General features: G+C 68.2%; 62 protein-coding genes and 3 tRNA genes (1 of these 65 running past the window's edge). 29 read left to right on the forward strand and 36 right to left on the reverse strand.

Annotated features, from left to right (window positions below; translation table 11 throughout):
- Positions 1–139 precede the first annotated feature (139 nt).
- The 7 genes from LQZ85_RS14965 to LQZ85_RS14995 all read right to left on the reverse strand — a co-directional run bounded on the left by LQZ85_RS14965 (position 140) and on the right by LQZ85_RS14995 (position 7532).
- Entirely contained in the window at positions 140–856 is a 717-nt protein-coding gene (locus tag LQZ85_RS14965) for a GntR family transcriptional regulator (protein ID WP_053098309.1), read from the reverse strand.
- A gap of 5 nt (positions 857–861) precedes the next feature.
- On the reverse strand, positions 862–1875 hold the full coding sequence (locus LQZ85_RS14970) for an aldo/keto reductase (protein ID WP_230101112.1): 1014 nt from the start codon (positions 1873–1875) through the stop codon (positions 862–864).
- On the reverse strand, positions 1872–3020 hold the full coding sequence (locus LQZ85_RS14975; RefSeq protein WP_082586465.1) for a mandelate racemase/muconate lactonizing enzyme family protein: 1149 nt from the start codon (positions 3018–3020) through the stop codon (positions 1872–1874). The genes LQZ85_RS14970 and LQZ85_RS14975 overlap by 4 nt, the downstream gene beginning before the upstream one ends.
- Complete coding sequence (locus LQZ85_RS14980) at positions 3020–3883, reverse strand: carbohydrate ABC transporter permease (RefSeq protein ID WP_056275831.1); 864 nt, start codon at positions 3881–3883, stop codon at positions 3020–3022. The genes LQZ85_RS14975 and LQZ85_RS14980 overlap by 1 nt, the downstream gene beginning before the upstream one ends.
- Entirely contained in the window at positions 3876–4838 is a 963-nt protein-coding gene (locus LQZ85_RS14985) for a sugar ABC transporter permease (RefSeq protein ID WP_230101113.1), read from the reverse strand. The genes LQZ85_RS14980 and LQZ85_RS14985 overlap by 8 nt, the downstream gene beginning before the upstream one ends.
- 13 nt (positions 4839–4851) lie before the next feature.
- Complete coding sequence (locus LQZ85_RS14990; protein ID WP_230101114.1) at positions 4852–6108, reverse strand: sugar ABC transporter substrate-binding protein; 1257 nt, start codon at positions 6106–6108, stop codon at positions 4852–4854.
- 80 nt (positions 6109–6188) lie between these two features.
- Positions 6189–7532, reverse strand: coding sequence for an alpha-L-fucosidase (locus LQZ85_RS14995; RefSeq protein ID WP_230101115.1), 1344 nt, complete (start codon positions 7530–7532; stop codon positions 6189–6191).
- An 86-nt stretch (positions 7533–7618) separates the two neighbouring features.
- On the opposite strand from LQZ85_RS14995, the gene LQZ85_RS15000 reads away from it, so the two are divergent.
- From LQZ85_RS15000 to LQZ85_RS15010, 3 genes are read left to right on the forward strand one after another with little or no spacing between them, the layout of a single operon-like run.
- Positions 7619–8947, forward strand: a complete 1329-nt coding sequence (locus LQZ85_RS15000; protein ID WP_230101116.1) for an alpha-L-fucosidase — start codon at positions 7619–7621, stop codon at positions 8945–8947.
- A 15-nt stretch (positions 8948–8962) separates the two neighbouring features.
- A complete protein-coding gene (locus LQZ85_RS15005; RefSeq protein ID WP_053098302.1) occupies positions 8963–9289 on the forward strand; it encodes an L-rhamnose mutarotase in 327 nt (108 codons plus the stop codon).
- 47 nt (positions 9290–9336) lie between these two features.
- Positions 9337–10836: a hypothetical protein gene (locus LQZ85_RS15010; RefSeq protein WP_230101117.1), complete on the forward strand. Its 1500-nt coding sequence runs from the start codon at positions 9337–9339 to the stop codon at positions 10834–10836.
- Positions 10837–10856: 20 nt separating this feature from the next.
- On the opposite strand, the gene LQZ85_RS15015 is transcribed toward LQZ85_RS15010, so the two are convergent.
- The gene (locus tag LQZ85_RS15015; protein ID WP_230101118.1) at positions 10857–11918 is read right to left on the reverse strand and encodes a LacI family DNA-binding transcriptional regulator; all 1062 of its coding nucleotides are present in this window, start codon (positions 11916–11918) and stop codon (positions 10857–10859) included.
- A gap of 59 nt (positions 11919–11977) precedes the next feature.
- Here LQZ85_RS15015 and LQZ85_RS15020 point away from each other — a divergent pair, with 59 nt between their 5' ends.
- Positions 11978–13228: an MFS transporter gene (locus LQZ85_RS15020; RefSeq protein WP_230101119.1), complete on the forward strand. Its 1251-nt coding sequence runs from the start codon at positions 11978–11980 to the stop codon at positions 13226–13228.
- Between the two features lies 1 nt (position 13229).
- Here LQZ85_RS15020 and LQZ85_RS15025 read toward each other — a convergent pair whose 3' ends face one another.
- A complete protein-coding gene (locus LQZ85_RS15025) occupies positions 13230–13490 on the reverse strand; it encodes a response regulator (RefSeq protein WP_230101120.1) in 261 nt (86 codons plus the stop codon).
- A 147-nt stretch (positions 13491–13637) separates the two neighbouring features.
- On the opposite strand from LQZ85_RS15025, the gene nucS reads away from it, so the two are divergent.
- Both nucS and LQZ85_RS15035 read left to right on the forward strand, forming a co-directional pair.
- On the forward strand, positions 13638–14333 hold the full coding sequence (gene nucS, locus LQZ85_RS15030; RefSeq protein WP_056275812.1) for an endonuclease NucS: 696 nt from the start codon (positions 13638–13640) through the stop codon (positions 14331–14333).
- A 63-nt stretch (positions 14334–14396) separates the two neighbouring features.
- Positions 14397–15062, forward strand: coding sequence for an HAD hydrolase-like protein (locus LQZ85_RS15035; protein ID WP_072590425.1), 666 nt, complete (start codon positions 14397–14399; stop codon positions 15060–15062).
- Between the two features lie 116 nt (positions 15063–15178).
- On the opposite strand, the gene LQZ85_RS15040 is transcribed toward LQZ85_RS15035, so the two are convergent.
- Positions 15179–15385 carry a cold-shock protein gene (locus tag LQZ85_RS15040; protein ID WP_042540947.1) on the reverse strand — a complete coding sequence of 69 codons (207 nt, stop codon included), beginning with the start codon at positions 15383–15385 and terminating at the stop codon, positions 15179–15181.
- 542 nt (positions 15386–15927) lie between these two features.
- Here LQZ85_RS15040 and LQZ85_RS15045 point away from each other — a divergent pair.
- Positions 15928–16746 carry a shikimate 5-dehydrogenase gene (locus LQZ85_RS15045; RefSeq protein ID WP_285363590.1) on the forward strand — a complete coding sequence of 273 codons (819 nt, stop codon included), beginning with the start codon at positions 15928–15930 and terminating at the stop codon, positions 16744–16746.
- 30 nt (positions 16747–16776) lie between these two features.
- Here the strand turns inward: LQZ85_RS15045 and LQZ85_RS15050 are convergent, their stop codons facing one another.
- Together LQZ85_RS15050 and LQZ85_RS15055 are read right to left on the reverse strand one after the other, a co-directional pair.
- Positions 16777–17610: an aldo/keto reductase gene (locus LQZ85_RS15050; protein ID WP_230101121.1), complete on the reverse strand. Its 834-nt coding sequence runs from the start codon at positions 17608–17610 to the stop codon at positions 16777–16779.
- A gap of 35 nt (positions 17611–17645) precedes the next feature.
- Positions 17646–18833: an MFS transporter gene (locus LQZ85_RS15055; RefSeq protein ID WP_230101122.1), complete on the reverse strand. Its 1188-nt coding sequence runs from the start codon at positions 18831–18833 to the stop codon at positions 17646–17648.
- 114 nt (positions 18834–18947) lie between these two features.
- Here LQZ85_RS15055 and LQZ85_RS15060 point away from each other — a divergent pair, with 114 nt between their 5' ends.
- Positions 18948–19397 (forward strand): MarR family transcriptional regulator, encoded by a 450-nt coding sequence (locus LQZ85_RS15060; RefSeq protein ID WP_230101123.1) that lies wholly within the window; start codon positions 18948–18950, stop codon positions 19395–19397.
- Positions 19398–19412: 15 nt separating this feature from the next.
- On the opposite strand, the gene LQZ85_RS15065 is transcribed toward LQZ85_RS15060, so the two are convergent.
- The 4 genes from LQZ85_RS15065 to LQZ85_RS15080 form a co-directional block, all read right to left on the reverse strand.
- On the reverse strand, positions 19413–21758 hold the full coding sequence (locus LQZ85_RS15065; protein WP_230101124.1) for an FdhF/YdeP family oxidoreductase: 2346 nt from the start codon (positions 21756–21758) through the stop codon (positions 19413–19415).
- On the reverse strand, positions 21748–22632 hold the full coding sequence (gene fdhD / locus LQZ85_RS15070) for a formate dehydrogenase accessory sulfurtransferase FdhD (protein WP_230101125.1): 885 nt from the start codon (positions 22630–22632) through the stop codon (positions 21748–21750). Before fdhD ends, LQZ85_RS15065 begins: the two co-directional genes overlap by 11 nt.
- Positions 22633–22698: 66 nt before the next feature.
- Complete coding sequence (locus LQZ85_RS15075; protein WP_230101126.1) at positions 22699–23379, reverse strand: ABC transporter ATP-binding protein; 681 nt, start codon at positions 23377–23379, stop codon at positions 22699–22701.
- Complete coding sequence (locus tag LQZ85_RS15080) at positions 23376–24446, reverse strand: ABC transporter permease (RefSeq protein ID WP_230101127.1); 1071 nt, start codon at positions 24444–24446, stop codon at positions 23376–23378. Before LQZ85_RS15080 ends, LQZ85_RS15075 begins: the two co-directional genes overlap by 4 nt.
- A gap of 163 nt (positions 24447–24609) precedes the next feature.
- Between LQZ85_RS15080 and LQZ85_RS15085 the strand changes: the two genes are divergently transcribed.
- On the forward strand, positions 24610–25794 hold the full coding sequence (locus LQZ85_RS15085; RefSeq protein ID WP_230101128.1) for a sensor histidine kinase: 1185 nt from the start codon (positions 24610–24612) through the stop codon (positions 25792–25794).
- A complete protein-coding gene (locus tag LQZ85_RS15090) occupies positions 25791–26417 on the forward strand; it encodes a response regulator transcription factor (protein WP_230101129.1) in 627 nt (208 codons plus the stop codon). Before LQZ85_RS15085 ends, LQZ85_RS15090 begins: the two co-directional genes overlap by 4 nt.
- Positions 26418–26472: 55 nt before the next feature.
- Here LQZ85_RS15090 and LQZ85_RS15095 read toward each other — a convergent pair whose 3' ends face one another.
- The gene (locus tag LQZ85_RS15095; protein ID WP_230101160.1) at positions 26473–26853 is read right to left on the reverse strand and encodes a substrate-binding domain-containing protein; all 381 of its coding nucleotides are present in this window, start codon (positions 26851–26853) and stop codon (positions 26473–26475) included.
- On the opposite strand from LQZ85_RS15095, the gene LQZ85_RS15100 reads away from it, so the two are divergent.
- Genes LQZ85_RS15100 through LQZ85_RS15110 form a run of 3 tightly spaced genes read left to right on the forward strand, consistent with a single transcriptional unit; the run spans position 26852 to position 28882 of the window.
- Positions 26852–27124: a hypothetical protein gene (locus tag LQZ85_RS15100; RefSeq protein ID WP_230101161.1), complete on the forward strand. Its 273-nt coding sequence runs from the start codon at positions 26852–26854 to the stop codon at positions 27122–27124. The genes LQZ85_RS15095 and LQZ85_RS15100 overlap by 2 nt on opposite strands.
- Entirely contained in the window at positions 27121–28080 is a 960-nt protein-coding gene (locus LQZ85_RS15105; RefSeq protein WP_290368298.1) for a sugar kinase, read from the forward strand. The genes LQZ85_RS15100 and LQZ85_RS15105 overlap by 4 nt, the downstream gene beginning before the upstream one ends.
- A 40-nt stretch (positions 28081–28120) precedes the next feature.
- On the forward strand, positions 28121–28882 hold the full coding sequence (locus LQZ85_RS15110) for a Pr6Pr family membrane protein (RefSeq protein ID WP_230101131.1): 762 nt from the start codon (positions 28121–28123) through the stop codon (positions 28880–28882).
- 18 nt (positions 28883–28900) lie between these two features.
- Here LQZ85_RS15110 and arr read toward each other — a convergent pair whose 3' ends face one another.
- The 3 genes from arr to LQZ85_RS15125 all read right to left on the reverse strand — a co-directional run bounded on the left by arr (position 28901) and on the right by LQZ85_RS15125 (position 29927).
- Positions 28901–29311: an NAD(+)--rifampin ADP-ribosyltransferase gene (gene arr / locus LQZ85_RS15115; protein WP_056277587.1), complete on the reverse strand. Its 411-nt coding sequence runs from the start codon at positions 29309–29311 to the stop codon at positions 28901–28903.
- A 128-nt stretch (positions 29312–29439) separates the two neighbouring features.
- Positions 29440–29694 carry a hypothetical protein gene (locus tag LQZ85_RS15120; protein ID WP_053098281.1) on the reverse strand — a complete coding sequence of 85 codons (255 nt, stop codon included), beginning with the start codon at positions 29692–29694 and terminating at the stop codon, positions 29440–29442.
- Positions 29691–29927 carry a hypothetical protein gene (locus tag LQZ85_RS15125; RefSeq protein ID WP_053098280.1) on the reverse strand — a complete coding sequence of 79 codons (237 nt, stop codon included), beginning with the start codon at positions 29925–29927 and terminating at the stop codon, positions 29691–29693. Before LQZ85_RS15125 ends, LQZ85_RS15120 begins: the two co-directional genes overlap by 4 nt.
- Positions 29928–30115: 188 nt before the next feature.
- On the opposite strand from LQZ85_RS15125, the gene LQZ85_RS15130 reads away from it, so the two are divergent.
- Complete coding sequence (locus LQZ85_RS15130) at positions 30116–30529, forward strand: hypothetical protein (protein WP_056275740.1); 414 nt, start codon at positions 30116–30118, stop codon at positions 30527–30529.
- A gap of 69 nt (positions 30530–30598) precedes the next feature.
- Complete coding sequence (locus LQZ85_RS15135; protein WP_056275737.1) at positions 30599–31588, forward strand: aldo/keto reductase; 990 nt, start codon at positions 30599–30601, stop codon at positions 31586–31588.
- Between the two features lie 14 nt (positions 31589–31602).
- Here LQZ85_RS15135 and LQZ85_RS15140 read toward each other — a convergent pair whose 3' ends face one another.
- The 4 genes from LQZ85_RS15140 to LQZ85_RS15155 form a co-directional block, all read right to left on the reverse strand.
- Positions 31603–32400 carry a siderophore-interacting protein gene (locus LQZ85_RS15140; RefSeq protein ID WP_230101132.1) on the reverse strand — a complete coding sequence of 266 codons (798 nt, stop codon included), beginning with the start codon at positions 32398–32400 and terminating at the stop codon, positions 31603–31605.
- A gap of 127 nt (positions 32401–32527) precedes the next feature.
- A complete protein-coding gene (locus LQZ85_RS15145; RefSeq protein WP_162253841.1) occupies positions 32528–33952 on the reverse strand; it encodes an LCP family protein in 1425 nt (474 codons plus the stop codon).
- Positions 33953–34034: 82 nt separating this feature from the next.
- Complete coding sequence (locus LQZ85_RS15150; protein ID WP_056275731.1) at positions 34035–34376, reverse strand: hypothetical protein; 342 nt, start codon at positions 34374–34376, stop codon at positions 34035–34037.
- Between the two features lies 1 nt (position 34377).
- Entirely contained in the window at positions 34378–34671 is a 294-nt protein-coding gene (locus tag LQZ85_RS15155; protein WP_056275729.1) for a hypothetical protein, read from the reverse strand.
- Positions 34672–34831: 160 nt separating this feature from the next.
- Between LQZ85_RS15155 and LQZ85_RS15160 the strand changes: the two genes are divergently transcribed.
- Positions 34832–35245, forward strand: coding sequence for a hypothetical protein (locus LQZ85_RS15160; protein ID WP_056275727.1), 414 nt, complete (start codon positions 34832–34834; stop codon positions 35243–35245).
- Positions 35246–35331: 86 nt separating this feature from the next.
- Here LQZ85_RS15160 and LQZ85_RS15165 read toward each other — a convergent pair.
- A tRNA-Leu gene (locus LQZ85_RS15165) sits at positions 35332–35414 on the reverse strand.
- Between the two features lie 271 nt (positions 35415–35685).
- On the opposite strand from LQZ85_RS15165, the gene LQZ85_RS15170 reads away from it, so the two are divergent.
- From LQZ85_RS15170 to pknB, 7 genes are read left to right on the forward strand one after another with little or no spacing between them, the layout of a single operon-like run.
- Entirely contained in the window at positions 35686–36414 is a 729-nt protein-coding gene (locus LQZ85_RS15170; protein WP_053098273.1) for a DUF3662 and FHA domain-containing protein, read from the forward strand.
- Complete coding sequence (locus tag LQZ85_RS15175; protein WP_230101133.1) at positions 36411–36941, forward strand: FHA domain-containing protein; 531 nt, start codon at positions 36411–36413, stop codon at positions 36939–36941. The genes LQZ85_RS15170 and LQZ85_RS15175 overlap by 4 nt, the downstream gene beginning before the upstream one ends.
- 7 nt (positions 36942–36948) lie before the next feature.
- On the forward strand, positions 36949–38244 hold the full coding sequence (locus tag LQZ85_RS15180) for a PP2C family serine/threonine-protein phosphatase (protein ID WP_053098271.1): 1296 nt from the start codon (positions 36949–36951) through the stop codon (positions 38242–38244).
- Positions 38241–39626, forward strand: a complete 1386-nt coding sequence (locus LQZ85_RS15185; RefSeq protein WP_053098270.1) for an FtsW/RodA/SpoVE family cell cycle protein — start codon at positions 38241–38243, stop codon at positions 39624–39626. Before LQZ85_RS15180 ends, LQZ85_RS15185 begins: the two co-directional genes overlap by 4 nt.
- Position 39627: 1 nt before the next feature.
- Entirely contained in the window at positions 39628–41082 is a 1455-nt protein-coding gene (locus LQZ85_RS15190; RefSeq protein WP_056275724.1) for a penicillin-binding transpeptidase domain-containing protein, read from the forward strand.
- Positions 41079–42830 (forward strand): protein kinase, encoded by a 1752-nt coding sequence (locus LQZ85_RS15195; protein WP_082586459.1) that lies wholly within the window; start codon positions 41079–41081, stop codon positions 42828–42830. The genes LQZ85_RS15190 and LQZ85_RS15195 overlap by 4 nt, the downstream gene beginning before the upstream one ends.
- 54 nt (positions 42831–42884) lie before the next feature.
- Positions 42885–44579, forward strand: coding sequence for a Stk1 family PASTA domain-containing Ser/Thr kinase (gene pknB, locus LQZ85_RS15200; RefSeq protein ID WP_053098267.1), 1695 nt, complete (start codon positions 42885–42887; stop codon positions 44577–44579).
- On the opposite strand, the gene LQZ85_RS15205 is transcribed toward pknB, so the two are convergent.
- From LQZ85_RS15205 to LQZ85_RS15215, 3 genes are read right to left on the reverse strand one after another with little or no spacing between them, the layout of a single operon-like run.
- A complete protein-coding gene (locus LQZ85_RS15205) occupies positions 44558–45226 on the reverse strand; it encodes a gamma-glutamyl-gamma-aminobutyrate hydrolase family protein (RefSeq protein WP_230101134.1) in 669 nt (222 codons plus the stop codon). The two genes, pknB and LQZ85_RS15205, sit on opposite strands and share 22 nt — an antisense overlap.
- The gene (locus LQZ85_RS15210) at positions 45223–45378 is read right to left on the reverse strand and encodes a hypothetical protein (RefSeq protein WP_167947501.1); all 156 of its coding nucleotides are present in this window, start codon (positions 45376–45378) and stop codon (positions 45223–45225) included. Before LQZ85_RS15210 ends, LQZ85_RS15205 begins: the two co-directional genes overlap by 4 nt.
- 21 nt (positions 45379–45399) lie before the next feature.
- Positions 45400–46194, reverse strand: a complete 795-nt coding sequence (locus LQZ85_RS15215) for a class E sortase (RefSeq protein ID WP_072590401.1) — start codon at positions 46192–46194, stop codon at positions 45400–45402.
- Positions 46195–46280: 86 nt separating this feature from the next.
- Here LQZ85_RS15215 and LQZ85_RS15220 point away from each other — a divergent pair, with 86 nt between their 5' ends.
- Positions 46281–46520 (forward strand): cell division protein CrgA, encoded by a 240-nt coding sequence (locus tag LQZ85_RS15220; RefSeq protein ID WP_042541028.1) that lies wholly within the window; start codon positions 46281–46283, stop codon positions 46518–46520.
- A 145-nt stretch (positions 46521–46665) separates the two neighbouring features.
- Here the strand turns inward: LQZ85_RS15220 and LQZ85_RS15225 are convergent, their stop codons facing one another.
- Complete coding sequence (locus tag LQZ85_RS15225; RefSeq protein ID WP_230101135.1) at positions 46666–47568, reverse strand: rhomboid family intramembrane serine protease; 903 nt, start codon at positions 47566–47568, stop codon at positions 46666–46668.
- 21 nt (positions 47569–47589) lie between these two features.
- Positions 47590–48147 carry a peptidylprolyl isomerase gene (locus LQZ85_RS15230; RefSeq protein WP_053098262.1) on the reverse strand — a complete coding sequence of 186 codons (558 nt, stop codon included), beginning with the start codon at positions 48145–48147 and terminating at the stop codon, positions 47590–47592.
- 145 nt (positions 48148–48292) lie between these two features.
- On the opposite strand from LQZ85_RS15230, the gene LQZ85_RS15235 reads away from it, so the two are divergent.
- A complete protein-coding gene (locus LQZ85_RS15235; protein ID WP_053098260.1) occupies positions 48293–48793 on the forward strand; it encodes a hypothetical protein in 501 nt (166 codons plus the stop codon).
- A 50-nt stretch (positions 48794–48843) separates the two neighbouring features.
- Positions 48844–49305 (forward strand): YbaK/EbsC family protein, encoded by a 462-nt coding sequence (locus LQZ85_RS15240; protein WP_230101136.1) that lies wholly within the window; start codon positions 48844–48846, stop codon positions 49303–49305.
- Position 49306: 1 nt separating this feature from the next.
- Here the strand turns inward: LQZ85_RS15240 and LQZ85_RS15245 are convergent, their stop codons facing one another.
- The gene (locus LQZ85_RS15245; protein ID WP_230101137.1) at positions 49307–49729 is read right to left on the reverse strand and encodes an NUDIX hydrolase; all 423 of its coding nucleotides are present in this window, start codon (positions 49727–49729) and stop codon (positions 49307–49309) included.
- 189 nt (positions 49730–49918) lie between these two features.
- Here LQZ85_RS15245 and LQZ85_RS15250 point away from each other — a divergent pair, with 189 nt between their 5' ends.
- The 3 genes from LQZ85_RS15250 to LQZ85_RS15260 all read left to right on the forward strand — a co-directional run bounded on the left by LQZ85_RS15250 (position 49919) and on the right by LQZ85_RS15260 (position 52197).
- A complete protein-coding gene (locus tag LQZ85_RS15250; protein WP_056275709.1) occupies positions 49919–50368 on the forward strand; it encodes a DUF1801 domain-containing protein in 450 nt (149 codons plus the stop codon).
- A gap of 43 nt (positions 50369–50411) precedes the next feature.
- Positions 50412–51527, forward strand: a complete 1116-nt coding sequence (locus LQZ85_RS15255; protein ID WP_230101138.1) for a Xaa-Pro peptidase family protein — start codon at positions 50412–50414, stop codon at positions 51525–51527.
- A gap of 154 nt (positions 51528–51681) precedes the next feature.
- A complete protein-coding gene (locus LQZ85_RS15260; RefSeq protein ID WP_230101139.1) occupies positions 51682–52197 on the forward strand; it encodes a DUF3253 domain-containing protein in 516 nt (171 codons plus the stop codon).
- 22 nt (positions 52198–52219) lie between these two features.
- Here the strand turns inward: LQZ85_RS15260 and LQZ85_RS15265 are convergent, their stop codons facing one another.
- From LQZ85_RS15265 to LQZ85_RS15285, 5 genes are all read right to left on the reverse strand, one after another.
- A complete protein-coding gene (locus tag LQZ85_RS15265; protein WP_056275701.1) occupies positions 52220–52501 on the reverse strand; it encodes a hypothetical protein in 282 nt (93 codons plus the stop codon).
- A gap of 232 nt (positions 52502–52733) precedes the next feature.
- Positions 52734–52806, reverse strand: a tRNA-Ala gene (locus LQZ85_RS15270).
- A gap of 26 nt (positions 52807–52832) precedes the next feature.
- A tRNA-Ile gene (locus LQZ85_RS15275) sits at positions 52833–52906 on the reverse strand.
- Between the two features lie 85 nt (positions 52907–52991).
- Positions 52992–53927: a DUF4097 family beta strand repeat-containing protein gene (locus LQZ85_RS15280; protein WP_230101140.1), complete on the reverse strand. Its 936-nt coding sequence runs from the start codon at positions 53925–53927 to the stop codon at positions 52992–52994.
- Positions 53924–54530, reverse strand: the 3' portion of a protein-coding gene (locus LQZ85_RS15285; protein WP_056275698.1) for a response regulator transcription factor. 80 nt of this gene lie beyond the right edge of the window; only the last 607 of its 687 coding nucleotides appear in the window; its start codon lies off the right edge, out of view; it ends in the stop codon at positions 53924–53926. The genes LQZ85_RS15280 and LQZ85_RS15285 overlap by 4 nt, the downstream gene beginning before the upstream one ends.

Raw genomic sequence — 54530 nt, forward strand, 5'->3', positions numbered from 1 at the left:
CAGGGCGGGCGGGTGTCGATATCGAGTTTACCTTGATATTCCGCGCTTCAGGGTCGATCATGTCGGCGCCCGACCATGCAAATGGTCGGTTTCCCCCGGATTTTCGGGCAATTTGCGCGATCTCGCACGCAGAATCAGCTCATTCGGATGCGTTCTCAGCCTGCCGAGCGAGCGCCGGACCGAGACGGTCGTACGAGTTCGCGATGTGCATCCTCATCGCCGCGGCGGCGGCTTCGGGGTCGCGTCGGCGCAGCGCGTCGAGGATGCTCTCGTGCTCGCTCACGGTGTCGTCTTCGAAGTCGTGGCGGAAGTTCAGCCGGTAGAGGTGCATGTGCGCACGCAGCCGCACGATGGCCTCCGACAGCAGCGGACTCTGCGCACTCTCCGCGATCAGGTGATGGAAGTGCAGATCCTCGTCGATGAACCGCCGGTAGTTGCGGAAGCGCTCGTCCTCATCGGGTGCCGACGCTGTACGCATCGTCACCACGGACTCCGCCAGCTCGGTCTCGGTCTCGTGGTCGAGATGCGCCGATGCACGCCGCGCCGCCTCCGGCTCCAGCAGCTCGCGCATGTCGTACAGATCGCGCAGGCCCGCCGCGTCGAGCAGAGGAGCTGCGACATAGCCCTTCAGCGCCCGCTTCGCGACGAGCCCTTCGGACTCGAGCCGCGTCAGCGCCTCGCGCACGGGCGTCGGAGACACGTCGAGGTCGCGGGCGACCGCGTCGATGTTGACCTTGGCTCCCGGTTCGATGACCTGGTCCATGAGCAGGCCGAGCACCGCGTCGTACACGTCGTCGACGAGCGCGCGCCGCGCCGGAAGCGGCCTCGGTCCGCGTGCCTCGTCGTCGCCGAACATGAGTCTCATCGTAGGGGGTGCCCTTCGTCGGCGATCAGACCGCGATCACGCAGATCGTCCCAGACCGCCTCGGCGACCGGGCGTGCGACGAGACGGCTGTTGCGCGCGACCTGCTCCGCGCTGGCACCGCCCATCACCACCGCGCCCACGGCGGGATGCGTCAGCGGATACTGTGCGGCCAGCTCGGGGAGTGTGGTGCCATGATGCCGGGCGACCCGGGCGATCGCCTGAGCCCGGGCGAGCACCGAGCGGTCCGCGGGGCCGTAGTCGAACGTGGCATCGCGAGCGGGAGCATCCGTCGCGAGGATTCCCGAGTTGAAGACGGCGGCGGCCAGCACCGTCACCGCACGCTCCCGGGCGATCGGGAGCAGGTCATCGGCGGCTGACTGGTCGAGCAGCGTCCAGCGCCCGGCGACCATCATGACGTCGGCATCCGTCTCCTGCACGAATCGCGTGAGCATGCCGCTCTGGTTCATGCCGGCACCGAACGAGCGGATGACGCCCTGGTCCCGCAGCTCGCTCAGGGCGGGGAAGGCACCCTCGAGCGCCTCGCGCTCGTGCTCATCGGGATCGTGCACGAGAGCGATGTCGATGCGGTCGAGTCCGAGGCGCTCGAGCGACTGCTCGACCGAGCGCAGCACGCCGTCGCGGGAGTAGTCGCGCACGCGCCGATGATCCGCCGGCACGTCGAACAGGTTGTCGAGGTCCGAGCGGCCCTCGGCATCCTGCGGAACCAGCAGGCGTCCGACCTTGGTCGAGACGATGCACTCCTCACGCGGGAGCTCACGCAGGCTCTCGCCGAGGCGTCGCTCGGCGAGGCCGAGACCGTAGTGCGGCGCGACATCGAAGTACCGCACGCCGCCCTCCCACGCGGCCGGCACGATCCGCGGCCACTCCCGGTGGTCCAGCGCCCGGTACAGATTGCCGAGCGCGGCAGCCCCATAGGCGACGGGCGGGGCGAGAAGCCCTCCGCGTCCGATCGCGACGGGCTTCGCTGCGGTGGAGACAGGCGCACTCATGACACGATCAGCCGGCCCAGGGCGTCATCGTTCCAGGGGATGCCGAGGCCCGCCTGGGTCGGCGCCCACCCGCGACCGTTCTCGATGCGGATCTCGCCCGTCGTGACCGCTCGCAGCTGCGGGATGTGCTCGAGGTACAGCGCGTTGGGGATCGCGCAGACGAGGGAGACGTGGAGCTCCATGAGGAAGTGCGGCGCGACGGGGGCGTTGAAGGACTCGGCCAGATGCGCGATCTTGAGCCACGGAGTGATCCCGCCGACCCGGGCGACGTCGGCCTGCACGATCGACGCGCCGCCACGCTGCAGGTGCTCGCGGAAGTGACCGAGCGAGTACATGCTCTCGCCGACCGCGATCGGCACCGACGTCGAGCGCGCCAGAAGACGATGCCCCTCGACGTCCTCCGCAGGCAGGGGCTCTTCGAACCAGAAGACGTCGACCTGCTCGAACAGCCGGGCTCGACGCACGGCTTCGGCGACCGTGAACGACTGGTTCGCGTCGACCATGATGTCCATGCCGGGTCCGACCGCGTCGCGCACGGCACGCAGTCGCTCGAGGTCCTGGTGCCCTCGCGGCATGCCGACCTTGATCTTCACGCCGCCCATGCCGCGCTCTTTGGCGGCGACCGCATGGGCGACGAGTTCGTCGGTGCGGAAGTGCAGCCATCCGCCCTCCGTGTCGTACACGGGCACGGAGGGCGACGCACCTCCGGCGGCGACCCAGAGCGGGAGTCCGGCGCGACGGGTCTTCGCATCCCAGACCGCGGTGTCGACCGCGGCGAGCGCGAGCGCCGTGATCGGCCCGACCGTGGTGGCGCGAGTGATGCCGAAGAGTGCGAGCCACAGCGCTTCGGGACGCTCGGCCTCGAGCCCGATCAGAGCGGGCAGCAGCGTCTCGCGCAGCATGCTGAGCACCGCCCCGCCGCCGGTGCCGATCGTGTAGCTGTAGCCGATGCCCTCGGTGCCGTCGGCGGTGCGCAGCCGCACGAAGATGGTCTCCTGCTTGACGAACGTCTGCAGGGCATCCGTGCGCTCGGTCTCGACGGGCAGGTCGCACAGCTGCGCCTCCGCGTGCACGATGCGGCTGCCGGCCGTCGCGTCCGCGACGGCCTCCCGCACGGGCTTCGTGGTGTGGTGTGTCGTGGTCATCAGCGTCCTCCGAGTCCGCCCAGGGTGACCCCCTTGATGAGCTGCCGTTGCAGCAGCAGCACGAGGATCAACGAGGGGATGACGGCCAGTGTCGATGCGGCCATGAGCAGCGACCACTGCGTGCCGAACTGACCGGTGAACATGCCGAGCCCGAGGGGCACCGTGGCCATGTCCTGCGTGTTGATGATGATCAGCGGCCACAGGTACGAGTTCCAATAGCCGATGAACGAGAACACCGCGAGCACGCTGAGCGGGGCGACCAGCTGCGGCAGCAGCACCGACCACAGGGTGCGCAGTCGCGAGGCGCCGTCGATCAGTGCCGCCTCCTCGTACTCCATGGGGATGGTGAGGAAGAACTGCCGCATCAGGAACGTGCCGAACGCGGTGAAGGCGAACGGGATGATGAGGGCCGCGTAGCTGTCGTTCCATCCCCAGCTGTTGATCATGATGAAGAGCGGGACGACGAGCACCTCCTGCGGCAGCACGAGAGTGAGCACGAACAGCAGGAAGAGCTTGTCGCGGTACTTGAACCGCAGTCGAGAGAAGGCGTAGGCCGAGAGCACGGCGACGACCACCGAGAGGGCGGCGCCGAGGATCGCGACGAACAGGCCGTTGAGGATGAAGCGTCCGAACGGCACGACGGTCCACGCCTCGACGAAGTTCGCCCAGCGGATCTCCGATCCGAAGATCTGCGGGGTGGCGGTGAAGACCTCGTTCTCGGGCTTGAGCGCCGTGAGGAACATCCAGATGAAGGGGAAAGCGAAGATCAGCGCGACCACGGCGATGGCCGCGGTGTTGAGCCACTCCTTGAGCGACTCACGGCGCTGACGCGCACGACGGGGCAGGCTCACGACGTCACTCATAGTTCACCCACCTGCGCTGGCCGACGAACTGCAGGGCCGTGATGAGCATCACGACGAGGAAGAGGATCCACGCGAGAGCGGATGCATAGCCGAGCCGATCGAAGACGAATCCGTTGCGGTACAGGTACAGCACGAAGGTGTTGGTGCTCTCTCCCGGCCCTCCCTGCGTGAGGAAGAGCGGCTGCACGAACACCTGGAACGCGCCGATCATCGTCATCGTGGAGCAGAAGAACAGCGACGGCGAGAGCAGCGGGAGGATGATGAAGCGCAGTCGCTGCCACGCCGAGGTGCCGTCGATGCGAGAGGCCTCGAGCAGTTCCTTCGGGATGGCGCTGAGTCCGGCCGACAGGACGATCACGTTGTAGCCGAACGACTGCCATACCGACATCGCGATGACCGAGGGCAGCGCCCACGCCGAGTCCGACAGCCAGTTCGGTCCGTCGACGCCGACGGTCGCGAGCATCGAGTTGACGAGACCGTCCTGCGAGAGCAGGAGTCGCCACACCAGCGCGTTGGCCACCATGGGCGTGATCACGGGGAGGAAGAAGATGACCCGCCACGCCCCGGCCGCCTTCATGCGCGTGCTGAGCCACAGCGAGATGGTGAGGGCGACGACCAGATTCAGCGCCGTGTACACGATCGCGAAGATCAGGGTGTTGCCGAGCACCGTGTAGAACGTCGGGTCGCGGAACAGCTTGACGTAGTTCTCGAAGCCGATGAAGTCGGGGCTGCCGAACAGCTTCCAGTCGAACAGGCTGATGAAGGCCGACCCGAACAGCGGAGTGAGGATGAAGAGGACGAACCCGATCATCCCGGGTGCGAGGAAGGCCACCGCCACCCAGGCTTGGCCGCGCCGTCGCGGGGGGCGGGGAACCCGCGGGGCGGGAGCGCCGAAGGGCACTCCCGCCCCGCCGGGCACGGGAGAGGAGGCCGTGGCCTCTCTCCGCTCGCTCATGATCGCCATCCGCTCAGCCCGCGACCGAGTTCTGGATGGTCTCCATGATCTCCTCCGCCGTCAGCTCACCCCGGTAGCCCTGCACTCCGTACTGGGTCATCAGGGTCTCGACCTGGTTCCAGGTCGGGGTGGTGCGCTGCGGGGTCGCATCGGCCAGCAGAGCCTCGACGACCTCGGCCGCACCCTCGGTCTTGCCCTCAGCCCAGGCCGGGAGCGCCTCGATGCGCGCCGGAACGATGCCGCGCGCCTCGGCCTGCTTCTCCTGCACCGACACCGAGGTCAGTGCCTCGATCGCCGCGAACGCCTCGTCCGGGCGGTCGCAGTTGGCCGCGATGCCGAAGCCCGAACCCGCCGTCATCGCGGCGGCCTCGCCGCTGGTCGACGGGACGATCGTGACGCCGAGCGTGAAGTCGGCGGCGTCGGCGAAGCTGCCGTACATCCACGGACCTTCGATCAGCATCGGCACCTCGCCCGAGGTGAAGGCCTGCTGCGAGACCTCCGAGCCGTCCGCCGCCTCGGGGGCGTTGGCGACCTGCTCGACCGACACCAGGTCGAAGAAGCTCTGGATCTGGTCGACGAAGTCGGGGTTCGTGAGGTCGAGCTCGCCGTCCTCGGTCACGGCCGGAACGCCGTCGGCGAGCGACCAGGCGTTCGGGATGAAGATGCCGGGTGCGAGCGCGAGGCCCTTCTTGTCGCCGTCGGTCAGCGCCTTCGCATCCGCGATGAACTGATCGCGCGTGTACTCGGTGCCGGGCAGTTCGAGACCCGCGGCCTCGAACGCCTCGACGTTGTAGAACAGCACGATCGGCTCGGCGTCGTAGGGGATCGCCCTGATCGTGCCGTCGACCGTCATGCCGCTGAGCATGGATGCGTCGATGTTCTCGATGTCGAAGTCGGACTTCTCGATCAGGTCGTCGAGCGGCATCAGCAGGTCGCCGAGCTCCTGCGCGCGGGCCGCCTGCGTGGTCAGCAGGCAGGGCGGGTTCGAGCCGCTGAGGCGGGTCTTCACCTTGGTCCAGTAGTCCGAGAAGCTGGGCCCCTCGACGGTGATGTCGAGGTCGGGATCCTCGGCCTGGGCGCCGTCGATGAAGTCAGCCCACTGCGCCTGATCGCCCTCGCTGGCGGCCCACGTGTAGAGCACGAGAGGGCCGCCGGCGTCGCCGCCTCCTCCTCCCGAGCCGCTGGCACAGCCGGCGAGGGTGAGAGCGGTGAGGCCCGCGACGCCTGTCAGGATGAGACGCTTCGCGCGTCGGGATGAGAGTGCATTCATTCTGTCTGCCTCCTTCATTGGATGCTGATTCGATGCGATGGGTGAGGGGGTGCTGCTCGGGGGTTCGGGTCGTGCTCGGGTCACTCGGAGAAGTCGATGGCGACGACGTCGATCAGGGCGCCGCTCGGTGCGGGGGCGACGATGCGCAGCTCGCCCAGGTCGTCGCCGGCGATCGAGGCCTCGTGCACCTCGAAGCTCGCGTCATGCTGCAGCTCGAGATCGTCGGCCAGGCGGTGCACCCGGGTGATGCGACGCACGGGCAGGCCCCGCACGATGATCTCGTCGACCGGCACCGCGGTCAGATGCAGGTAGAGGCGTCCGGCGCGCGCGGTCGTCGGCCCGTGGAAGTCGATGCCGACGGTGGGCTCGACACCGATCACGGACTCGGCGTGCGCGTGCATCCATTCCGCGAACTCGCCCAGCCGCTCCTGTTCGACCGCCGCCAGCGCACCGTCGGGACCGGGCCCCACGTTGAGCAGCAGATTGCCGCCGCGGGCGACGACGTCGATGAGGGTGACGAGCAGCGACCGCGCGGACTTCTCGTTGTCCGGCCCCGTGCGCCATGCCCAGTGATCGCCGATCGTGAGGCACAGCTCCCAGGGACCGGTCGGCGGGGTGAGCGGGAAGCCCTGCTCGGGGGTGCGGTAGTCGCCCTGGCCGGGCAGGCGGTCGTTGATGACGACATCGGGCTGCAGCTCCTTGATCAGGCGGCGCAGTGCCGGCGCCGTCCACTCGACGGCGGAGCGCTCCCAGTCGCCGTCGAACCAGAGCAGATCGATCTGCCCGTAGTTCGTGAGGAGCTCGGTCAGCTGCGCCCGCACGTAGTCGAGGTAGCGCGACCACTCCTCCGGACTCGACCGCCGGTGGCGATCGGTGGCGTCGGGGGTGTCGGCGAACTCGGCGAGGCCCGCGGCGGGCCAGTGCTCGAGCTTGTACGGCCGATCCTCATCGCGGAATGCCGGATAGTCGGGGTGGTTCCAGTCGGGGAGGCTGTAGTGAATGCCGACCTTCAGGCCCTCGGCGCGCACGGCGTCGACGAACTCACGGGTGATGTCGCGACCGAAGGGGCCGTGCTGCACGCCGAAGTCGGACTCCTCGGTGAAGAACATGTTGTATCCGGCATGGTGACGTGCCGTGAAGACGAGGTAGGTGGCTCCCGCTTCGCGGGCACGACGCGCGAGATCTGCGGCATCCCAGTTCACGGGGTCGAACGTCGAAGCCGTCGCCTGGTACTCGGCCACGGTCACGGCGTCTTCCACGGCATCCTCGCCCGGGATGATCGAACGTCCGACGAGGGGCCAGGAGATCTCGATGCCCTGCTGCGACGCCTGGTCCCAGTGCACGAAGAGGCCGAAGCCTGCGCCGCTGAACCACTCCCCACCGGGGATGCGCTCTGTGGGGCGTCGGAAGCCTGCGTCTGTCATCGAACCTCTCCTTTGAGTTCAAGATTTCCTATAGGATACGTGATAGACGAAACCGTTCACAAGGGTGTGATGAAAGGTGCCTACCGATGGCGATGTTCGAGACCGATCCTGTTCGTCCCGAGGCCTACCGCGAGTTCGAGCGACCGCTTCCCGAGTGGTTCCGCGGCGCCGCACTGGGGATCTTCGTGCACTGGGGGCCGTACTCGGTTCCGGCCTGGGCAGAGCCCACCGGTGAGCTCGGCGCCGTGCCACGGGACGAGTGGTACGCCCACAATCCCTATGCCGAGTGGTACGCCAACACCATGCGCATCGAGGGCTCGCCGACCCACCGGCATCACGAGGAGGTCTACGGCGGGGCTCCTTATGACGACTTCCTCGATGCCTGGAAGGCCGAGGAGTTCGACGCCGACGAGGTGCTCGCCGTGGTCGCGGCGACGGGCGCGCGGTACTTCATCCCCACGACCAAGCACCACGACGGCGTCACACTCTGGGACGCACCGGGAACGGATGGGCGCAACACCGTCGCCCGTGGCCCTGGCCAGGACCTCATCGGAGCCTTCGCCGACGCGACGCGCGCGGCCGGCCTCCGCTTCGGCGTGTACTACTCGGGCGGTCTCGACTGGCACTTCTCCGACCTGCCGCCCATCGACCATGACGGCGCCCCCGCCCCCGATGACCTCGCCTACGCGGAATATGCGCACGACCACGTCATCGACCTGATCGACCGCTATCGTCCCGACATCCTCTGGGGCGACATCCGGTGGCCGGCTGCGGGAATCGAGCCGGGGCCGAAGAGCATCGCCCACGCCTTCCAGACGTTCTACGCACAGGTTCCCGAGGGCGTCGTCAACGATCGCTGGGGCGAGTCCCACTGGGACTTCCGCACCAGCGAGTACGTGCACGGCACCGCAGTCGAGGTCGGCGAGGCGTGGGAGAACACCCGGGGGATCGGACTCTCGTTCGGCCACAACCGCAGGGAGACGAGCGAGCACCTGCTGTCGGCGCACGAGGCCGTGCTTCTGCTCGTCGACGTGGTCTCACGCGGCGGCAACCTGCTGCTCAACATCGGCCTCGAGGCGTCCGGCCGCATCCCCGATCTGCAACGAGAGACCCTCGAGGGCATCGGCCACTGGAACAGGCAGCACGGGCACGCCGTGTTCGGTGCGCGACCGGAAGAGCGGATGCCGGCGTCCGACGACCCCTGGCTGCGCTGGACACGCACGGATGACGCGGTGCACGCGGTCGTCGACCGGAACGGACACGTCGAGCTCCCCGATCCGCACGGCCTGCTCGACGAGAGCAGCGCACGGATCGGAGAGCATCCGGTGATCGCGGAACGCGTCGATGGTGCCATCCTGGTCGAGGTGGCGGACGCGACGACCCCGGTCGCGATCTCGTTCCAGCCCAGGGACTGACGGAAGGACCCTCTCATGCGCATCGCTCTGCACTCCGAGATCCGCGACGGCGCGGTCGACGACTACCGCACGAACCACGCCCGCATCCCGGATGCTCTCGCCGAGACCTTCGCGCGCATCGGCATCCACGACTGGACGATCTGGAGGTCGGGCCGGCGCCTGTTCCACCTGGTCGACTGCGATGACTGGGATGCCGCGGTCGCCGCGCTCGAGGACGATCCGGCCGACCACGCCTGGCAGGCCGACATCGGTCGCTTCGTCGAGCTCTTCCGCGACGAAGACGGCGCCGAGGGCACCGCTCCCCTGGAGCAGGTCTGGGATCTGAGGTCGCAGGTCTCCTGACCGCCCAGCTGCCCGGGTCTGCCGCGGGCTCGTGGCAGAGTAGCCCCGTGACTCGGACGTGGGTGCGCGAGCTGGCCGGCTGGATGTGCGCTGCCGCCGTGTCGATCGTCACCGCATCCGTGGTCGCGTCGTCAGCCCGGTCCGACCTGCTCTTCCGAGACGGCGATTCACTGGTCGTCGCGATGCTCGCGCGGTCGCTGCTGTCGGGAGAATCGCTCGACTGGGCGATGTCGAGCGTGCTGTTCCTGCCCGAGACCGCGGCGTTCACCGCGATCGACGCCGCCGTGCCTGCGACGGTGAACGGCCTCTTCGCGATCAGCGCGGTCGTCAATCTGCTCGCCCTCTATGGAGCCATCCGGCTCGTCGCCGGCCGCGGCCGCGCGGGCTCTGCGCCCGTCACCTGGTCCGTCGTCGCGCTCGGGGTGTTCGGCATGCTCGCGATGACCGATGTCTCGGCGTCGCGAGAGGCGCTCGACCTCGCATCTCTGCAGCTGACGACCACCTACTACTCGGCGACCGTGATCGGCGTCGTCATCACGGTGGGCATCGTTCGGCGCGTGATCGACGACGGCCGCCGCAGAGCCTCGCCGTCGATCGCTCTCGGCGCCGTCGCGCTCGTATCGGCTCTCTCGAACCCGCTGTACGCGGTGTGGGCGACCCTCCTCCTCGCGATCATCCTGGGCATCGTCGCCGTGTCGCCGTCGCGGCGTGCGCAGATCCTCGCCCTCATCGCGGTGCTGCTCGCCGGCACCACCGCGGGCTTCCTGGCTCGTATTCCGTTCGCGGCATGGATCGCGAACACCGGCGTCGGCTACGCGCAGCCCGACCACTGGCACGAGTCGGTCGGCTATTACGCACGGCTCATCGCCGAACGCGGTCAGAGCCTCCCCGGGCTGATCGGGCTGCTGGTCACCGTCGCCCTCATCGTCTTCGCCGTCGTGAGAACGGCGCAACAGGGCGACCCGGGAACCCGTCTCGTCGCCGCGATGGCCTGGGCGGCACCGATCGTCGTCGTCGTCGGGGCGATCGCGCTGGGCACGCATGCCGCGCGTTACCTGCAGCCTCTCGTCTTCGCTCCGGTGCTCGTGCTCGTCGCGTCACCTCGCGTGCTTCGCCTCCCCGCCCGCCTGCGTCGTTCGACCGCTGCCATCGTCGGCGTGGTGCTTCTCGTCGTCGGCGGCCTCAGCATCCCGCGCCTGACGGACGCGGCCGCCCGGCCGGACCCCGATCTCGCGTGCGTGACGGACTGGGTCGACGCCTCCGGTCGCACGGGCGCCGGACAGTTCTGGACCGTTCGTCTGCCCGCACTGCATGTCGCAGACCCCTCGCGCCTCGTCCAGGTCGATCATCAGCTCAACGGCTACGCGTGGCTGGTCAACCGCACGGACTTCGCAGTCGGCGAGGTGTCCTTCCTCGTCGAGGATTCGCAGACCGTGCCGTGGGATCTTCCGCAGGCGGTGCAGCCTGAGCGTGTGGTCGAGTGCGGCCGGTACTCGATCCTGGACTTCGGCAGTCAGACCCTGCCCCTGGGGCCGCAGCGCAGCTGAGCGAGACCGCAGCGACCCGGTCAGCGGGTTGGTGCCGCGGTGGTCGTTCCCTCGCGGAACCGGCACGTGAGGTGCAGGGTCTGGCCGGGTTCTCCTCGGAGCATCCGCGCGACCTGCTCTCCGGCGGCGCGCCCCTTCTCGACCGCCGGCTGCACGCTGGTCGTGAGCACGAGGTCGCCGAGCCCATCGGCGGCGATCCCGTCGAAACCCGCGACCGACAGGTCTTCGGGCACGCGCAGTCCCAGCTCCTCCGCGGCTCGAATGATTCCGACGGCGATCAGATCGCTCTGAGCGAGGATCGCCGTCGGCCGCGTCTCGGCATCCGCCAGCAGATGCCGTCCGGCGAGGAGCCCCTCGTCGATGAAGCTGCCTCCGGCCGAGATCGCGGGCGCGTCGGGAAAGATCTCGCGCATGCCGGTGAGGCGATCGATGGTCACATCCACCGTCGCCGCGTCGATTCGCTCCTGAGTGACCGGTCCCCGCTCGCGACGGGTGTCGAGCGGCAGCGTGACGAGTGCGACGTCGCGGTGTCCGAGGTCGCGCAGGTGACGTGCGACGTCCGCGGCCGCCGCGGAGTTGTCGAGCAGGATCTTCGGGATGCCCTCCCCCGCGTCACCCTCGATCACGACGACCGGCAGGCCCCGGCTGCGCACGATGTCGAGCGACGCCTTGGCGCGCCCCGAGCACCCGATCAGCACGACCGCATCGACGGGTGCGTTCGAGAGCGACGACTCGTCGTCTCCCGGCTCGTCGCGCATCAGCAGGATGCCGGCACTGAGCTCGGCCATCCCATCGGTCAGGCCGTCCATCATGGCGGTGGTCACCGGGTCGAGGAACGCCGCACGCAGGTGCCCCTCGAGCACGACCGCGACGATGCCGCTGCGTCCTCGACGCAGCGATGCGGCGCGCGGGTCGGGACCGGCATACCCGAGGGCCGCCGCCGCGGCGAGCACCCGCTCGCGCGTGGCCGGTGCGACGTTGGCCTTGCCGCTGAAGACGACGGATGCCGTCGACGTGGCAACTCCCGCCTCGCGTGCGACATCGGCGATCGTCGCTCGGCGCGGGCTGTCGTGGCTCGTCATACTCCGAGGATAGCCCCCCGGCTTCCCGATCATCGAATCGATTCGATATGCTGATCCGCATGGACACGGCTCTCTCCCGATCGCAGTACGTGCGCTGGCGCACCGCGATCTTCGCGATCTTCCTCGCCAGCGGTCTCTCGATCGCGACCTGGGCGTCCCGTGTCCCCGACATCAAGCTCGCCCTCGAGGTCGACAAGGCTCAGGTGGGCATGCTGCTGCTCGGCGCGGGCATCGCCTCGATCATCGGCATCTCGACCAGCCCCGCGATCATGGCACGCACCGGCGCGCGCCTCGGCATGATGGTGTCGATCTTCACCTTCGCCTCGGGCGTGGCCCTCATCGGCATCGGCGCCAACGTCCTCGGCTCGTACTCCGTGGTGCTGATCGGTCTCGTGCTGTTCGGACTCGGCAACGGCTGCGTCGACGTCATGATGAACGTCGAGGCCACCGCGATCGAGCAGCACTCGGGCAAGACGATCCTGCCCCTCTTCCACGCCTTCTTCAGCTTCGGCACCGTGATCGGCGCCGGGCTCGGGGCGCTTGCCGCACAGCTGCACATCGACGTCTTCACCCATACGCTCGTGATCGCCGTCGCGATCGCTGCCATCGGCATCGCCAGCATCCCGAACGTGCCGCGACGCGAAGAGGCGCTCGACCCCGCGGCCAACGACGCAGAGAAGCCGCACTGGCGGGAACGGATGGACGTCGCGATGTCCGCCTGGCGCGAACCGCGCACCTATGCGATCGGCGTCGTCATGCTCGGCATGTCGTTCGCAGAGGGCGGTGCCAACGACTGGCTCGCCCTCGGCGTCGCCGAAGACCACGGAGGCGGCACCGCACTGGGCGCCGCCGCGCTCGCGACGTTCTCGGTCGCGATGACCGTCGTCCGCGTCTTCGGAGGCCCACTGGTCGACAAGTTCGGCCGCGTCGCCGTGCTGCGCATCCTCGCGGTTGCCGCCGCATCCGGCATCCTGCTCTTCATCCTCGCCCCCAGCCTTCCTCTCGTCTTCGTGGGCGCAGCGCTGTGGGGCGTGGGCGCTTCTCTTGGCTTCCCGCTCGGTATGTCCGCCGCCGCAGACGACCCCGCCCAGGCGGCCGCGCGAGTGAGCGCAGCCGCGACGATCGGCTACATCTCGTTCCTGGGCGGCCCGCCCGTTCTCGGCTTCATCAGCGAGCACATCGGACTGCTCAACACGCTCTACATCCTCGTCGGCCTGGTCGTGTTGTCCGGCCTGTTCTCGGGTGCCGCGCGCCCGCTCCGCAAGGACGAGATGTCGACGCCGCCGGTCACCGCGAAGTCAGCCTCGTAGATCAGCGGGCGACAAGCAGACGTGGCGCCGGGCCTTCGAGTCGGGCGATGGCGATCTTCACCTCTCCGAGCTCGACGTCCACCTTCTCGAACCTCGCATCCATGCGCTGCTCGACCTTCTCGAACCGCGCATCCATGCGCTGCTCGAACATCTCGAACCGCGCATCCGTGCGCGTGATCATCCATCCGAAGCCTGCGGCAAGCCCCAGCAGCGTGGTCGCGACGGTCACGATCATGGTCACCAGCTCTATCGACACCGTCATCTCCTCATCCTTGACCTGTCCGCCCAGAATGTCAGGATCCAGTCCGATGTAATCGACGACGGGAGTCGATCCGCCGCAGATGTGGAAACTTCGGCGCTGATGCTGACATCAGCAGAACGAGTCGACCCGACGAAGTAGGCTCGACGGGTGCGTCTCGTCATCGCCCGCTGCTCCGTGGATTACACGGGCCGCCTCAATGCCCACCTCCCGCTCGCCACGCGTCTGCTCGTGCACAAGGGAGACGGGAGTCTGCTCGTGCACTCCGACGGCGGCAGCTACAAGCCGCTGAACTGGATGAGCCCGCCGTGCTCCCTCGCGGCCGAGGAACCCGGCGAGGAGGAGTCCATCGCCGGTGTCACCGAAGTATGGCGAGTGACGCACAAGAAGACCGGCGACGCGCTCCGCGTGCAGATCTACGAGATCCTGCACGACACCAACCACGACCTCGGCGTCGACCCCGGTCTGCAGAAGGACGGCGTCGAAGCCGATCTGCAGCGCCTGCTCGCCGAGCAGGTCGAGCGCATCTCCGACGGCGCGACCCTGGTGCGCCGCGAGTACCCGACCGCGATCGGTCCCGTCGACCTGCTCGTGAGGGATGCCGCCGGCGCGGCGATCGCTGTCGAGATCAAGCGGCGCGGAGACATCGACGGCGTCGAGCAGCTCACCCGCTATCTCGAGCTGCTGGGCCGCGACCCGCACCTCGCGCCGGTGCAGGGCGTCTTCGCCGCGCAGGAGATCAAGCCGCAGGCGCGGGTGCTCGCCGAGGACCGCGGCATCCGCTGCCTCGTGCTCGACTACGACGACATGAAGGGCATCGAGTCCGGCATCCCCCGCCTGTTCTGAGGCCATCTGCACAGATGTCCACCGCGGTCGGTCGCGTCGTGCACTGCCCATAGGCTGGAAGGTATGGCTTCTTCCCCCTATTCGTGCGTGCTCTGGGACGTCGACGGCACGATCGCCGACGCGTCGGTCGGCATCCTGCGCCGTCTGAACGTGGCCCTCACGCACTTCGGTCACCCTGCTCCCACGCGCGAACAGCTCGTGCACTGGATCGGGCCGCCCATGTTCGAGTCGTTTCAGGCGCAGGCGGCGATGACCCCCGAGCAGGCGACCGAGGCGGTCACCTTCTATCGGACACTCGGCAAGGCCGACGGATACACGACCGATGTCGCGACCTACCCGGGCGTGCCCGAGATCATCCGCGATCTGCACGCGGCAGGGGTGCCTCAGGCGACCGCCAGCTCGAAGCCCGAGATCCAGGTCGATGCGATCGTCGACTTCTTCGAACTGCGCCCGTACTTCCTCACGACGGTCGGTGCGACGCCCGACGAGGCGACGCTCGCGTCGAAGACCGACATCGTCGCCGAGGCGCTGCGCCGTCTGGCCGAGCGCGGTGCAGACATCTCACGCCCCGTGCTGGTCGGAGATCGCCATCACGACGTCGAGGGCGGCAACGCCAACGGAGTGCCGGTGATCTTCGTCGAGTGGGGCTTCAGCGACACGCACGAAGGCGATGAGGCCGCGTTCCGCGCCGCATCCGCCGACGAACTGCGCGCGCTGCTGCTCCACTGATCTCGGCCGACCGGAGGCCACCCGGCCGGGGTAATCCGGCCGGAAAGCACAGAACTCCCCGCCGGGGGTCGCAACGAGTGCAGACCTCCGGTCGGGGAGTTCTATGACGTCCGCTCTCAGAGCGGACGGATGTTCTCAGCCTGCAGGCCCTTGGGGCCCTGCGCCACGTCGAACTCGACTCGCTGGTTCTCTTCAAGAGAGCGGTAGCCGGATGACTCGATGGCGGAGTAGTGCGCGAAAACGTCAGCGCCGCCGTCGTCGGGGGAGATGAAGCCGAAGCCCTTCTCCGAGTTGAACCACTTAACCGTGCCCTGGGTGCTCATGTACTGCCTGTTCTGCTGGAAAGAAGCCGACGCAGGATGCCCCGACGTGCTCCACGCTAGTGGAGCACGCGCTGAGCGGAAGTCCTGATGTCAGCCCGTAACCCAAATGTTGCATGAGCGGTCGTCCGCGGTCACATGACAGGGCAGATGGAGACCCTCAGAAAATGGTGTGGCCCTCACCGCGGGGGGAGCGATGAGGGCCGAAGACGACCGGAGGGTGCGTCAGATTCCAGCTTAACCCCTCGCGCCTGCTTTTGTCCCCCATTTGGGGGACAGATTAGAAATTTGTGCGATGGAGACAAACGACAGCGGCCCTCTCGAGCAGTCCGTTGGGGACAGAACTACTCGAGAGGGCCCAATCGCATGCACGGATCGCCTTTGCCTCTGGGGAAGGCAGCCCGTCTCTGGGGAAGACGGAGACGATCAATCCCCTGTGCATGCACCTTCACCCTAGGGGAGTCCGTTCGATCCCGCCAAGGGGGGTTGACGATCGTCGTCATCGGTGGCAATGACGGGACGGACTGCGCGAGTAGCCTGGTGCGGTGACCATGCTGAACAAGGACATGACCCTGTGCATCTCGCTGTCTGCACGCCCGAGCAACAACGGCACGCGATTCCACAACTTCCTCTACGAGGAGCTGGGCCTGAACTGGATCTACAAGGCCTTCGCCCCGACCGACCTCGGCCAGGCGATCGCCGGCGTGCGCGGTCTCGGCATCCGCGGGTGCGCGATCTCGATGCCGTTCAAGGAAGACGTCATCGCGCTCGTCGACCGCATGGACCCTTCGGCGACGGCTATCGACTCGGTGAACACGATCGTGAACGACGACGGGGTGCTCACCGCCTACAACACGGACTACAGCGCGATCGCCCAGCTGATCGAGCGCAACTCCCTCGACCCTGCATCATCGGTGCTGCTGCGGGGCTCAGGCGGGATGGCCAAGGCCACCGCCGCCGCCTTCCGTGACGCCGGATTCAGCCGCGTCACGATCGCGGCCCGCAACGAAGCGCGCGGTCGAGGGCTGGCCGACCTCTACGGCTTCGCCTGGACGGCGGATGCGGATGCCGCCACCACCGACATCATCGTGAACATCACGCCGATCGGCATGGCGGGAGGCGCGGACGAGCACGCGCTGTCGTTCACCGAGGAGCAGATCGCGGCGGCATCCGTCGTGTTCGACGTCGTCGCCCTGCCGGCGGAGACGCCTCTGATCTCCGCCGGGCGCGCGGCCGGGAAGACCGTCATCACGGGCGCCGAGGTGGCGACCCTGCAGGCCCTCGAGCAGTTCGTGCTGTACACCGGCATCCGCCCCTCCGCCGCTCAGGTGCAGGCGGCCGAGGAGTTCATGCGGGCGCAGTGACCACTGCGCCCGCAGTCCGCCCCGAGGACCTCAGCCGTTGAACGCGGCGGGGTGGGGGCCGGTGCGACCGTCGCGCTCGAGGCGGTCGACCGCGGCCAGCTCGTCGTCGGTGAGCTCGAACCCGAACACGTCGAGGTTCTCGGCGATGCGAGCGGGGGTCACCGACTTGGGGATCACGATGCGTCCCTGCTGCAGGTGCCAGCGCAGCACGATCTGGGCCGGCGTCCGCTCGTGCCGCTCGGCGATCTCGACGACCGAGCGATCGGAGAGGACGGCGCCCTGGGCGAGCGGGCTCCATGCTTCGGTGAGGATCCCCCGCTGAGCGTTCGCCTCGGCGACCGCTCGGTTCTGCAGCGCCGGGTGGAGCTCGACCTGGTTGACGGCGGGCACGACGCGACCCTCGGAGGCGATGCGCGCGAGGTGCTCCGGTTCGAAGTTCGAGACGCCGATGGCTCGTACGCGCCCGTCCGCGTAGAGGCTCTCGAGCGCACGCCAAGTCTCGGGGTACGTCGCCAGAGCGGGCGCCGGCCAGTGGATCAGGTACAGGTCGAGGTGATCGAGGCCGAGCCGTTCGAGGGACGCGTCGTATGCGCGCAGGGCGGCGTCGTATCCGTGGTCGGAGATCCATGCCTTCGACGTCACGAACAGCTCGTCGCGAGGGATGCCCGACTCGGCGATCGCACGCCCGACGCCGGCCTCGTTGCCGTAGATCGCCGCGGTGTCGATGCTGCGGTACCCGGCGTCGAGGGCGGCAGCGACGGCGGCCGTGGTCTCGGCATCCGTCACCTGGAACACGCCGTATCCGAGCTGCGGCATCTCGATGCCGTTGTTCAGGGTGAGTGTGGGGACGATGGGAGCGTTCATGCTCGTGCTTCTTTCTCTCTCCGCGAATCGGGTGGTCACGCGGCGACGGTCTGCAGCGTGCCGGTGGGGGCGGGCGACGGCTTCCTGGCTGCGACCACGGCGATCACCATGACGACCAGGGCGGATGCGGTGATCGCGGCCCCGATCCAGATCGGCGAGGTGTAGCCGAGCCCTGCGGCGATGCCGAGGCCGCCCGCCCACGCGCCGAGGGCGTTGCCCACGTTGAAGGCGCCGATGTTGGCGCCGGAGGCGAGGGTCGGTGCACCGCCGGCGTAGTGCATGATGCGGCTCTGGAGCCCCGGAACCGTGCCGAATCCGAACGCGCCCATCAGAACGAGGATCGCGATGGTCACGGGCTGCGACCAGGCGAAGAAGCCGAACAGCACGAGCACGACGACCAGAGCCGCGATGAAGATCAGCAGCGTGCGGTCGATCGAACGGTCGGCCAGGCGTCCGCCGATCCAGTTGCCCGCGACGAGCCCGGCGCCGAAGAGCACGAGCAGCCACGGCACCGTGGTGTCTGCGAAGCCCGTGACCCCGGTGAGCGTGTAGGCGATGTAGGTGAAGGCGCCGAACATGCCGCCGAAGGCGAGCGCGGTGACGATGAGCGACAGCCACACCTGCCCGGACCGGAAGGCCCGGAGCTCGCTGCGCAGACTCACCTGCTGGCCTGCCGTCTTCGGTGCCGTGACCAGCAAGGCGATGCCCGCGAAGGCGACGATGCCGATGGCGGAGATGACCCAGAACGTCGACCGCCAGCCGAACTGCTGTCCGAGGAAGGTTCCGAACGGAACACCGAACACGTTCGCCGCTGTGAGGCCGGTGAACATGATCGCGATCGCCCGCGCCTTCTTCTCGGGGGCGACGAGGTCGGCGGCGACGACGGATCCGATGCCGAAGAACGCTCCATGGCACAGCGCCGCGACGATGCGTCCGATCATGGCGGTCGTGTAGTCGGGAGCGAGGGCGGTGATCGCATTGCCGACGATGAACAGCACGACGAGGCCGAGCAGCACCGGTTTGCGGGGCAGACGGGTCGTTGCGGCGGTGAGGCCGAGTGCACCGACGACCACGCTGAGCGCGTAGCCCGAGATGAGCCAGCCGGCCGTGGCCTCGGTGACCCCGAAGTCCGCGGCGACGTCGGGGAGGAGCCCCATGATCACGAACTCGGTGAGTCCGATCCCGAAGGCGCCGATGGCGAGTGCGATGAGTCCGAGTGGCATGGGTGTGCTCCGTGGTCCTCTGCTAAAGTAGTTGCAGACGCGGGATATTGCGTCACGAGGGATAATCATTGCATACGCAACTATCCCGCGCAAGCAACTACTTCGGAGGTCACTGTGGGCATCTCAGACGACGCTGTCGAGATCCGGGCACGCGGCTGGCGAACGCTCGCCGCTCTGCACGGGATCATCGAGGCCGACCTCGAGAAGGCACTGGGCGCATCCGTCGGCCTGTCCGTCGTCGAGTACACGGTGCTCGACGCCCTCAGCAGACAGGACGGCTGGCACATGCGCATGCAGCAGCTCGCCCGCGCGACCGCGCTGAGCCCGAGCGCCACGACGCGTCTCGTGACACGGCTCGAAGACCGCGGGCTGCTCACCCGCATCCTCTGCGCCGACGACCGTCGGGGCATCTACACCGAGCTCACCCCGGCGGGCCTGACGCTCTACGAGAACGCGCATCCGGTCCACGACGAGACCCTCGAGCGTGCTCTCGGCGAGGCGGTCACGCAGCCCGAGCTGGCCCCCGTCGTGCACGCTCTTCAGGCAGTGACCGTCGACGCCTGAGTCAGGCGAGCGCCCTCACGCGCTCGCGCGCGAGACCGTCACCTGGATGCTCTTCATCAGCGGCTGGTCGCTCTGGACGCTGAAGTCCTTGCGACCGATCAGCACATTCATCTCCGGCATGTACCCGGCGGCGCTGCCGCGCGGCAGGTCGTACGGAACCGCGCGGAACGCCTTCAGCATCCGTGTCGACCCGTCTTTCGACGTCGACACGATGTCGACCAGATCGCCCTCGACGAGGCCGCGATCGCGCATGTCGTCCTCATGCAGGAAGACGAGCTCGCGCAGGTTCTTGACGCCTCGGTACCGGTCGTCGTTGGAGTAGATCGTGGTGTTCCACTGGTCGTGCGAGCGCACCGTCTGCAGCACGAGGGTGTCGGCGGACTCGGGGATGACGTTCGGCAGTGGAGCCAGGGAGAATTCGGCACGGCCCGACGGCGTCTCGAACACGCGGTCCCTGGCGGGCTGCGGAATGCGGAACCCGTGCCGGTCGCGGATCAGGTCGTTGAAGCCCTCGAACCCCGGCAGCACCTTCGCCATCACATCGCGGATGTTGTCGTAGTCGCCGACGTACCAATCCCAGGGCGTCGCCGTGTGCGGCAGGGTCGCCTTCGCGATGCCGGCGATGATCGCCGGCTCCGACCTCAGATAGGCGGATGCCGGCTGCTTGCGTCCCCTCGAGAGGTGCACCATGCTCATCGCATCCTCGACGGTGACGCCCTGCGGGCCCTGCGCCTGCTGGTCACGCTCGGTGCGGCCGAGACACGGCAGGATCAGGGCCTTCTCGCCATGCACGAGATGGCTGCGGTTCAGCTTCGTGCTCACCTGCACCGTCAGGCGGCACTTCTCGAGCCCCTGCGCGGTGAACGGGGTGTCGGGCGCAGCGAGCACGAAGTTGCCGCCCATGCCGACGAACACCTTCACGCGCCGGTCATGCATCGCCTCGATCGTGCGGACGGTGTCGAGCCCCGGATGCCGCGGCGGCTCGATGCGACAGACCTCCGCGAGGCGGTCGAGCCACGCCTCCGTCGGCCGGTGATCGATGCCGCACGTGCGGTTGCCCTGCACGTTGCTGTGTCCGCGGATCGGCGACGGGCCCGCCCCCTTGCGGCCGATGTTGCCGCGCAGGAGCAGCAGATTGACGATCTCGCGCACCGTGTCGACGCCGTGCTCGTGCTGACTCACGCCGAGGCACCAGCTGATGATCGTGCGCTCCGAGGCCAGATAGACCGCAGCGGCGGCGCGGATCTGCTCTTCCGTGAGGCCGGACTGAACGACGAGATCTGCCCAGCTCGTGGCGTCGACCAGTGCGCGGTACTCGTCGATGCCGTTCGTCAGAGTGCTGAGGAATTCGCTGTCCAGCACCGACGGGTCGGTGGCGGCGGCTTCGAAGACGACCTTCGACATGCCGCGGATCAGCGCCAGATCGCCCCCCGGGCGCACCTGCAGGTTCATGGTGCTCGTGTCCGTCGCCGCGAAGCGCGCCATGTCGACGAAGTCGTGCGGCACGATCGTCCGGGTCGCCCCGGCCTCGACGAGCGGGTTGACGTGCACGACCTGCGCGCCGCGCTTCACGGCATCCGAGAGCGCGGTGAGCATGCGGGGGGCATTGGATGCCGCGTTGACGCCGAGCACGAAGAGGGCGTCGCAGTCGTCCCAGTCGTGCATGTCGACAGTGCCCTTGCCGGTCGCGATCGACGCCTTGAGCGCGCGTCCGGAGGCCTCGTGGCACATGTTCGAGCAGTCGGGCAGGTTGTTGGTGCCGTACTCGCGCACCATCAGCTGATACAGGAAGGTCGCCTCGTTGCTCAGACGCCCCGAGGTGTAGAACGCGGCCTCGTCGGGACTGTCGAGCGCCTGCAGCTCGTCGCCGACGAGCGCGAAGGCGTCGTCCCACGAGATCGGCACGTAGTGATCGGTGGCGGCGTCGTAGACCATCGGCTCGGTGAGACGACCCTGGTCCTCCAGGTCGAAATCGGGCCACGTCGCGAGCTCGGTGACCGAATGCTCGGCGAAGAACCGGCGGTCGACGCGCTTGCGCGTCATCTCCCACGTGACGTGCTTGATGCCGTTCTCGCAGATGTCGAGCTTCAGATTGCCCGGGTCGTCCGGCCACGCGCATCCGGGGCAGTCGTAGCCCGACACGGGGTGGTTCATCTGCAGCATCGCGAGCGGTCCGGCGATGGGCTCTCGCTGATCCAGCACCACCCGCCCCACCGACACGGCGGCTCCCCACCCGGCGGCCGGATGCCGGTACGGCTTGCGCGACCACGGTCGATCGGTGCGAGGGCCGTATCCGCCCTGACGCGGCTCGGCGGGCATCAGCCCGAACGCGGTGCCGATGGGTCCCTGGCTATCGAGCATGGCGTGCCCCTTCTTCGGCGTGCGCAGACGGGGCGAGCCCGTCGAGGCGCACCCGATGCGCGTGCGAATAGATGTTCATCGAACGCCCTCGGACGAACCCGATGAGCGTCACCCCGGCCTCCTCGGCGAGCTCGGCGGCGAGAGACGAGGGGGCCGAGACGGCACTGAGCAGGGGGATGCCGGCCATCGCGGCCTTCTGCACCAGTTCGAAGCTCGCCCTGCCCGAGACCTGGAGGATCTGCCGACGCAGGGGAAGCCGGTCGTTCAGCAGCGCCCACCCCACCACCTTGTCGACGGCGTTGTGACGCCCGACGTCTTCGCGCAGCACGAGCAGCTCGCCCGAGTCGGCGTCGAACAGCGCGGCGGCGTGCAGACCACCGGTCTTGTCGAACGCCGCCTGCTCGGCGCGCAGCCGATCAGGGAACGACGCGATCTGCTCGGCCCCGACCTGGACATCGTCGACGGACACCGGATGCCGCGACACCGTGCGGACGGCGTCGATGCTGGCCTTGCCGCAGACCCCGCAGGAGCTGGTCGTGTAGAAGCGCCGAGCGGCCTCGGGGTCGGGAAGCGCGACGCCGTGAGCGAGGCCGATGTCGAGCACGTTGTAGGTGTTCTCCTGTCCACCGGTGCCGGGGCCACCGCAGTGGATCGCCGAATGGAAGTCTTCGGCCTGGGCGATGATCCCCTCGGACACGAGGAACCCCGCCGCGAGCTCGACGTCATGCCCCGGAGTGCGCATCGTGACGGCGAGCGGTGAGCCTGCGACCCGGATCTCCAGGGGCTCCTCGACGGCGAGCGTGTCGGCACGCCGAGTGGCTCCCTCCCCGAGAGTGAGCTTCAGTATCGGTCTCCGCGTCGTGATCCGCCCCACACGAGCGAGCGTACTCCGCGGTCACGGGATCGCCTCATACCCATCTCACCCGGTGCCCGGGTCAGCCTACCGCGTGACGCGACCGTCCACGAGGTGCAGCACCCCGTGCATGCGCGGCAGGTGCACGAGGTCATGGGTGACGAGCAGCGTCGAGGTGTTGCGCTCATCGGTGAGTCGGAGGATGAGGTCGATGATCTTCGCTCCGCGCTCCTGGTCGAGAGCGCTGGTGGGCTCGTCGACCAGAAGCACGCTCGGATCGTTCATGAGCGCTCGCGCGATGTTGACTCGCTGACGCTGTCCGCCGGAGAGCTGGTGCGGCCTCTTGTGACCGTGCTCGGCGAGGCCGACCGCGGCGAGCAGCTCATCCGCACGGGATGCCGCGGCGGCGCGATCGCGGCGGCGGCTGCGCGGCACACCGAGCTCGTTCATGACGCTCAGCTGCTCTCGGGCCGTCAGAGAGGGGATGAGGTTGGGCTGCTGGAAGACGATCCCGATCCGGTCCCGCCGCAGACGCGTCGCCTCGGCCGGACTGAGGGCCGTGACGTCGTTCCCGTCGATGAGGATCTCGCCGGAGTCCGGACGCAGGAGGGTGCCGGCGACGGCGAGCAGACTGGACTTTCCCGAGCCGCTGGGCCCCGTGATGCCGGTGACGGTTCCGGGGTGAGCCGTGAGTGAGACACCGTCCACGGCGGTCACCCGCGAGTCACCGTCGGGGAAGGTCAGAGTGATGTCGTTCAGGCGGATCATCGGTTGCTCCCGAGGGCGGTGAGAGGGTCGGCGGAGGTGACGGAGCGCAGGGCGAAGGCGGCGCCTGCGAGGCCGAGGGCGATCATGATGCCGCCCGGAAGGATGGTCGTGACAGGACTCAGCAGGAACGGGAGGGCGGTGCCCGCGAGCAGGCCGAGCGCGGTGACCAGGCTCAGCCCGATGCCGATGCCCGCCAGCAGGACGATCAGCGCCTGCCCCAACGCGTCTCGGATCAGGGAGCGCGTGCTCGCGCCGAGCGCTTTGAGGACGGCGACATCGCCCTTGCGCTGCATCGTCCAGACGGTGAAGAACGCCCCGATGACGAGTCCCGAGATGCCGAACAGCATGCCGACCATGAGCAGGAGCGATCCGATCTCGGAGCGGAAGGCGCTGAGTGCCGTCAGCGATCCGAGCGTCGTCTCGGAGATCGTGTCGTTCGCCGCATCCGCGGCATCCCAGTCGGGGGATCCCGTGACAGCGAGGACCGTGGCGTAGGCGTCAGGGTTTCCGGTGGATGCCGAGTACGCCTGCCAATCCTGCAGGGTCATCTGCACGACCGGGGTGTGGCTGTACCAGCCGTCTCCCTCGATCGACTCGACGTCGTAGGAGACGCCCGCGATCTCGATCTGCTCACCGACCTTCGCGGCGAGCGCGTCCGCCGCGGGCACCGACAGGCGCAGCCGTCCGTTCTCGGAGGGGGCGGCAGCGTCGAAGCCGGGCTCGACACCGAACACCGCGATCGCGGCCCGGGTGTCGTCCGTCTCGGCGCGGGTCTGACTGATGCCGAGGGGGCGCGCGTCGGTCACCCCTGCCGTCTGCGCCCAGTCGTTCGCCTGCTGCTCGGTGATGGCGGAGTCCGCGAAACTGGCCGCACCGTCGCCGCCCGAGGGTGCGGAGAACACGATGCGGTCTGCGGGGAGCGCGAGCACGCCCGAGACGTTCTGGATGGCGAGGCCCCCCGTCAGTCCGCTGAGGAACCCGACGAGAAGGGTGATGAGGGCGACGACGGAGCCGATGAGGATGAATCGCCCCTTGGCGAAGCGGAGATCGCGTAACGCGACGAACATTGTGGTGCCTTTCCTGTCTCCGATGCGGTGACCATTCCACTTTCGCCGTCGGCCCATTCGACGTCATCGGCCACTCGACGAGCCTTTCGCACCCGGAGTGAGGACGCCTCGATCGTCCTTTCGGACGATGCCGCGGTGCGCTCGTCGGCGTAGAGTTCGAGCCATGGCGCATACCGCTCTGACCCCGGTGTTCGTGGGTCTGCGGACCGGTCTCCACGTCCTCTTCTTCGCCCTGACGGGGGTCGTCATCGCGCGGGCCGTGCTCGACCCGTCGGAGTCGAGCGCGTCCGCGATCGTCCTGGCGCTGATCGTCGGCGCGACGTATGCGTCGGGTGCGCTGCTCGCTCGTCTCTCCCGCGGACGACGGCTGACGTCACTGATCTGGCTCGCCCTGCTCTCGGCGGAGTGGTTGGGCCTGCTGTGGGTGAGCGCCGACGCCGCCTACCTCGTGTTCCCCCTGTTCTTCCTGTTCCTGCACCTTCTGGGGCGCTGGGCGGGATCGGCGGCGATACTGGCCGCGACGATCGTCGCCGTCTGCGCCCTCGGCATCCACGGCGGGTGGAGCGTCGGCGGCGTGGTCGGCCCGTTCGTCGGCGCCGGCGTCGCCCTCCTGATCGGCCTCGGCTACCAGGCCCTCGCGAGAGAGGCCCAGCAGCGTGAGGCGCTGGTCAGCGAACTGCTGGCGACCCGCGGACAGCTCGCCGCGCGCGAACACGAGTCGGGGGTCCTCGCGGAGCGCGCCCGGCTCGCCCGCGAGATCCACGACACACTCGCGCAGGGACTCTCCAGCATCCAGATGCTGCTGCACGCCGCGGAACGCGCCGATGACACCCGACCGGGCATCGAGCACATCCGGCTCGCGCGCGAGACGGCCGCCGCGAACCTCGTCGAGGCTCGGCGATTCATCCGTGAGCTGACCCCACCCCAGCTCGACGACCAGACCCTCGGCGGGGCGCTGCGCCGACTGGCGCGAACGCAGTGGGCGACGCAGGGACTCGACGTCCAGGTGCGGGTGTCCGACGCTGTCGTGCTGCCCATGCACCTGCAGACGGCGCTGCTGCGCATCACGCAGGGAGCCATCGCCAACGTCATCCAGCACGCTCACGCGACGACGGCGACGGTCACCATCGGCATCGAGAACGACCACCTGCGCTTCACGGTCGAAGATGACGGAGACGGATTCGACGCCGAGCTCCCTGCGCCGGGTACCGCTGAGAAGTCCGACTCGTTCGGTCTGCGCGCCACCGCCGAGCGAGTGGAGCAGCTCGGGGGAAGACTCGTGATCGACACGGCATCCGGGCGGGGAACGACGCTCACCGTCGACCTCCCCCTCACGGAGTTCGCATGATCCGCCTCGTGATCGCCGACGACCACCCCATCGTCCGAGCCGGTCTCCATGCCCTGTTCAGCCTGGAACCGGATCTCGAGGTGGTCGCGGAGGCGGCAACGCCTGATGAAGCGGTCGCCTGCGCGGAGCGCGAGAACCCCGACGTGGTGTTGATGGACCTCCAGTTCGGCTCTCAGACGGCGACCACGGGTGTGGATGCGACGCGACGCATCCGGGCGCTCGAAGCGCCGCCCTACGTGCTCGTGCTCACCAACTACGACTCGGATGCCGACATCCTCGGCGCCGTCGAGGCCGGTGCGAGCGGATATCTGCTGAAGGACGCCCCGCCGCACGAGCTGACCGCCGCCGTGCGCGCGGCGGCCGCCGGAGAGAGTGCTCTCGCGCCCGTGATCGCCTCGCGATTGCTCGACCGGATGCGTGCACCCCGAGTCAGTCTCAGCAGCCGTGAGATCGAGGTGCTCGAGCGCGTCGCCGCCGGCCGGTCGAACAGCGAGGTCGCCGACGAGCTCTTCGTCAGCGAGACGACCGTGAAATCGCATCTCGCGCACATCTTCTCGAAGCTCGATGTCACCTCACGCACCGCGGCCGTCTCGGAGGCGCGCCGGAAGGGGATCCTCCGCTGACACGGGCCGCACTCCGCGGTACTCACCTGTCGGACACGGTGCGACGGTGGGCGACTCAGCGGGAGTCGTCAAGCGGCGGAGCGGTCGACGCGCGCACGATCAGCTGCGACCCGAGGGTCACGACGTCGTCGATCGCGGTGCCGTTCATCGCCTGAAGGAGCAGGTCGACGGCGAGCGCGCCACTGCGTTCGATCGGCATCCGCACCGTCGTGAGCGCCGGGGTGACCGCACCCGCGAGGTCGATGTCATCGATGCCGACGATGCTGATGTCGGCGGGGCACCGCTTGCCCAGCTCGAGCAATCCCGCCTCGAGTCCCAGGGCGACGAGGTCGTTGTAGGCGATGACGGCCGTGGCGCCGCTCGCCGCCGCCGGTGCGGCTGCGGCCCGTCCGCCCTGAATGGACGCGGCATGGTGGCTGAGCCCGGTGAGACGGATGCCGTGGCGCTCGCACGCTCGCGCGACGTTCCCCGCGGGGCAGGTCGGACCCGCGTACCTGAAGGATCTGCGCGGCCCCTTCCCCGACCTCGTCGCCGTGCCCTCGGGGGGAGTCGATCTTGCCGGGGCCGAGGCGTGGCTGCGTGCCGGTGCGGTGGCGGTGAGCGTCGGCGGGCCGCTGCTCGGCGACGCGTTCGCCGGCGGTGACCTGCATGCACTGCGGGAGCGCGCCGCGTCATTCGTCGACGTCTGCGCGCGGAGCGCCGAGTGACCACCTCGTCGCCGTCCGTCGTCACGCTCGGAGAGACGATGGCGCTCGTGCGCACGACCGAGATCGGCTCGCTGCGTCATGCGAACTCGATGGCGTTCGGCATCGGCGGTGCTGAGAGCAACGTCGCGATCGGACTCGCGCGACTCGGAGTCACGACCTCGTGGCTGGGCCGCGTCGGCGACGACTCTCTCGGCGAGCGCATCGTCCGAGAGATCCGCGGTGATGGCGTCGACGTGCGCGCGATCGTCGACCCGGATGCCGCGACCGGCCTCATGGTGAAGGAGCGCCCGTCTGCGGCATCCACCGCGGTGCACTATTACCGTGCGGGGTCAGCCGGATCACGGCTGCGACCGGAGGACCTGCCCGACGGGTGGGTCGAGGACGCGTCGCTCCTGCACATCACCGGGATCACTCCGCTGCTGTCCGAGACGGCCCGGGCGGCCGTCCACTCAGCCATCGATCGTGCTCGGGCAGCCGAAACGATCGTGAGCTTCGACATCAACTACCGGTCGGCGCTGGCGTCGCCCGATGTCGCCGGGTCCGTGCTGCGCGAACTCGCGGAACGTGCCGACATCGTCTTCGGCGGCGACGAGGAGTTCGCCATCCTGTATCCCGGCACCTCGGCAGCGGATGCCGCGGAACGCCTGCGGGAGGCCGGATGCGCGACGACCGTGCTCAAGCAGGGACCTGACGGCGCCTCGGTCCTCACCGCCGGATCGGTGGTCGACTCGCCGGGGTTCACGATCGAGCCGGTCGACACGGTCGGTGCGGGCGATGCGTTCGTGGCCGGGTATCTGAGCGCCCTGCTCGACGGCCAGGCGGTCGATGCGGTCCTGCTCCGGGCGAATGCCTGTGGCGCCATGGCCTGCCTCGTTCCCGGCGACTGGGAGGCGGCACCGACTCTGCGCGACCTCGAGCGCTTCCTCGACGCCGGCTCCGACCCGGTGCGCCGCTGAATCGGCGTTGACGCCGCCTCAGGACGCGTAGCCTCGAAGGATGTCCAAAGCCGTCGCCTCCCTGTCCACGGCTTCCGCCCTCCCGGAGTCCGTGCCCCGTCGCACCCCGTTGTTCTCCCGCGCCGCGGTGAACTTCCGACCGGCCGCACTCGTCTACCGGGTCGTGGCGCTCGCCATCATCCTCACCGGTGTCATCCGGCACTCCGACATCCTGACCGGTCAGCCGGCGTGGACGACCCTGCTGTTCTACACGATGGTCAGCAACCTCCTGTGTCTCGCGTGGGTGCTGCTCCTCCTCGTCCGCACGGTCGGCGATCTGCGTCAGCGCGGACGGTTCGGCACATCGACGCCCAGCGCACGCGGCAGTGGAGCGGTGATGTTCGCGATCACCGTGACCATGCTGATCTACCTGATCGTGCTCGTTCCCTCGAGGTTCGCCGACGGCGACGCCGAGATCTTCTCACTCACCGACAACCTGATCCACATCATCACGCCCGTGCTGGTGATCGTCGACTGGCTGGTCTTCGTGCCGAAGGGATCGTTCCGGTGGATCGATCCTCTGCTGTGGACACTGCTCCCCTACGTGTATCTGACCTGGGCTTTCGTCTACGGTGCGCTCGGCGGCGAGTTCACACCAGGACAGGCGTATCCCTACCCGTTCATGGATGTCGACGTGCTCGGGGTCGCGGGCGTCGCTCAGTGGATCATCGCCCTCACGGTCGCTCTCGTCGCGGTCGGCTTCGTCTTCGTCATCATCGACCGCGTTCTCGGATCGCTCGCCCGGCGGTTGGTCCGACACTGAGACGCCCCGCGCCGGCGCTCAGTTGATGATCTCCGCGCGGTCGTCGGAGCGGAGCGTCGCGAGCCGTTCACGCCATGCGGCGAGCGCCTCGGCCGAGAGGCGGGTCCAGTCGAGCACCTCGCGGACGACCCTCAGCGGCTCCGCGCTGCGATAGGAACGGGTCGGATTGCCGGGGAACTTCTTGTCGGTCACATTCGGGTCGTTCTCGAAGTCCCCGGTCGGCTCGACCTCGTAGACCCGCGGCTCGCGATCACCCGGCGCGAGTTCGGCGGCGAGTCCCGCACCGTCGGCCACGGCGGTGAAGTAGATGTGGTTCATCACGATCTCGGGCCGGTAGTTCGACGGATATCCGGCGGTCAGCAGGTCGCCCGGTCGCAGGTCTGCCTTGGTGCCGTGGAAGAAGGGGCCGTCATCCAGTGCATCGCTCACCCGCAGCATCCTATGACTGCGCGCACACGCAGGGAAGGAGATCTCGCAGCACGAAGGACGGATGCCGACGGCTCACCCTTCGTCGAGAGAGATCTCCTTCGCTGCGGTCGTCGCACAGATGGCGACGGTCAGTCGCCCGAGCGTCGCGTTCCGATACCCGGTTCGTCGTTGTGGATGGACTCGTCCTGCACGGATGACTCCGACGACGGGTCGACGCGCACCGCACCGGAACCGCCCGAGTCGGCGCCAGCGTTTCCGGCGGGAGTCTCTCCGACCTGGTCGGGGTCGTCCGCGTTGCGGTCTTCGATCAGCGCGGCGATCCCTTCCTCGGAGGGTTCTGCACCGCCGAGATCCTGACCGGACTCCTCGCCGCGGCCGCTCACTCGGTGCCGTCCCGCAGGTCGGTCGGCGCGTCGCCGCTGTGCTGCAGACCCTCGTCCTCCGGAGCCAGGTCACCCTGTCCGTCGTCGCCCAGCTCGGCGTCGACCGGGTCGTCGCCCTGGGTCTCGGGCTGGTCGGTATCGGTGGGGAAGGTGCCGTCCGAGAAGTCGTCGACTCGGGGGATGCCGGGCATGTCCGGCGGGAAGCTGTTCGCGAAAGCGTCGATGTTCGACATGATGCCCTCCAGGGTTGGTGTCCGAGCTCTCATGATGCGTCCGATCCGCGGCGAGCGCAGGGCGGTTGACAGCCCGGCGGAGGGCGAGGATCATTCCCGCCCCGATCCCGACGGGTGACGTCACAGGCCGAGCCGATTCGGCGGGCTGCTCGATTGTGTCGACACCCGGTCGCCCCTATGGTGTGGTCATGAACCGCTCGCGCCTCCGTCCACTGGTGAGCGCGGCTCTCGCGCTCGGGGCGGTCGCGCTTCTGGCCGGCTGCGTCAACGCTCCGACGGTCGACCTTCTCGCCAGCGGCGAATCCGCCCGCCTGCCTGAGTCGGTCACGTCCGACCAGATCGCGACGGTGGTCCCCGACACGGCGCGCCTGCTCGGCGAGGACTCCGAAGGGCACACTTTCTACGCCGTCGAGGCGAGTGATGAGAGCGGGCTCGGAAGGGTCTGCCTGGTGATCGACGGCGTTGAGAACGGGCCGGTCATGGGATGCGGGGCGATGCCGATCGAGGTCGAGACCGCCGGCGTGCGCGCCCGACTCAGCGTCGAGGTCGTCCCCGAAGACAGCGGCGAGAAGATCGGCGACTACCTCCGCGTCTTCCTGTGACCGACGACCCCGCACCGCGCGTGACCGTGAGAGCATCGATCGCAGACCACGACTCGAGGGAGATCTCGGATGCTCGACACAGCAGACAGCGTCAGGCTCGGCCGTTCCGGAGTGAAGATCTCGAAGGTGGTGCTCGGATGCATGAGCTTCGGCGCACCGGACCGCGGCGCACACGGATGGTCGCTCGATGAGCAGGCGAGCCGCCCGCTGATCGCGCAGGCTCTCGAGGCAGGAATCACGACGTTCGACACCGCCGACGTGTACTCCGACGGCACGAGCGAGGAATTCGTCGGCCGTGCACTCAAGGACTTCGCGCGCCGCGACGAGATCGTGCTCGCGACGAAGGTGCACGGGCGCATGGGCCCGGGCGCGAATCAGGCCGGACTCAGCCGCGGGCACATCCTGTCGGGCATCGACGCGAGCTTGACGCGCCTCGGCACCGAGTATGTCGATCTCTACCAGATCCACCGGTGGGACCCCGAGACGCCGATCGAAGAGACCATGGAGGCGCTGCACGACGTCGTCCGCTCGGGCAAGGCTCGTTACATCGGCGCATCATCGATGTGGGCGTGGCAGTTCGCCAAGGCCCAGGGTGTCGCCGCGCAGAACGGCTGGACGCGCTTCGTCTCGATGCAGGATCAGTACAACCTGCTGCAGCGCGAGGAGGAGCGGGAGATGCATCCGTTCTGCCTCGACTCGGGCGTCGGCGTGCTGCCCTGGTCGCCGCTGGCGCGTGGCAGGCTGACGCGGGAGTGGGACGAGACGACCACGCGCACGGCGACCGATGCCTTCGGCGCGACGCTCTACCACCGCGAAGAGGAGTCGAATCGGGCGATCGTGGATGCGGTGGCTCGCGTCGCCGAGGGACGCGGCGTCTCCCGGGCGCAGATCGCCCTCGCGTGGGTCGCGCAGCAGTCGGCGGTGACCGCCCCGATCGTCGGCGCGACCAAGGCCGCCCACATCGACGATGCCGTCGCAGCCGTCAGCATCCGACTCGAGGCCGCCGAGCTCGCAGAGCTGGAGGGCGCCTACACGCCGCGGGATCCCGAGGGCTTCTGACCGCGCTTCGGCGCCTACTCGATCTGACCGATGGGCTCCCGCTTCTCGGCCTGGAACTGGTCTTCCGCGCGGCCTCGCGCCCAGTAGGCGGAGATCGACAACGACTCTCTGGGCACCTCGCGCTGCTTCAGCAGGGCCCGAACGGCCTTGATGGTTCCGCGCTCACCGTGCGCGAACACACCGGGGTGCCCGTCCGACCTGGCCAGCTCTGCGAGGACGGCCAGCAGCTCGTCATCGGACTCAGTCCATCGCACCGCCACTCCGGATGGAGCATCGGGAAGGATGCGGTCGCCGGGGTCGGCGACGGTGAGGATGACGTGCCCGACGGCATCCGAGTCCATCGCCTCGAGGGCCGACGAGATCGCCGGGAGCGCGGTGTGGTCGCCGATGAGCAGATGCCACGGCGCTCCCGGCTCGGGCAGGTAGCCGCCGCCCGCGCCGCTGACGACCAGCGTGTCCCCGACCTGTGCACGTCGAGCCCACGGACCGGCGACACCCTCATCGCCGTGCACGACGAAGTCGATGACGAGACGTTGGCGCTCAGCATCCGCTGCTCGCACCGTGTATGTGCGCGGAGTGGGCAGCTTCTCGGGGCTGTGCTCCCGCAGCTGAGCGAGATCGTAGGGAGGGGTGAGCCCGTGGCGAGGCTCGGCGAACAGGATCTTGACGTACTTGTCGGTGTAGACGTTGTCGGTGAAGGCCTCGTACCCGTCGCCTCCGGCCGTGATGCGCACGAGGTCGGGGCTGACCTGCTCGACCTGCTGCACGCTGAGCACGGCTTGGCTGGGGGTTCGGCGAGGCTGTTCCGGCATTGCGTCTCCTGACGAAGAGGAAGGAAGTCCTCTCCAGTCTGCCGGTCCTGTTCGGTGACCCGGGCCACTTTCCAATTTGGAAAGTCGTCGTACACCGCGCACGCCACGGAGGCGTGATGGGTACGCCTCAGGCGGCGCAGAGGTCGGTGTCGGCGCTGCGGTTCACCGCATCCACCGGCCGCGGTGGCACCGGGGTGGCGCGGGGCTGCGAGGTGAGTGCTTCGTAGTCGGCGCCGAGCAGCAGCTGCACGCCGTCGACGTCTCCGACCTGGACGACGACCTGGATGCCGAGCTCTGCGGCGAGCGCCTGCGCCGTCTGCTGGGCGTCAGGGGTGTCTGCGGCCGTGATGGTCGTGAGGTCGACCGGGTCGGCATTGGCGATGCCGGCGACGGTGTATCCGTAGCCCGTCGCGTCATCGGAGACGCGGGACGCCAGACCGCTGACACCGGCACCGTTGAGGATCTGCACGGGCGCGGTGCGCACCGGCGCCTCGGGCTGCACCTCGTCGGTGGTGAGCACGATCGGCACGTCGTCGATCAGCGCCCGGAAGATGACGTCGGCGTCCGCGGTCGGCACGACGCGATTGGGGTCCTCCGGGGCCTCGGTCGTCGGCATGGTGAGGAATGTGACGCTGCTGAGCGGAACATTCGCGACCCGCGCGGCGAGGCCGGCGAGATCGGTCAGGGCTCCGAGACCGGGGTCGACGGTCATCGACGACGTCACGGCATCGAGGAACGCGTAGAGCCGGTCGGGGCGCACGAGCACGGCGGACTTGGTGGCCTTCTGCACGATCGCCGAGAGCACCATCTGCTGGTGCCCGAGGCGGGCGATGTCGCTCTCCTGAGCGAGCGCATGGCGCGTGCGAGCGAGTGCGAGTGCCTGGTCGCCGTTGATCGACTGGGGGCCGGCGGGCAGGTCGAGGCGTGCGTGCCCGTCCTGCAGCGGCTCCGGCAGGCACACGTCGATGCCGCCCATCGCGTCGACCATGCCGATGAACCCCTCGAAGTCCATCTGCACGAAGTGGTCTATCGCGAGACCGGTCAGCTGCTCGACCGCCGCGACGGAGCAGGCCGGTCCGTACTGCAGTGCCGAGTTCAGCATCCCCCAGCCGCCGCCGTACGACCCGCGCCCGTTGTCGTCGCACGCCGGCAGGTCGCCGACGGTGTCGCGCGGAAGCTGCACGGCGTCGATGCGGGTGTTGTCACTCGAGATGTGAGCGATCACCATCGCGTCGCTGCGCTCGGTGCCGTCGTCTTCGCCGAAGCCCTCGGACTCGAGAGCCCGGGAATCGGACCCGAGCAGCAGGATGTTCAGATCGCCCGTCGCGAGCTCGGGCTCGCTCTCACCGTCGTCCGAGCGGATGGGCGCCGTGGTGACGTTGCCCTGCAGCTGCCCGTAGGCGATGGCGCCCACGGCGACAAGGGCGGCCACGACGGCGACGCTGATCCAGCCGATCACTCGACCGCGCCGACGACGCGGTCGAGACGCGGGTTCGGAGCCTGACGTGACGTCGTTCTGGTCGTCGCTGTGGGGGGAAGCTGGCGATCTCACCTGCTCACACCATCACGAGTGGGGCCTGAGCGCCAACACGTGGAGGCGGCGAGTCCTGCGAGGGTGCTGTGAGCCCGGTCGCTCACACCGTGACATACCCCCGGGAGGAGTCGTCGTGGATGAGGCGGTAGTCGGGCGTGGTGCCCCGCCGGTCGGCCAGGCTCCACACCCGGGTCGCTCGCCCGTCGCCGGCGGACGCGGCGCCGTACTCGAGCACGAGCGCGCTCGGCATCGCCCCGTCGCGGTACTCCCCGACGAAGTAGCGCGGGCTGCCGAGACCACCCGAGTCCACCCGCCCGACGAAACGACCCGAGTCGGTCAGTCGAGGAGGAGTGGCGAGCAGGTCGGCGGGTGTGATGCGCTGCACGGCCTCGTGCTGTGCGAAAGCAGACAGGGAGAGAGGCGTGATCGAGTCGATTCGCATCTCAGACCGCCTCCGCCTTCTGATCGCTGCGCGACGATCGTTCGCGAAGGCTCTGAGCCCAGTCCTTCGTGTCGGTGAACCGGTGCTCGTCGAGGTAGGCGCGGATGACGTCGTGCACGAGGCGGATCTGTGACTCCGTCCCCATCGCCGCCTGCATCATGTCGACCGTCGGCGCGGGCGCACCGTCGATGCGCTCGAGCGCCTGGCGGATGATGCGCTCGCGCCCGTCCCGTCCGAGGGACTTCTCCATGGAGGGCGTCTGGCGTGGGTACTCTGGGGCGTGTTCGTGACTCATGCGAGCCTCCTCAGTCAGGGATGGTGGTGTCTCACGGACAGTGGTGCCGGGGCTGCAACCCCGGCACCACGTCGTCTCCCCACCGTATCTTATTTTTAGTCATTCAAAATAAGCGAGGGTTCTCGGCGCGTCGTCCGCACACCGTGAGTAGCCTTCATCCATGAGCTTCCACATCGAGCACACCCTCGACGGCCGTCGGGCGAGCGCCGGCGCCTACGACTCCCTCGGCGAGGCGGTGATGGCGGCGTTGGGCGTGAAGCGCCCGCCCGTTCTCGTCGTCGACGACTCCGCCGACAGTGGCGCCGACGCCGTCGCCGCCGTCCTGAAGAAGGGCGAGGTGCTCACCGCGACACCTGAGCCTGAGTGGTGGGGTCGGGTGAAGAAGGCGTCGCAGGACAAGCTGCTCGCCGGAGGCCGGCTCGACGCCGCCGTGGTGACGGATCTCACCGATGCCGGTGGTGCAGTGGCAGCGACGGCATGGGAGAGCGGCCCCGTCGAGGAGTGGGAGCTGACGCCGGCATCCGACCACGACTGGGTGCGCTTCGAAGCCGCTCGGCGGTCGATCCGAGGCTGACGCCCCGCCGACACCTCTGCCGATGCATGAGAAAGGCCCGGCTTCCTCGAAAGGAACCGGGCCTGTCTCTCATTCACTGCTCGCTGTGCGCGAGGGGGGACTTGAACCCCCACGTCCATAAGGACACTGGCACCTGAAGCCAGCGCGTCTACCATTCCGCCACTCGCGCGAGTATGTCGGGCTCCGAAGAACTCAACTTCCCAAAGATATCACGCGTTTCGCCCATCGATGAAACCGGCGCCGCCGCGGTCTGCAGGAGTCGGGCACGGATGCCGGACGAGAGGATGTTCTTCGGTCCTGCAGACGTGCCGAGGTCCTGCATCCGGCGCATCCCACTCCCCCACTCCCCCGGAATCTCGGCGTTTTCCCGCCTCGCGAGGGCGTTCACCCAGCACACCTCGCTACGATGTGCCTACCGGTCGGCATGCCAGAGGAGCCCAGTGGGACTACTTGACAGCTTTGAGAAGGGTCTCGAGCGCGCTGTGAACAGCGCCTTCGCGAAGACCTTCCGCAGCGGCATCCAGCCCGTGGAGATCGCTTCCGCCCTTCGGCGCGAAGCGGACACCAAAGCGGCTGTGGTGAGCAGGGACCGCATCATCGCGCCCAATAACTTCGTCGTGCGCCTCAGCACCGACGACGCCGAGCGCATGCAGGGGCTCGGTGGAGCCCTCACCGACGAACTGCACGCGCTTCTCACCAAGCACGCGAAGTCGCAGGGTTACAGCTTCTCCGGCCCGCTCTCGATCTCGCTCGAGGGTGACGACAAGATCGCGACCGGCACGGTCAACGTCAGCTCAGGAACCGTCGAGGGGCGCGTCGAGTGGCAGGCCGTGATCGACGTCGACGGGCGTCGCCACTCGCTCACCCGCGCACGCACCGTCATCGGCCGCGGAACGGATGCCGACATCACTATCGCCGACGCCGGATCCAGCCGTAAGCACGTCGAGGTCCTCTGGGACGGAGAGCGCGCCATGATGCGCGATCTCGGCTCGACGAACGGCACCAAGGTCGACGGCCAGAAGGTGCGCGAAGCCGCCCTCCCCTCCGACACCACCCTGACCATCGGACGCACCGACCTGGTGTTCCGCATCGTTCCCGTCGCCACCCCGTCGCGCCCGCCCCGGCCGCGCGACGACGACGCGACCCGCGCGTTCGGGGCCATCTCGTGAGCACACCCAGTGAACTCGTCCTGCTGCTGCTGCGCGTGGGCTTCCTGCTGCTGCTGTGGTTCTTCGTGTTCGGCGTCGTCTACTCGCTGCGCGCCGATCTGTTCGGCATGAAGGTCCGCAAGCTCCCGGCCGAGGTCGCCGCGGCGACGCCTGCTCCGACGCAGTCGCCCGCATCCGCCCCGGCCTCGCGCCCCGCGTCGTCGAAGCCCAGCACCGGTCCCGCCACGGTCGCGACGGCCAAGCGGCTCGTCATCACCTCCGGTCCGAAGGCGGGGCTCGAGCTCCCCCTCGGCAACGAGACGTTGACGATCGGACGCTCCAGCGAATCCGCCCTCGTGATCCGCGACGACTACACGTCCAGTCACCACGCACGTCTGATGCTGCGCGGCGACAGCTGGGCCATCCAGGACCTCGACTCGACCAACGGCACCTTCGTCGCCGGCCAGCGCGTGACCGGCGGTCCCGTCGCCCTCGCCCTCGACACCCCCATCAAGGTGGGCGCCACGACCTTCGAGCTGCGAGCCTGACCCCGGCATGGTCTTCGAAGGCTCGAGCGCCGCGATCTCCCACACCGGGAAGGTCCGCTCCAACAACCAGGATTCCGGGTACTCCGGGGCGAATCTCTTCGTCGTCGCCGACGGCATGGGCGGTCACGCCGGCGGTGACGTCGCCTCGAGCATCGCGATCCACCGGATGGAGCCGCTCGACCAGCCGTACTCGTCGGTCGACGACGCACAGGCCTCACTGCAGGCCGCCGCGACCACCGCGGCCGGCGATCTGATCCGCGCCGCCAAGGACCGTCCCGAGCTCGCCGGCCTCGGCACCACGCTCAGCGCCGTCATCATGGTCGACGACTACGCGGTCATCGGCCACATCGGCGACTCGCGCATCTACCTCTACCGCGACGACGCGGTGACGCAGATCACGGCCGACCACACCTTCGTGCAGCGACTCGTCGACTCGGGCCGCATCACGCCCGAAGAGGCGCGATACCACCCGCGTCGCTCGGTGCTCATGCGCGTGCTGAGCGACATGGACGCCGATCCCGAGCTCGACATGTTCGTGATGCACACCCAGCCGGGCGACCGCTGGCTGCTGTGCTCCGACGGCCTCTCGGGCGTCGTCGACGAGGCGCACATCCTCAAGGCGATGCGCATGGGGATGGCGCCTGGCCGCACGGCCGACAACCTGCTCAAGCAGGCGCTCGACGGCGGAGCCCCCGACAACGTGACGATCGTCCTCGTCGAGGTCGGCGGTCAGCACGCGATGCACTCCGGCACGGCGACGATCGTCGGCTCGGCATCGAACCCCGCCAACGTGACCGTTCCTCCGGTGCGCGCGCCCCGCGGCAACTGGCTGCACCCGGTACGCCAGGCCGCGAACGAGCCCAGCCACTTCGAGCCGGCCCCCGAATACCTCGAAGAGCTCATCGAAGAGGACCGTCGACGCGCCAAGCGCCGCCGTCTCGGATGGATCGCCGGGATGCTGGTGGTCGTCGCGATGCTCGTGTTCGCCGCCTTCGCCGCCTACAGCTGGACGCAGACGCGCTACTTCGTCGGCGCCGACGACGACAGTGTCGTGATCTACCAGGGCGTGCAGCAGAACATCGGCCCGATCACCCTGTCGACTCCGCTCCGCGACACCGACATCCTGCTCGCCAACCTTCCGCCGTACCAGCGTGACTCCGTGGAGCGCACGATCACGGCGCGGTCGTTCTCGGATGCCGAGGCCATCGTCGCGCGACTCCAGGCCGGCGCCGACCGCGTGATCGGCGAGACCCCGCTGCCCACTCCCCTGCCCACCGCGACGCCGACGGAGGACGCAGGATGACCGCCGACGTCACGGCCGACACCAGCGTCATCAAGGCCCTCAAGAGAATGCGGATGCCGCAGACGCAGCGCAACCGCGAGTTCTGGCTGCTGCTCTTCGCCGTCGCTCTCAGTGGCGGCGCTCTCACGCTCGTGCAGCTCGGTGCTCTGGGTCTGATCGACCCCATGATCCTGGCGATCGGCGGTGGCCTCGCCGTTCTGGCCTTCGCCGTGCACTTCGTGCTGCGTGCCGTCGCGTCGGCTGCCGACCCGTTCCTGCTGCCGATCGCCACGCTGCTGACCGGCCTCGGCATCGCGATGATCTATCGCATCGACATCGCGAAGTCCCTCACAGGGTGGGACGCCTACTCGACGAAGCAGCTCGCGTGGACGGGCATCTCTCTCGCCGGGGCGATCGCGTGCGTGATCCTGCTGCGCAACTACCGGGTGCTGTTCCGCTACACCTACATCTTCGGCCTCTCCGGCATCCTGCTCCTGCTGCTCCCCTTCGTCCCGGGCCTGCGCATCCCCGATGCGAACGCCCAGGTCTGGGTGTCGCTCGGCGGCATGTTCGCCTTCCAGCCCGGCGAGCTCGCCAAGATCTGCCTCGCGATCTTCTTCGCGGGCTATCTCGTGCGCACGCGGGAGAGCCTGACGTCTGTCGGCACGAAGTTCCTCGGCATCATGTGGCCGCGCATGCGCGAACTCGGACCGGTTCTGGTGGTGTGGGCGATCTCGCTCGGCATCATCGTCATCCAGCGCGACCTCGGAACCGGAACCCTGATCTTCGGCATGTTCGTCGCAATGCTCTACGTCGCGACCGGCAAGACCAGCTGGGTGCTCATCGGCCTCGCCCTCGTGGCTGCGGGTGTCGCGGTGGCGACACAGATCCTCAGCTACGTGCAGGGCCGCTTCGTCAACTGGCTGTTCCTCTTCGACCCCGAGAAGGTCGACCCCGACGGCGCCGGCTTCCAGCCCATGCAGGGCCTGTTCGGGCTGGCGCACGGCGGCCTTCTCGGCACGGGCTGGGGTCAGGGACGCCCCGACGTCACGCCCCTCGCCCACAGCGACTACATCATCACGAGCCTCGGCGAGGAGATCGGCCTGATCGGGCTGTTCGCGATCCTCTGCCTCTACATGGTCTTCGTGAGCCGTGGCGTGCGCATCGGACTGGCGGGTCAGGACGACTTCGGCAAGCTGCTCGCCATCGGCCTCTCGTTCACCATCGCGCTGCAGGTGTTCATCATGGTCGGCGGCGTGACGAGGGTCATCCCGCTGACCGGTCTGACCACGCCGTTCCTCGCCGCCGGTGGATCCTCGCTCATCGCCAACTGGCTGATCGTGGCCATCCTGCTGCGCATCTCCGACGGCGTCCGCAGCCAACCCCGGGCGGTGATCGGCTGACATGACCAAAGAACTCCGCCGTCTCAGCATCGTGATGCTGTTCATGTTCCTGTCGCTGTTCGCCGCGACCAGCTGGATCCAGGTCGTCGAGGCCGACGCCCTCGGGCAGAACCCGAACAACAGGCGCACGCTCCTCGACAGCTACGAGATCCAGCGCGGGTCGATCATCGTCGACGACGTCGCGATCGCCTCCTCGACCCCCTCGGATGACCGCTACCAGTTCCAGCGCGTCTACACGGATGCCGCGATGTGGGCCCCTGTCACCGGGTACTTCAACCCGGCGCTGCAGTCAGCGACCGGCATCGAGCGGGCGATGAACGCCGACCTGTCGGGAACGGGATCGAGCGCCTTCTTCGCCGAGATCGAGCGGATCCTTTCGGGTCAGCCGCAGAGCGGATTCAGCGTCGAGCTGACCCTCGACACGGCCGCGCAGCGCGCCGCATACGACGCTCTGCAGGGCCTCAACGGCGCGGTCGTCGCTATCGAGCCGAAGACCGGGCGCATCCTCGCACTGGTGTCGACCCCCGGGTTCGACACCAACCAGCTCGCGACGCACGACGCGGATGCCGCGAACGCAACCTACGACCAGCTCGACGAAGACCCCACGAAGCCCCTCTCGAACCGAGCGATCGCCGGCGACCTCAACCCTCCCGGCTCGACATTCAAGCTCGTCGTGGCGGCCGCGGCCTACGCGTCGGGCAACTGGACGCCCGACTCGACGCTCCCGAACCCGGCCCGCTATCAGCTGCCCGGCTCGACGAACACGGTCGCGAACGCCTGGGGCGGCACGTGCGGCAGCGGAGACACCGTGTCGATCTCCGAAGCCATCCGCCTGAGCTGCAACATCCCGATGGCCGAGCTCGCCGTCGAGCTCGGCGATGACGCGATCCGCGAGATGGCGGAGAAGTTCGGCTTCAACCGGAGCTTCTCGACGCCGCTCGAATCGACTCCGTCGAGCTACCCGCGTGCCCTCGACGACGCGCAGACCGCCCTCACCGGATTCGGCCAGGGACAGGTCACCGCGACGCCGCTGCAGATCGCGATGGTGGCGGCCGGCATCGCGAACGACGGCGTCGTGATGAACCCCCGTCTGGTCGACACGGTGATCGGCAACGACCTCTCGGTCATCCGTTCGTACGACGACACCCAGTTCGGTCAGACGACCGATGCGACGATCGCCGATCAGATCACGGCGTCGATGGTCGCGAGCGTCTCAAACGGCGCTGCGCAGGGTGCAAGAATAGACGGGGTCGATGTGGCGGGGAAGACCGGCACGACCGAGAACGATAACAAGCCGTACACGTTGTGGTTCACCGGTTTCGCGCCGGCGGACGACCCCGAGGTGGCAGTAGCGGTCCTCGTCGAAGACGGCGGTGGACAAGGGCAGTCAGGATCCGGCGACACCATCGCCGCTCCGATTGCAAAGAAGGTCATAGAGGCGGTGCTGGGCAGATGAGACCGACGCAGGGTGTGTCGTTCGGTGGTCGCTACGAGCTGCAGTCGCGTATTGCGATCGGCGGCATGGGCGAGGTGTGGGAGGCGACGGATCACGTCATCGGTCGCACCGTGGCCATCAAGATCCTCAAGGACGAGTACATGGGGGACCCCGGGTTCCTCGAGCGGTTCCGCGCTGAGGCGCGCCATGCCGCACTCGTCAACCACGAGGGCATCGCGAGCGTCTTCGACTACGGCGAGGAGAACGGCAGCGCCTACCTCGTCATGGAGCTCGTTCCCGGCGAGGCCCTCTCGACCGTGCTCGAGCGCGACGGCGCCCTGAGCGCCGACAAGACCCTCGACATCGTCGCGCAGACGGCATCCGCTCTGCAGGCCGCGCATGCGGCAGGTCTCGTGCACCGTGACATCAAGCCGGGAAACCTGCTGATCACGCCGGACGGCCGCGTCAAGATCACGGACTTCGGCATCGCCCGCATCGCCGACCAGGTGCCGCTGACGGCCACCGGCCAGGTCATGGGCACCGTGCAGTACCTCTCGCCCGAGCAGGCGTCGGGGCACCCGGCGTCACCCGCGACCGACACGTACTCGCTCGGCATCGTCGCCTACGAGTGCCTCGCAGGCAAGCGGCCCTTCACGGGTGAGTCGCAGGTCGCGATCGCGATGGCGCAGATCAACGAGCAGCCTCCGCCGCTGCCGCCGACCGTGCCGATCCCGGTGCAGAACCTCGTCATGGCGATGATCGCCAAGAAGCCCGCCGACCGCCCGTCGTCGTCGGCGACCGTCGCACGCGCCGCCCAGGCTCTGCGCCGAGGCGACCTGAACTCCGCGGCCATCGCGGTGCCGGCCATCGCGACCGGCGGTGTCGCCTCCGACGACGCCACCCGGCTGCTCACCGCATCGGGCGACGACGGCACGACGCGCATCCTCCCCACGACGGCCCAGCTGCCCACCGGCGAGCAGGCCGAGGAGGAAGCCGAGAAGAAGAAGAAGCGCAGCCCCTGGACGTGGCCGCTGATCGCTCTCATCGCACTGCTCGTGATCGTGCTCGGTGGAACCGTGTTCGCCCTGATGAATCAGGGCGACCCCGATCCCGAGCCGACCCAGTCGGAGACCGTGTCGCAGACCCCGAAGCCGACACCGACCGAGACCGAGACGCCCGAGCCCGAGCTCGTGGACGTCGATGCTCTCGGTCTCGTGGGGATGCAGTGCGATGCCGCGCAGACCGCTGCCGTCAACGCCGGACTCCAGGCCGAGTGCGTGGTGGGCAACACCATCGCTCCCAACGCGAACCAGGTCGGCACGGTCGAGTCCGTGCAGCCCGGCGGCAACGTTCCCGAGGGCACGGCCATCACGCTGACGACCTTCAAGGAGCAGGTGAAGGTGGGCAAGCCCTCGGGCACCCCGACCATCGCCGGCACCGCCACCGAGGGCGAGCCCGTGACCCTCAACTGGCCGAGCTTCGAGTGCCCCTCGGGCACCCCGGCGCGATCGGCCTTCGAGGTGACGCTCACCAACGCGACGTTCTCCGGCGGCAGCGCCGGCGAGTCCATCCGCAGCTTCGGACCCAGCGTGCTCTCGACGCAGATCGTGCCCGGCACGGCCGGACAGTCGATCACCGCCACGTTCCGCGTCTTCTGCGGCAGTGATATGCCGTCCGAGCAGTCGGATGCCATGCCGGGCGTCGTCATCCTGCCCGCCGCGCCGGGCGCCGATGAAGGCGACGCAGACGGCGGAGACTCAGGCGAATAACCCGCTCCCGCCGTAGGCTGGAGCATCCACAAGGTCGTATCAGGGGGTCACTACGTGTCGACAGAGCCACGCGTTCTCGCGGGTCGCTATCGCGTCGACGAGCTCATCGGGCACGGCGGCATGGCGAAGGTGTACCGCGGGTACGATCTGACGCTCGGTCGTGCGGTGGCGATCAAGATCCTCGACCCCGAGCTGGCACGCGACAACGCGTTCCGCACGCGATTCCGTCTCGAGGCCCAGTCCGCGTCGCGCATGTCGCACCCGTCGATCGTCCGCGTCTACGACGCCGGCGACCCCTCGACGACCGACAGCAGCACGGATGAGCCTCCGTACATCATCATGGAGCTGATCAGCGGCACGCTGCTGAAGGACATCATCGCCAAGGGCCCGGTGCCCGTCGACGACGCCGTGCGCTATGTCGACGGCATCCTCGAAGCGCTGGACTACTCGCATCGTGCGGGTGTCGTGCACCGCGACATCAAGCCGGGCAACGTGATGGTGACCGACAAGGGCCAGGTCAAGGTCATGGACTTCGGCATCGCCCGAGCCGTGTCCGACTCGTCATCGACGGTCGCCGAGACCACCCAGATCATCGGCACCGCGGCATACTTCTCACCCGAGCAGGCCAAGGGCGAACCGGTCGACGCACGCGCCGACCTCTACTCGACCGGCGTCGTGCTCTATGAACTGCTCACCGGCCGTCAGCCGTTCCGCGGCGAATCCCCCGTGGCCGTCGCCTACCAGCACGTGAGCGAGACTCCGGTCCCTCCGACCGAGGTGAACGAGGACTCCCCCGGCGCGCTCGACCCGATCGTCCTGCGCGCGCTGGCCAAGGATCCCTACCAGCGATACCCGGATGCCGCGCACTTCCGCGCTGCGCTCGACTCGGCGGTCTCCGGCCATGCGCCGAGCCGCAAGGAGCTCGGCGCGCTCACGAGCGAGCTGTACGGACCGAATCCGCGTGCCGCGCAGGAGACCGCCCGGTCGCTCCGCCAGCTGAGCACCGACACCACCATGGCTCGCACGCAGTCGGGTCCGCCCGTCGCGTGGATCTGGGCGGGTGTGGCACTGCTTGCCGTGCTTCTCGCCTCGGTGTTGTTCTGGGTCTGGACGCTCAGCATGCGCCCGGACGACGTGCCGTCGAGCTCGCGCGTGGTGCCTGATCTCGTCAATGTCTCGTCCGAGCGCGCCCAGGATGATCTCGGCAAGCTCGATCTCACCTCGAAGCTGGTGCTCGAGTCCAGCAACGACATCGTCGAGGGCAACGTGACCCGCACAGACCCTGCGTCCGGCACCGCCGTCAGCGAGGGCGATTCCGTGACGGTCTACGTGTCCTCCGGCAAGGAGACGGTCGTCGTCCCGATGCTCGAGGGCCTGTCTCTGACGGCCGCCAAAGACGCACTCGCGGCGGCAGGGCTCGAACTGGGCACGGTCATCCAGCGCAACGACAAGGGGCTGGCGGCCGAGACGGTGATGGAGGCCAGCGAGGCGGCCGACACCGAGGTCGCACCGCAGACCATCGTGAATCTCGTCGTCGCGAGCGGCCGGGTCACCCTCACCGACGTCACCGGGTGGACGATGGAAGCGGCTCAGGCTGAGCTCGAACGCATCGGCCTCACGCCCAGTCCGGTCGAGCTGATCGACTGCACGCCGACCGAACCGCCCACCGTGTCGTCGATGTCGGCCGCGCCGGGAGACGTGGCGATCGGCTCGACGGTCGAACTGCGCTACTGCGTCGCCGCCGGCTGATCCACACGAGCGTCGGGGCCCGACAGCGGGTGCAGTGCCGCTGAGCGTGCCACGGCATGTGCGTCGCCGCACAGTTCGAGCCAGTTGGCGAGCAGACGGTATCCGCCTTCGGTCAGCACGCTCTCGGGGTGGAACTGCACCCCGAGTATGGGCAGACGGGTGTGCTCCAGTGCCATGACGGTGCCGCTCGCGGTGCGCGCTGTGACGGCCACGTCAGCCGGCAGGTCGGTCTCCGCGAGAGCGAGGGAGTGATATCTGCCCGCGTCGAACGGCGACGGGATGCCGGCGAAGAGCGCTGATCCGTCGTGCGTGACCGGCGACACCATGCCGTGCATCAGCTCAGGCGCCTCTGAAACGGTGGTGCCGAACGCGGCGCCGATCACCTGATGCCCCAGGCAGACGCCGAGAAGCGGCATCCGGATCCTCGCGGCGAGCCGCACGGCGTCGACGGAGACGCCGGCATCGTCAGGGGTGCCCGGGCCGGGAGAGAGCAGCAGCGCGTCGAAGTCCGGCAGCATCACCGCGAGTTCAGCGGCATCGATGGTATCCGCCTCGATCAGCGCGACGTCGGCACCGAGCTCGCGCAGGTACCCCACGAGCGTGTGCACGAAGCTGTCGTGGTTGTCCACGACGAGCACGCGGGTCATTCGAGGTCGACCTCACCCGGGGTGATCAGCGGGCTCACCCAGGGGAAGACGTACCAGAAGAGCCCGTAGAGCACCGCTGCGACGAGCACGAGGAGGATGAAGAGCTTCAGCCACCACGGGCCGGGGAGGATGCGCCAGAGTGCGGCGTACATGGGTCGTCTCTTTCCGTTCGGCTAGATCGACGGCGCGGCCGGCGGAGGCGGTGGATCGGTGAGCGCGGCGGGCGGACCCTCGGCGCGGGGCTGGAAGCTCTCGTACACGCCGTAGGCGACGATGCGCTCGGCGAGGGAGTACAGCGGCGAACAGGCGGTCAGCGTGATGTACTTCTCCCCCGTCGCGACGCCGGGCATCTGCGGCACATCGAGCAGCACGTCCGTCTGCGTGGGCTTGACGTACTCCAGCGTCCGGAAACGGTACGTGAACCATCCGTCAGGCGTCTCGACGACGATCGCGTCGCCGACCTGGAGCTTGTCGAGCTGGTTGAAGGGCTTGCCCCAGGTGGTGCGGTGGCCGGCCATCGCGAAGTTGCCGACCTCACCGGGCATCTTCGAGTCGGTGTAGACGCCGATCCCGAGCTTGTCGAGCGTGCGCGCGCGCGTCGTACCGCCGTAGATGCCGACGTTGTACTCGGCACCGAAGCGCGGCACGTGCATCTGGCCGAGAAGCTCGGTGTCGGCCGGAGCGGCGGGGATCACGGGCTCGAAGACTGTCGCTCCGTCGTCGGTCTCGACGACCGGTGGGAGCTCGGGAGTGGGTGCGTTCGCCCATTCCTGCGAGACCGCCGCACCCTCTTCGTTCTTCTGGGCCGCGATGATGATGTCGCCGATCCACATCTGCCACGCGACGAAGAGAAGCACGATCACTCCACCCGTGAGCAGCAGCTCGCCGAGCACGCTGGTGAAGGTCGCGCGCGACCGGGGGCGGCGGCGGTGTGCACGTCGCTCCCCCGAGACGACGGATGCAGTCATGGCGACATGCTATCCGCCAGACCTGTACTCCCGCCCTGCGGCCCTGGTTTTCCGCGCGATATGACACTCTTGGGTACACTGTGGGAATGGCACGCGACCGCAAGACCGAAGAACCCGAAGCTCCGCGCAGCGAAGGCGAAGCCGCACCCAACGCCGTGTGGTTCAAGCCGGTGATGGTCGGCTTCATGCTCCTCGGTCTCGTGTGGATCCTCGTGTTCTACATCTCGGGCATGCAGTTCCCGATCCCGGGGCTCGACAACTGGAACCTTGCGATCGGCCTGGGCATCGCCCTGATCGGCTTCCTGATGACCACACGCTGGCGCTGACGCCCGCCCCACCGATATCGAAGAAGGCCCCTCTCGCGCTGGCGAGAGGGGCCTTCTTCTGAGTTATCCACAGGTTATCCCCAACATGGGGAGAATTACACAGATGTTATTCACATCGGTCAGCAACCCTGTTAACAACTTCTGATCAGGAGTAAACCGTCGTGATCAGGAACGGTACCAACAGGGCGACGATCAGGACGAGCGCGACGACGACGGCAACGAGCAGCACGATCTGTAGCGTCCGCTGCTCACGCCGTCGGGTCCTCGTGAGGATGAACGCCACGAGCGCACCGACGATCGCCCCGCCGAGGTGCGCCTGCCAGGCGATGTTCTGAGAGAACACGAAGCCGACGACGAAGTTGACGCCGAGGATCACGAGGATGCCGGTCACGTTCGCGCCGATGTGCCGTCCGATGATCAGCAGGGCGGCCATCAGGCCGAAGATCGCACCGGAGGCGCCCACCGTCGCGGTTCCGGGCGCGAGCAGTGCGACGGCGACGGAACCGCCGAGTCCGCTGATCAGGTACAGCGACAGGAAGCGGATTCGGCCGAGCATCGGTTCGAGACTCTGACCCAGCATCCACAGCGCCAGCATGTTGAGCGCGAGATGCAGGAAACCGCCATGCACGAACACCGCCGTGAGAAGCCGCCACGGTTCGAACGGCATGAGCGACAGATCCGGATACAGATAGCCCGCCGCGAAGAGCAGCTGGCCCGTGATCGCCTGGCCCACTCCCGGGATGAGCTGAAGGAGCCCGATGAACGACGTGATCGCCAGCAGCGAGTACGTGACGACGGGCTTGCCGCTGCCGCGCGAGGAGAGCGCGGTGCCCCGCCCGCCCCAGCGACGCTCGGCGCGCTTCTGGGCGGGAGTGCGGTTCTTTCGCTCTGCGGCCATGCACTCGGGGCAGATGACCCCGACAGCCGCCTGCGTCTGGCATTCGGGGCAGATCGTGCGCAGGCACCGCTGACAGAGCACGAAGCTCTGCCGATCCGGATGCCGGTAGCAGAAGTTGTCGCGGTTGTCCGCGAACTCAGGCGTCGTCATCCGGATCGGCCAGCGTCGGCGTCAGGCCGCGACGATGTCGATCGACTGCAGCACGACCGGCTCGATGGGACGGTCGCCCGCAGCCGTCGGCACAGCGGCGATCGCGTCGACGACAGCCTTGGAGGCGTCATCGGCGACCTCGCCGAAGATCGTGTGCTTGCCCTGGAGCCAGGGGGTGGGGTCGGTCGTGATGAAGAACTGCGAGCCGTTGGTGCCCTCGGCCTTGCCCGTGATGGCGTTGCGACGCAGACCGGCGTTGGCCATGGCGAGGATGTAGGGCTCGTTGAAGTTGAGCTCCATGTTGATCTCGTCGTCGAAGTTGTATCCGGGGCCCCCGACGCCCTGTCCGAGCGGGTCGCCGCCCTGGATCATGAAGTTCGGGATGATGCGGTGGAAGATGACGTCCTTGTAGAGAGCACCCTCGCCCGGCTTGCCGGTGGCGGGGTGCGTCCACTCCTGGGTGCCGTCGGCGAGGCCGACGAAGTTCTTGACCGTCTTCGGGGCGTGGTCGCCGAAGAGGTTGATGACGATGTCACCGTGGTTGGTGTGCAGGGTTGCGACATGAGAAGCGTGAGCCATGGGTCCATTCTCGCAGAGCTTCCCATGAGTTGGCCCGCGTGTAGCGCTCATCGGCCTCCGACGCAAGGGTTCGGCGATTCCCTCGCCCCATACACGGTCGCGTGGCAAGATGGGGAATCCGTACTCCAATCGACAGGAGAGCATCGTGAGCATCAGCCGCAAGCGGAAGAAGGAGCTGCGTCGTCTTCAGAACGACGCCAACCAGCTCTGGGAGAACCAGCAGGTCCTCGTCGGCCACGCCGCCGACGTCGCGCGTGAAGCCGGACGTCAGCTCGGCCACTTCGGTCGCGAGCAGGTCGGTCCTGTCGTCCAGGACACCTACAACCGTCGCGTCGCACCGGTCGTCGACCGCGGCGTCCGCTTCGGTCACCACGTGGTGGACGACAAGGTCGTCCCGATCGTCGGCGGAGTCGTCGGCACCGCGCTCACCGCGTGGGATGTCGCGAACGCCAAGCGCGAAGGCGTCGTGAAGAAGGTCAGGAAGGCCACTCAGCCCGAGCCGAAGGGCCCGAGCGTCGGTTCGGTCATCGCCCTGATCCTCGGAGTCGCCGCAGCGGCCGGCGTTCTCTACGCCGCCTGGCAGGCACTGCGCGCAGACGACGAGCTCTGGGTCGCCGACGACCCGCTCTCCGCACCTGACGCGTGACCTCGACATCGGAGCCCCCGGCCACTGAGCCGGGGGATCTCCATGCCCGGGTGAGGGACGCCGCAGCGGCTCGCGGACTCGATATCGAGATCCGCGAGCGTCCTGCCGCCCGCAGTCTCTTCGAGGCGGCTGAGCTGCTCGGCATCCCGCCCTCCGGCATCGTCAAGACGCTCGTCGTCAAGCGGTCGGACGACACGTATCTCTTCGCGCTGGTTCCCGGCGGCAGGTCGATCTCGTGGCCGAAGCTGCGTGCGGTCGTCGGAGTGAACAAGCTCCGCCTGCCCGAGCCGGATCTCGCCCTCGCGGCGACCGGCTACGAGCGCGGAACAATCGTGCCCATCGGCAGCACCACGGACTGGCCGGTCTTCGCCGACGAGTCGATCGTCGGGCAGCGGATCGCCATGGGTGCCGGCGCTCACGGCTACAGCCTCTTCGTCGACGCCGATGACCTCATCACCGCGTACGGTGCCACAGTCGCCGACATCTCGGTGCCCGAAGAGGCCCGCGACTGAGTCAGAGGATTCCGGCCATCCGTAGCGAGATGTCGACCAGCTTGACCCTCTGCAGTTCCTTCACGGCTTTCAGTGGGAACCACTCGGCCATGTCGGTCGAGCCATCGGCCTCGAATGTCAGCTTGCCGCCCGTCACCGACGCCCGGTAGACGATGCGCAGGGTGTGCAGAGGCTGATCCGACTGGTTCACCCGCTGGCTCGCCGGGATCACCCTCGAATGAATGCCCAGCAGCTCGCCGACCTTGACCGTGTAGCCGGTCTCCTCGCGAAGCTCACGCCGCACGGCGTCCTCGGGAGCCTCACCCGGTTCCAGCCCTCCGCCGGGCATCGTCCATGCCACTCGACGACCCTCGGTCCAGCGCGCGAGAAGTATGCGACCGTCGTCATCGGTGACGACCGCGTATGCCGCGACCCGCATATCCATGCGTCCACCATAGTGGCCGGGGTTCAGGGAGGGTACGCGCGTGACGATCCTGGACGAAACCTCGCCTCGAGAGGCGTCCGGCTCGTCACGCTCGACCCCGAGACATCGATCACGAATCAAGAAGCACAGCAGTGCGCCGCATCCGTAGTGTGAGATTCATCGCAGATCACACAGTGAAAGGAGTCGGCCATGGCTGACAACGAGAAGAACTTCAGTGCCGAAGAGCGCGAGGCGATGAAGGAGGCCGCGGCCGACAAGCGCAAGTCTCGGTCTCGTGCCAAGAAGACCCCGGAAGAGGTGCGGGCCGAGGGTGTCGCAGACCTCGAGGCGGCGATCGCGAAGCTTCCCGATGACAACGATCGAGAGCTGTCGAAGGCGCTTCACGACCTCGTGACGGAGGTCGCTCCCGAGCTCATGCCGCGGACGTATTACGGCATGCCCGCTTGGGGCAAGGACGGCAAGGTGCTCTGCTTCTTCCAGCCGGCCAGCAAGTTCAAGGTCAGGTACGGCACGTTCGGTTTCGAGCCGATCTCGAACCTCGACGACGGCACGATGTGGCCGACCGCATACGCGCTGCTCGATCTCTCGGCCGCGAACCGCAAGGTTCTCACCGAGCGCATCCGCCTCGCCGTCAGCTGAGTCACCGTTCCCGGGGAACGGCCGGCGCAGTAGCGTGGATGCCGTGAGCACACTGCCGTTCCCCGCCTCCGTGTACGCCGCTCGACTCGATCGCGCAGCAGCGCTTGCCGCTGACGCCGGTCTCGACGGGATAGTGGTGGGTCCGGGCCCTGATCTGGAGTATCTGGTCGGCGTCGAGGGAGACACGATCGAGCGCCTCACCGCACTCGTGCTCGGACCCGGCATCGCTCCCGCCGTCATCGTGCCGCGCATGGAGTTGGCGAAGGTCAGGACCACGGCGGTGGGTGAGCTCGGCCTCGCCGTCTCCGACTGGGTCGACGGACAGAATCCCTACGACCTCGTGGCCGCCGCCCTGGGCGCAGTCACGCGAGTGGGAGTTTCAGACGCTCTGCCGGCGTTGCACGTGATCCCGCTCGCCGACCGGATCGACGTGCGCGTCGAGCTCGCCACCCCGGTGCTGCGTGAGGGACGCATGATCAAGGATGCTGAAGAGGTCGCCGAGCTCCGGCGTGCCGGCTCCGCGATCGACGCCGTGCATCGTCGAGTGCCCGAGTGGCTGCGGGCGGGGCGCACCGAGCGCGAGGTGGCGGCCGACATCGCTGAGGCCATCGTGGCCGAGGGCCACCGCACCGTCGAGTTCGTCATCGTCGGCTCCGGGCCCAACGGCGCGGATCCCCACCACGAGGTGTCCGACCGCGTGATCGAGGACGGAGACGTCGTCGTCGTCGACATCGGCGGCGCCGTGCCGAGCGGCTACAACTCTGACAGCACCCGCACCTACGTGGTCGGCACACCCGACAGTGAAGCCGCCGATCGCATCGCCGTGCTCGTCCGCGCTCAGCAGGCCGCTGTCGACGCCGTGCGCCCCGGCGCGACGGCCGAGGCTGTCGATGCCGCGGCGCGGTCCGTACTCGCCGAGGCGGGGCTCGGCGAGGCCTTTCTGCACCGCACGGGTCACGGCATCGGCGTCTCGGTACACGAAGAGCCCTACATCGCGCCCGGCAACGATCTCGTGCTGCGTGAGGGCATGGCGTTCAGCATCGAGCCCGGGATCTACTTCGCCGGCCGATGGGGCGCACGCATCGAGGACATCGTCGTCGTGACCGCCGACGGGTGCGAGCGTCTCAACGTCGCCCCGCACGACCTGCGGGCCGTCTGACCCCCGAGCGAGAGCCGTTCGAAAGGAGATCCGCACACGGGAGGGCGCTTGTCCGTCGACTCGTCCTCCGCAGCGCGGATCTCCTCCCGATCGGGGGTACCCAGGTGCGGTCAAGCCCCTGGTCGACCTGATCATGGTCGGATTGACTGGCTGCATGACCTCGGACGACAGCGCGAACGGCGGCGGTGTGAGCGGTCCGGAGCGCACGCCCGACGGTCATCACGTCGTCATCGACGGCCGGCGGTGGCGCGCGACCGACCCCTTGATCCCCGAGACATTCCGCCAGGAGCTGGTCAACGAGCTGATGGCTGCGCGGCGCGCGGTGAAGGCGCAGGAGCCGGACGCACGACGTCGGGTGCAGGACGCGAAGACCGCGCTCGGGGAACGAGGGGCGCCCTGGTGGGAGGACCGCACCGGCGACGACTTCGACGAGAGGATCGCGGCCGCGATGCGCGCGCTCATCCGCAAGCGGGGCGAGTCTTCGATCTGTCCGAGTGACGTCGCCCGGACTGTGGGCGGGGACTCGTGGCGCTCGACCATGTCGGATGTCCGCCGAATCGCGGCTGCACTCGCCGAGCGCGATGAGATCGTCGTGACGCAGAAGGGCGAGAAGGTGTCCATCGACGACGCCAGAGGACCGGTGCGGATGATCCGCGGGCCGAACCTCTGATCACCCGCTCAGACGCGTGGAGTCAGAGCTCGTCGTAGAAACCGGTGTACGGGAAGTCGACGTCACCGGTATCGCGGGGGTCATATGCCACAGTCGCCACACTGATCGTCACTTGCGTCGTCGGGGTGATGAGCACGCTGACTGCCCGGTTGCCGACGACGACCATGTCGACGAAGGTGCCGGCGGTCTTCGTGGCTGACTCGATACGTTCTCGCAGATCATCGATGTTCTGATCCTGGGCGAGTAAGTAGCTCGATCCATCGAACACGATCTCGGTCTGGATCATCGTCTTCCCGTCGGTCATGCCAGCACGCTACGCCCTCGACCTGAGAATACGGAGGGGGGTTGATATCTAGGAGGTCTAGTGAGAGGCGGGTGCCGCATCACCCTCGTTGTTAACAGGTCCATCCACAGCTGTGCACTCAGATGGCACCGCGCGAGCAGTTGTTAACAGGGTTGTTAACACCTGTGGAGACATGCGAAAACGAGAAGGCCCCGCACATGGCGGGGCCTTCTCGAACTGTCTCAACACAGTGTGGAGCCTAGGAGATTCGAACTCCTGACATCCTGCTTGCAAAGCAGGCGCTCTACCAACTGAGCTAAGGCCCCGTGAGGGTATTCATTTAGTTGAGGAGTGGGCCCACCAGGACTTGAACCTGGGACCTCTTCATTATCAGTGAAGCGCTCTAACCGCCTGAGCTATGGGCCCGTCAACCTCCGAAACTTTACCGGAGATTTCCCGAAATACCCAATCGAGGGCGAGGGCACCGGCGCGCCCTCGCCCTCGATCGGAATCAGCGGCCCGGCCGGATCGTCACACTGCCTGCCGCAAGTGTGACGTCGATCGTGTTCCGGGTGCCGGATGACTGATCGACCTTCGCGTCGAGCGATCCGGCGCTGACGTCCTGGATGATCGAGTACGACTCATCCGGAACCGTGAGATCGACCGAGCCCGCGCTCACGTCGATCGTCGTCTCAGACGGTGCCCGGCCCGTCAGCTCGACGGTGAGGTCGCCCGCCGACACACTGAGATCGGCCGCGTCGACGCCGTCGAGCATCGCATCGGCACGACCCGCGCTCATGTCGATGCTGAGGCTGCTCGCCGCACCTTCGACATCGAGCGCACCGGCGTTGACCGTGACGTCGAGGGCACCGAAGTCTCCGACCACATCGAGACTGCCCGCATCGAGAGTGAGGTCGGCATCGAGCTGCGCGTCGCTCAGCTCTTCAGGCAGGGTCAGCACCGCCGACTGGTCGTCGCCGAACCACTCGCCGAACCACCATCCGAAGCGGAACTCCGGGCTGCGGACGATCAGCTCGTCGCCCTCGCGTTCGAGTCTCCAGGCAGGACCGCGAGCGTTCGTCACTGCCAGCTCGGCCTCATCGACGTCACCGAACTCGATGCGCATGTTGCCGGCATCCACGTCGAGGTCGAGCGTGTCGATGCCGGACGCATCCTCGGTCAGCGCGGCGTCGCTGCCCTGAGTGGAGGCCATCATGCTGCCGGTGGCGGCGACAGCCGCCGACCCGCCCGCTCCGAGAAGCGCGATGCCTCCGACGATCGCCGTGACGATCATGATCGCCGTCGTCCCCGAAGAGCGGCCGGCATCGGCCGGTGCCGCCTGCGCCTGCGCGGGCGCCGGTGTGGGCTCCTGTCCCTGCGGCGCGGATGCCGGCGGGGGAGTAAGGGGCGTGTGCCCGCCCTGGTAGTCGTCGTTGTTCGTGGTCATCGTCCCAGTCCTGTCTGTCCGGTCGGCGTCGAGCCGCCCGTGTTCTCGATGTGTGCCAGGGCCGCCAGCACGCGTCGGTTGCCCGACTCGCCCTGTTCGAAGCCCAGCTTCTGGAAGATCGCGGTGATGTGCTTCTCGACGCTCGCCTCCGAGAGAAAGAGCAGACCGGCGATGGCCTGGTTCGACTTGCCCTCGGCGATCAGTGCGAGCACGGTCCGTTCGCGCTCGGTGAGACGCTGCATCCGGTCGTCGCGGTTGCGGCGGGTGAGCAGCTGAGCCACCACCTCGGGGTCGAGCACGGTGGCACCCTCGGAGATCCGCTGCACGGAGGCGAGGAACTCAGAGACGTCGGCGACCCTGTCCTTGAGCAGATATCCCAGGGGCCCTCCCTGTGCGGCGATGAGGTCCGACGCATACCGCTCCTCGACGTACTGAGAGAGCACGAGCAGCGGAAGCGCGGGATTGGTGTCCCGGAGTCCGAGCGCCGCGCGGATGCCCTCGTCGGTGAAGGTCGGGGGGAGCCGTACGTCGAGGATGCACAGCTCGGGGTCCGTCTCGATGACGGCCTCGCTGAGCCCGCTGGTGTCGGGAAGAGCCGCGACC

The sequence above is a fragment of the Microbacterium sp. Bi98 genome (assembly GCF_918698045.1).
Classification (GTDB): Bacteria; Actinomycetota; Actinomycetes; order Actinomycetales; family Microbacteriaceae; genus Microbacterium.

Coding starts and splice junctions, on each gene's coding strand:
- LQZ85_RS14965 (WP_053098309.1), bottom strand. CDS start 856: ATGTTCGGCGACGACGAGGCACGCGGACCGAGGCCGCTTCCGGCGCGG.
- LQZ85_RS14970 (WP_230101112.1), bottom strand. CDS start 1,875: ATGAGTGCGCCTGTCTCCACCGCAGCGAAGCCCGTCGCGATCGGACGC.
- LQZ85_RS14975 (WP_082586465.1), bottom strand. CDS start 3,020: ATGACCACGACACACCACACCACGAAGCCCGTGCGGGAGGCCGTCGCG.
- LQZ85_RS14980 (WP_056275831.1), bottom strand. CDS start 3,883: ATGAGTGACGTCGTGAGCCTGCCCCGTCGTGCGCGTCAGCGCCGTGAG.
- LQZ85_RS14985 (WP_230101113.1), bottom strand. CDS start 4,838: ATGAGCGAGCGGAGAGAGGCCACGGCCTCCTCTCCCGTGCCCGGCGGG.
- LQZ85_RS14990 (WP_230101114.1), bottom strand. CDS start 6,108: ATGAATGCACTCTCATCCCGACGCGCGAAGCGTCTCATCCTGACAGGC.
- LQZ85_RS14995 (WP_230101115.1), bottom strand. CDS start 7,532: ATGACAGACGCAGGCTTCCGACGCCCCACAGAGCGCATCCCCGGTGGG.
- LQZ85_RS15000 (WP_230101116.1), top strand. CDS start 7,619: ATGGCGATGTTCGAGACCGATCCTGTTCGTCCCGAGGCCTACCGCGAG.
- LQZ85_RS15005 (WP_053098302.1), top strand. CDS start 8,963: ATGCGCATCGCTCTGCACTCCGAGATCCGCGACGGCGCGGTCGACGAC.
- LQZ85_RS15015 (WP_230101118.1), bottom strand. CDS start 11,918: ATGACGAGCCACGACAGCCCGCGCCGAGCGACGATCGCCGATGTCGCA.
- LQZ85_RS15020 (WP_230101119.1), top strand. CDS start 11,978: ATGGACACGGCTCTCTCCCGATCGCAGTACGTGCGCTGGCGCACCGCG.
- LQZ85_RS15025 (WP_230101120.1), bottom strand. CDS start 13,490: ATGACGGTGTCGATAGAGCTGGTGACCATGATCGTGACCGTCGCGACC.
- LQZ85_RS15035 (WP_072590425.1), top strand. CDS start 14,397: ATGGCTTCTTCCCCCTATTCGTGCGTGCTCTGGGACGTCGACGGCACG.
- LQZ85_RS15040 (WP_042540947.1), bottom strand. CDS start 15,385: ATGAGCACCCAGGGCACGGTTAAGTGGTTCAACTCGGAGAAGGGCTTC.
- LQZ85_RS15050 (WP_230101121.1), bottom strand. CDS start 17,610: ATGAACGCTCCCATCGTCCCCACACTCACCCTGAACAACGGCATCGAG.
- LQZ85_RS15055 (WP_230101122.1), bottom strand. CDS start 18,833: ATGCCACTCGGACTCATCGCACTCGCCATCGGCGCCTTCGGGATCGGA.
- LQZ85_RS15065 (WP_230101124.1), bottom strand. CDS start 21,758: ATGCTCGATAGCCAGGGACCCATCGGCACCGCGTTCGGGCTGATGCCC.
- LQZ85_RS15075 (WP_230101126.1), bottom strand. CDS start 23,379: ATGATCCGCCTGAACGACATCACTCTGACCTTCCCCGACGGTGACTCG.
- LQZ85_RS15080 (WP_230101127.1), bottom strand. CDS start 24,446: ATGTTCGTCGCGTTACGCGATCTCCGCTTCGCCAAGGGGCGATTCATC.
- LQZ85_RS15085 (WP_230101128.1), top strand. CDS start 24,610: ATGGCGCATACCGCTCTGACCCCGGTGTTCGTGGGTCTGCGGACCGGT.
- LQZ85_RS15090 (WP_230101129.1), top strand. CDS start 25,791: ATGATCCGCCTCGTGATCGCCGACGACCACCCCATCGTCCGAGCCGGT.
- LQZ85_RS15100 (WP_230101161.1), top strand. CDS start 26,852: ATGCCGTGGCGCTCGCACGCTCGCGCGACGTTCCCCGCGGGGCAGGTC.
- LQZ85_RS15110 (WP_230101131.1), top strand. CDS start 28,121: ATGTCCAAAGCCGTCGCCTCCCTGTCCACGGCTTCCGCCCTCCCGGAG.
- LQZ85_RS15125 (WP_053098280.1), bottom strand. CDS start 29,927: ATGTCGAACATCGACGCTTTCGCGAACAGCTTCCCGCCGGACATGCCC.
- LQZ85_RS15130 (WP_056275740.1), top strand. CDS start 30,116: ATGAACCGCTCGCGCCTCCGTCCACTGGTGAGCGCGGCTCTCGCGCTC.
- LQZ85_RS15135 (WP_056275737.1), top strand. CDS start 30,599: ATGCTCGACACAGCAGACAGCGTCAGGCTCGGCCGTTCCGGAGTGAAG.
- LQZ85_RS15140 (WP_230101132.1), bottom strand. CDS start 32,400: ATGCCGGAACAGCCTCGCCGAACCCCCAGCCAAGCCGTGCTCAGCGTG.
- LQZ85_RS15150 (WP_056275731.1), bottom strand. CDS start 34,376: ATGCGAATCGACTCGATCACGCCTCTCTCCCTGTCTGCTTTCGCACAG.
- LQZ85_RS15155 (WP_056275729.1), bottom strand. CDS start 34,671: ATGAGTCACGAACACGCCCCAGAGTACCCACGCCAGACGCCCTCCATG.
- LQZ85_RS15160 (WP_056275727.1), top strand. CDS start 34,832: ATGAGCTTCCACATCGAGCACACCCTCGACGGCCGTCGGGCGAGCGCC.
- LQZ85_RS15180 (WP_053098271.1), top strand. CDS start 36,949: ATGGTCTTCGAAGGCTCGAGCGCCGCGATCTCCCACACCGGGAAGGTC.
- LQZ85_RS15185 (WP_053098270.1), top strand. CDS start 38,241: ATGACCGCCGACGTCACGGCCGACACCAGCGTCATCAAGGCCCTCAAG.
- LQZ85_RS15190 (WP_056275724.1), top strand. CDS start 39,628: ATGACCAAAGAACTCCGCCGTCTCAGCATCGTGATGCTGTTCATGTTC.
- LQZ85_RS15195 (WP_082586459.1), top strand. CDS start 41,079: ATGAGACCGACGCAGGGTGTGTCGTTCGGTGGTCGCTACGAGCTGCAG.
- LQZ85_RS15205 (WP_230101134.1), bottom strand. CDS start 45,226: ATGACCCGCGTGCTCGTCGTGGACAACCACGACAGCTTCGTGCACACG.
- LQZ85_RS15210 (WP_167947501.1), bottom strand. CDS start 45,378: ATGTACGCCGCACTCTGGCGCATCCTCCCCGGCCCGTGGTGGCTGAAG.
- LQZ85_RS15215 (WP_072590401.1), bottom strand. CDS start 46,194: ATGACTGCATCCGTCGTCTCGGGGGAGCGACGTGCACACCGCCGCCGC.
- LQZ85_RS15220 (WP_042541028.1), top strand. CDS start 46,281: ATGGCACGCGACCGCAAGACCGAAGAACCCGAAGCTCCGCGCAGCGAA.
- LQZ85_RS15225 (WP_230101135.1), bottom strand. CDS start 47,568: ATGACGACGCCTGAGTTCGCGGACAACCGCGACAACTTCTGCTACCGG.
- LQZ85_RS15230 (WP_053098262.1), bottom strand. CDS start 48,147: ATGGCTCACGCTTCTCATGTCGCAACCCTGCACACCAACCACGGTGAC.
- LQZ85_RS15245 (WP_230101137.1), bottom strand. CDS start 49,729: ATGGATATGCGGGTCGCGGCATACGCGGTCGTCACCGATGACGACGGT.
- LQZ85_RS15250 (WP_056275709.1), top strand. CDS start 49,919: ATGGCTGACAACGAGAAGAACTTCAGTGCCGAAGAGCGCGAGGCGATG.
- LQZ85_RS15260 (WP_230101139.1), top strand. CDS start 51,682: ATGACCTCGGACGACAGCGCGAACGGCGGCGGTGTGAGCGGTCCGGAG.
- LQZ85_RS15265 (WP_056275701.1), bottom strand. CDS start 52,501: ATGACCGACGGGAAGACGATGATCCAGACCGAGATCGTGTTCGATGGA.
- LQZ85_RS15280 (WP_230101140.1), bottom strand. CDS start 53,927: ATGACCACGAACAACGACGACTACCAGGGCGGGCACACGCCCCTTACT.